The 54,536-nt window shown below is 72.9% G+C and carries 55 protein-coding genes and 2 pseudogenes (2 of these 57 only partly in view); 35 read left to right on the top strand and 22 right to left on the bottom strand.

What is annotated here, in order from left to right:
* On the bottom strand, positions 1–789 hold the 5' portion of the coding sequence (locus tag ACIHEI_RS21560; protein WP_392949298.1) for an ArsA family ATPase. The gene continues 357 nt to the left of window position 1, outside the view; 789 of the gene's 1,146 nt are visible here — the first part of the coding sequence; the start codon lies at positions 787–789; the stop codon falls past the left edge of the window.
* Positions 786–1,796 carry an ArsA-related P-loop ATPase gene (locus ACIHEI_RS21555; protein WP_392949456.1) on the bottom strand — a complete coding sequence of 337 codons (1,011 nt, stop codon included), beginning with the start codon at positions 1,794–1,796 and terminating at the stop codon, positions 786–788. The genes ACIHEI_RS21560 and ACIHEI_RS21555 overlap by 4 nt, the downstream gene beginning before the upstream one ends.
* Before the next feature lie 248 nt (positions 1,797–2,044).
* Between ACIHEI_RS21555 and ACIHEI_RS21550 the strand changes: the two genes are divergently transcribed.
* From ACIHEI_RS21550 to ACIHEI_RS21530, 5 genes are all read left to right on the top strand, one after another.
* Complete coding sequence (locus ACIHEI_RS21550; protein ID WP_014136749.1) at positions 2,045–2,200, top strand: DUF4177 domain-containing protein; 156 nt, start codon at positions 2,045–2,047, stop codon at positions 2,198–2,200.
* Positions 2,201–2,202: 2 nt separating this feature from the next.
* Positions 2,203–2,667: a RidA family protein gene (locus tag ACIHEI_RS21545; RefSeq protein WP_387639176.1), complete on the top strand. Its 465-nt coding sequence runs from the start codon at positions 2,203–2,205 to the stop codon at positions 2,665–2,667.
* A 95-nt stretch (positions 2,668–2,762) separates the two neighbouring features.
* Positions 2,763–3,605 carry an NUDIX hydrolase gene (locus tag ACIHEI_RS21540; RefSeq protein ID WP_396607724.1) on the top strand — a complete coding sequence of 281 codons (843 nt, stop codon included), beginning with the start codon at positions 2,763–2,765 and terminating at the stop codon, positions 3,603–3,605.
* A 95-nt stretch (positions 3,606–3,700) separates the two neighbouring features.
* A complete protein-coding gene (locus tag ACIHEI_RS21535) occupies positions 3,701–3,895 on the top strand; it encodes a hypothetical protein (protein WP_387639171.1) in 195 nt (64 codons plus the stop codon).
* Positions 3,892–4,713 (top strand): MBL fold metallo-hydrolase, encoded by an 822-nt coding sequence (locus ACIHEI_RS21530; protein WP_387860751.1) that lies wholly within the window; start codon positions 3,892–3,894, stop codon positions 4,711–4,713. The genes ACIHEI_RS21535 and ACIHEI_RS21530 overlap by 4 nt, the downstream gene beginning before the upstream one ends.
* A gap of 154 nt (positions 4,714–4,867) precedes the next feature.
* On the opposite strand, the gene ACIHEI_RS21525 is transcribed toward ACIHEI_RS21530, so the two are convergent.
* Positions 4,868–5,542 carry a Crp/Fnr family transcriptional regulator gene (locus ACIHEI_RS21525; RefSeq protein WP_014136744.1) on the bottom strand — a complete coding sequence of 225 codons (675 nt, stop codon included), beginning with the start codon at positions 5,540–5,542 and terminating at the stop codon, positions 4,868–4,870.
* A gap of 265 nt (positions 5,543–5,807) precedes the next feature.
* On the bottom strand, positions 5,808–6,254 hold the full coding sequence (locus ACIHEI_RS21520; RefSeq protein WP_396607723.1) for a universal stress protein: 447 nt from the start codon (positions 6,252–6,254) through the stop codon (positions 5,808–5,810).
* A 185-nt stretch (positions 6,255–6,439) separates the two neighbouring features.
* Here ACIHEI_RS21520 and ACIHEI_RS21515 point away from each other — a divergent pair, with 185 nt between their 5' ends.
* The 3 genes from ACIHEI_RS21515 (at position 6,440) to ACIHEI_RS21505 (ending at position 8,273) form a co-directional block, all read left to right on the top strand.
* Positions 6,440–6,979 carry a universal stress protein gene (locus ACIHEI_RS21515; RefSeq protein ID WP_392949308.1) on the top strand — a complete coding sequence of 180 codons (540 nt, stop codon included), beginning with the start codon at positions 6,440–6,442 and terminating at the stop codon, positions 6,977–6,979.
* On the top strand, positions 6,972–7,310 hold the full coding sequence (locus ACIHEI_RS21510; RefSeq protein WP_396607722.1) for a hypothetical protein: 339 nt from the start codon (positions 6,972–6,974) through the stop codon (positions 7,308–7,310). The genes ACIHEI_RS21515 and ACIHEI_RS21510 overlap by 8 nt, the downstream gene beginning before the upstream one ends.
* A 129-nt stretch (positions 7,311–7,439) precedes the next feature.
* On the top strand, positions 7,440–8,273 hold the full coding sequence (locus ACIHEI_RS21505) for an NAD-dependent protein deacetylase (RefSeq protein WP_396607721.1): 834 nt from the start codon (positions 7,440–7,442) through the stop codon (positions 8,271–8,273).
* 17 nt (positions 8,274–8,290) lie between these two features.
* Here ACIHEI_RS21505 and ACIHEI_RS21500 read toward each other — a convergent pair whose 3' ends face one another.
* The gene (locus ACIHEI_RS21500; protein WP_396607720.1) at positions 8,291–8,416 is read right to left on the bottom strand and encodes a hypothetical protein; all 126 of its coding nucleotides are present in this window, start codon (positions 8,414–8,416) and stop codon (positions 8,291–8,293) included.
* Positions 8,413–8,787 (bottom strand): hypothetical protein, encoded by a 375-nt coding sequence (locus tag ACIHEI_RS21495; protein ID WP_396607719.1) that lies wholly within the window; start codon positions 8,785–8,787, stop codon positions 8,413–8,415. The genes ACIHEI_RS21500 and ACIHEI_RS21495 overlap by 4 nt, the downstream gene beginning before the upstream one ends.
* A gap of 284 nt (positions 8,788–9,071) precedes the next feature.
* Here ACIHEI_RS21495 and kdpF point away from each other — a divergent pair, with 284 nt between their 5' ends.
* The 6 genes from kdpF to ACIHEI_RS21465 all read left to right on the top strand — a co-directional run bounded on the left by kdpF (position 9,072) and on the right by ACIHEI_RS21465 (position 16,878).
* Entirely contained in the window at positions 9,072–9,161 is a 90-nt protein-coding gene (gene kdpF / locus ACIHEI_RS21490) for a K(+)-transporting ATPase subunit F (RefSeq protein WP_043915087.1), read from the top strand.
* Between the two features lies 1 nt (position 9,162).
* On the top strand, positions 9,163–10,824 hold the full coding sequence (kdpA, locus tag ACIHEI_RS21485; protein WP_396607718.1) for a potassium-transporting ATPase subunit KdpA: 1,662 nt from the start codon (positions 9,163–9,165) through the stop codon (positions 10,822–10,824).
* A complete protein-coding gene (gene kdpB, locus ACIHEI_RS21480) occupies positions 10,824–12,920 on the top strand; it encodes a potassium-transporting ATPase subunit KdpB (RefSeq protein WP_392949320.1) in 2,097 nt (698 codons plus the stop codon). The genes kdpA and kdpB overlap by 1 nt, the downstream gene beginning before the upstream one ends.
* 18 nt (positions 12,921–12,938) lie before the next feature.
* Positions 12,939–13,556, top strand: a complete 618-nt coding sequence (kdpC, locus tag ACIHEI_RS21475) for a K(+)-transporting ATPase subunit C (RefSeq protein ID WP_396607717.1) — start codon at positions 12,939–12,941, stop codon at positions 13,554–13,556.
* Positions 13,557–13,693: 137 nt separating this feature from the next.
* Complete coding sequence (locus ACIHEI_RS21470) at positions 13,694–16,207, top strand: ATP-binding protein (protein WP_392949324.1); 2,514 nt, start codon at positions 13,694–13,696, stop codon at positions 16,205–16,207.
* Positions 16,204–16,878 (top strand): response regulator, encoded by a 675-nt coding sequence (locus ACIHEI_RS21465; RefSeq protein WP_387860766.1) that lies wholly within the window; start codon positions 16,204–16,206, stop codon positions 16,876–16,878. The genes ACIHEI_RS21470 and ACIHEI_RS21465 overlap by 4 nt, the downstream gene beginning before the upstream one ends.
* On the opposite strand, the gene ACIHEI_RS21460 is transcribed toward ACIHEI_RS21465, so the two are convergent.
* Both ACIHEI_RS21460 and ACIHEI_RS21455 read right to left on the bottom strand, forming a co-directional pair.
* Entirely contained in the window at positions 16,866–17,411 is a 546-nt protein-coding gene (locus ACIHEI_RS21460) for a phosphatase PAP2 family protein (protein ID WP_392949459.1), read from the bottom strand. The genes ACIHEI_RS21465 and ACIHEI_RS21460 overlap by 13 nt on opposite strands.
* 38 nt (positions 17,412–17,449) lie before the next feature.
* Positions 17,450–18,388, bottom strand: a complete 939-nt coding sequence (locus ACIHEI_RS21455) for a diacylglycerol/lipid kinase family protein (protein WP_396607716.1) — start codon at positions 18,386–18,388, stop codon at positions 17,450–17,452.
* Here ACIHEI_RS21455 and ACIHEI_RS21450 point away from each other — a divergent pair.
* The 3 genes from ACIHEI_RS21450 to ACIHEI_RS21440 are packed head-to-tail and all read left to right on the top strand — an operon-like array spanning position 18,387 to position 20,601.
* On the top strand, positions 18,387–18,791 hold the full coding sequence (locus tag ACIHEI_RS21450; RefSeq protein WP_396607715.1) for a hypothetical protein: 405 nt from the start codon (positions 18,387–18,389) through the stop codon (positions 18,789–18,791). The two genes, ACIHEI_RS21455 and ACIHEI_RS21450, sit on opposite strands and share 2 nt — an antisense overlap.
* A 56-nt stretch (positions 18,792–18,847) precedes the next feature.
* Positions 18,848–19,507 carry a response regulator gene (locus tag ACIHEI_RS21445; RefSeq protein WP_387639131.1) on the top strand — a complete coding sequence of 220 codons (660 nt, stop codon included), beginning with the start codon at positions 18,848–18,850 and terminating at the stop codon, positions 19,505–19,507.
* Positions 19,504–20,601 (top strand): sensor histidine kinase, encoded by a 1,098-nt coding sequence (locus ACIHEI_RS21440; RefSeq protein WP_396607714.1) that lies wholly within the window; start codon positions 19,504–19,506, stop codon positions 20,599–20,601. The genes ACIHEI_RS21445 and ACIHEI_RS21440 overlap by 4 nt, the downstream gene beginning before the upstream one ends.
* 119 nt (positions 20,602–20,720) lie before the next feature.
* Here ACIHEI_RS21440 and serS read toward each other — a convergent pair whose 3' ends face one another.
* Positions 20,721–22,016 carry a serine--tRNA ligase gene (gene serS / locus ACIHEI_RS21435; RefSeq protein WP_396607713.1) on the bottom strand — a complete coding sequence of 432 codons (1,296 nt, stop codon included), beginning with the start codon at positions 22,014–22,016 and terminating at the stop codon, positions 20,721–20,723.
* 231 nt (positions 22,017–22,247) lie between these two features.
* Here serS and ACIHEI_RS21430 point away from each other — a divergent pair, with 231 nt between their 5' ends.
* Together ACIHEI_RS21430 and ACIHEI_RS21425 are read left to right on the top strand one after the other, a co-directional pair.
* Positions 22,248–22,673, top strand: a complete 426-nt coding sequence (locus ACIHEI_RS21430) for an SRPBCC family protein (RefSeq protein WP_387639124.1) — start codon at positions 22,248–22,250, stop codon at positions 22,671–22,673.
* Positions 22,670–23,170, top strand: a complete 501-nt coding sequence (locus ACIHEI_RS21425) for a MarR family winged helix-turn-helix transcriptional regulator (protein WP_387639121.1) — start codon at positions 22,670–22,672, stop codon at positions 23,168–23,170. The genes ACIHEI_RS21430 and ACIHEI_RS21425 overlap by 4 nt, the downstream gene beginning before the upstream one ends.
* 34 nt (positions 23,171–23,204) lie before the next feature.
* On the opposite strand, the gene ACIHEI_RS21420 is transcribed toward ACIHEI_RS21425, so the two are convergent.
* Both ACIHEI_RS21420 and ACIHEI_RS21415 read right to left on the bottom strand, forming a co-directional pair.
* Positions 23,205–24,002, bottom strand: coding sequence for an alpha/beta fold hydrolase (locus ACIHEI_RS21420; protein WP_396607712.1), 798 nt, complete (start codon positions 24,000–24,002; stop codon positions 23,205–23,207).
* Positions 24,003–24,053: 51 nt separating this feature from the next.
* Positions 24,054–24,260 (bottom strand): DUF4287 domain-containing protein, encoded by a 207-nt coding sequence (locus ACIHEI_RS21415; protein ID WP_387639115.1) that lies wholly within the window; start codon positions 24,258–24,260, stop codon positions 24,054–24,056.
* A gap of 186 nt (positions 24,261–24,446) precedes the next feature.
* Here ACIHEI_RS21415 and ACIHEI_RS21410 point away from each other — a divergent pair, with 186 nt between their 5' ends.
* Positions 24,447–25,352 (top strand): hypothetical protein, encoded by a 906-nt coding sequence (locus ACIHEI_RS21410; protein WP_387860776.1) that lies wholly within the window; start codon positions 24,447–24,449, stop codon positions 25,350–25,352.
* Positions 25,353–25,362: 10 nt separating this feature from the next.
* Here the strand turns inward: ACIHEI_RS21410 and ACIHEI_RS21405 are convergent, their stop codons facing one another.
* Positions 25,363–25,806, bottom strand: a complete 444-nt coding sequence (locus ACIHEI_RS21405) for an iron chaperone (RefSeq protein ID WP_396607711.1) — start codon at positions 25,804–25,806, stop codon at positions 25,363–25,365.
* On the opposite strand from ACIHEI_RS21405, the pseudogene ACIHEI_RS21400 reads away from it, so the two are divergent.
* A pseudogene (locus tag ACIHEI_RS21400) lies at positions 25,805–25,945 on the top strand (PT domain-containing protein); the annotation flags it as partial. The gene ACIHEI_RS21405 and the pseudogene ACIHEI_RS21400 overlap by 2 nt on opposite strands.
* A pseudogene (locus tag ACIHEI_RS21395) lies at positions 25,888–26,025 on the top strand (hypothetical protein); the annotation flags it as partial. The pseudogenes ACIHEI_RS21400 and ACIHEI_RS21395, both read left to right, overlap by 58 nt.
* Here the strand turns inward: ACIHEI_RS21395 and ACIHEI_RS21390 are convergent.
* Positions 26,012–28,264, bottom strand: coding sequence for a heavy metal translocating P-type ATPase (locus ACIHEI_RS21390; protein ID WP_396607710.1), 2,253 nt, complete (start codon positions 28,262–28,264; stop codon positions 26,012–26,014). The pseudogene ACIHEI_RS21395 and the gene ACIHEI_RS21390 sit on opposite strands and share 14 nt — an antisense overlap.
* A 56-nt stretch (positions 28,265–28,320) precedes the next feature.
* Positions 28,321–28,593: a heavy-metal-associated domain-containing protein gene (locus tag ACIHEI_RS21385; protein WP_387639105.1), complete on the bottom strand. Its 273-nt coding sequence runs from the start codon at positions 28,591–28,593 to the stop codon at positions 28,321–28,323.
* A gap of 358 nt (positions 28,594–28,951) precedes the next feature.
* Here ACIHEI_RS21385 and ACIHEI_RS21380 point away from each other — a divergent pair, with 358 nt between their 5' ends.
* From ACIHEI_RS21380 to ACIHEI_RS21365, 4 genes are all read left to right on the top strand, one after another.
* Positions 28,952–29,917, top strand: coding sequence for a hypothetical protein (locus ACIHEI_RS21380; RefSeq protein WP_396607709.1), 966 nt, complete (start codon positions 28,952–28,954; stop codon positions 29,915–29,917).
* A 95-nt stretch (positions 29,918–30,012) separates the two neighbouring features.
* Positions 30,013–31,440 (top strand): MFS transporter, encoded by a 1,428-nt coding sequence (locus ACIHEI_RS21375; protein ID WP_396607708.1) that lies wholly within the window; start codon positions 30,013–30,015, stop codon positions 31,438–31,440.
* Between the two features lie 109 nt (positions 31,441–31,549).
* Complete coding sequence (gene nth, locus ACIHEI_RS21370) at positions 31,550–32,425, top strand: endonuclease III (RefSeq protein ID WP_396607707.1); 876 nt, start codon at positions 31,550–31,552, stop codon at positions 32,423–32,425.
* The gene (locus tag ACIHEI_RS21365) at positions 32,422–33,117 is read left to right on the top strand and encodes an NUDIX hydrolase (RefSeq protein WP_387860787.1); all 696 of its coding nucleotides are present in this window, start codon (positions 32,422–32,424) and stop codon (positions 33,115–33,117) included. The genes nth and ACIHEI_RS21365 overlap by 4 nt, the downstream gene beginning before the upstream one ends.
* A gap of 7 nt (positions 33,118–33,124) precedes the next feature.
* Here ACIHEI_RS21365 and ACIHEI_RS21360 read toward each other — a convergent pair whose 3' ends face one another.
* Positions 33,125–33,931: a DUF4389 domain-containing protein gene (locus ACIHEI_RS21360; protein WP_387639092.1), complete on the bottom strand. Its 807-nt coding sequence runs from the start codon at positions 33,929–33,931 to the stop codon at positions 33,125–33,127.
* 145 nt (positions 33,932–34,076) lie between these two features.
* Here ACIHEI_RS21360 and ACIHEI_RS21355 point away from each other — a divergent pair, with 145 nt between their 5' ends.
* Both ACIHEI_RS21355 and ACIHEI_RS21350 read left to right on the top strand, forming a co-directional pair.
* Positions 34,077–35,261, top strand: a complete 1,185-nt coding sequence (locus ACIHEI_RS21355) for a MarP family serine protease (RefSeq protein ID WP_387639090.1) — start codon at positions 34,077–34,079, stop codon at positions 35,259–35,261.
* Positions 35,262–35,385: 124 nt separating this feature from the next.
* The gene (locus ACIHEI_RS21350; protein ID WP_387639088.1) at positions 35,386–36,087 is read left to right on the top strand and encodes a metal-dependent hydrolase; all 702 of its coding nucleotides are present in this window, start codon (positions 35,386–35,388) and stop codon (positions 36,085–36,087) included.
* 514 nt (positions 36,088–36,601) lie between these two features.
* Here the strand turns inward: ACIHEI_RS21350 and ACIHEI_RS21345 are convergent.
* The 4 genes from ACIHEI_RS21345 to acs form a co-directional block, all read right to left on the bottom strand.
* Positions 36,602–37,549, bottom strand: a complete 948-nt coding sequence (locus tag ACIHEI_RS21345) for an alpha/beta fold hydrolase (protein ID WP_396607749.1) — start codon at positions 37,547–37,549, stop codon at positions 36,602–36,604.
* A gap of 99 nt (positions 37,550–37,648) precedes the next feature.
* A complete protein-coding gene (locus ACIHEI_RS21340; RefSeq protein ID WP_380471970.1) occupies positions 37,649–38,125 on the bottom strand; it encodes a phage holin family protein in 477 nt (158 codons plus the stop codon).
* Positions 38,126–38,249: 124 nt separating this feature from the next.
* Positions 38,250–39,539, bottom strand: coding sequence for a Na+/H+ antiporter NhaA (gene nhaA, locus ACIHEI_RS21335; RefSeq protein WP_396607706.1), 1,290 nt, complete (start codon positions 39,537–39,539; stop codon positions 38,250–38,252).
* Between the two features lie 230 nt (positions 39,540–39,769).
* Positions 39,770–41,722 (bottom strand): acetate--CoA ligase, encoded by a 1,953-nt coding sequence (acs, locus tag ACIHEI_RS21330; protein ID WP_396607705.1) that lies wholly within the window; start codon positions 41,720–41,722, stop codon positions 39,770–39,772.
* Positions 41,723–42,031: 309 nt separating this feature from the next.
* Between acs and ACIHEI_RS21325 the strand changes: the two genes are divergently transcribed.
* Positions 42,032–42,553: a hypothetical protein gene (locus ACIHEI_RS21325; protein ID WP_392949364.1), complete on the top strand. Its 522-nt coding sequence runs from the start codon at positions 42,032–42,034 to the stop codon at positions 42,551–42,553.
* A 192-nt stretch (positions 42,554–42,745) separates the two neighbouring features.
* Here ACIHEI_RS21325 and ACIHEI_RS21320 read toward each other — a convergent pair whose 3' ends face one another.
* Complete coding sequence (locus ACIHEI_RS21320; protein WP_396607704.1) at positions 42,746–45,121, bottom strand: SulP family inorganic anion transporter; 2,376 nt, start codon at positions 45,119–45,121, stop codon at positions 42,746–42,748.
* A gap of 338 nt (positions 45,122–45,459) precedes the next feature.
* On the bottom strand, positions 45,460–46,446 hold the full coding sequence (locus ACIHEI_RS21315) for an ATP-binding protein (protein ID WP_387639075.1): 987 nt from the start codon (positions 46,444–46,446) through the stop codon (positions 45,460–45,462).
* Positions 46,447–46,700: 254 nt separating this feature from the next.
* Between ACIHEI_RS21315 and ACIHEI_RS21310 the strand changes: the two genes are divergently transcribed.
* Positions 46,701–47,582, top strand: coding sequence for an oxidoreductase (locus ACIHEI_RS21310; protein WP_396607703.1), 882 nt, complete (start codon positions 46,701–46,703; stop codon positions 47,580–47,582).
* A 455-nt stretch (positions 47,583–48,037) separates the two neighbouring features.
* On the opposite strand, the gene ACIHEI_RS21305 is transcribed toward ACIHEI_RS21310, so the two are convergent.
* Positions 48,038–48,877, bottom strand: coding sequence for an HAD family hydrolase (locus ACIHEI_RS21305; protein WP_387861109.1), 840 nt, complete (start codon positions 48,875–48,877; stop codon positions 48,038–48,040).
* Between the two features lie 639 nt (positions 48,878–49,516).
* On the opposite strand from ACIHEI_RS21305, the gene ssd reads away from it, so the two are divergent.
* The 5 genes from ssd to ACIHEI_RS21280 all read left to right on the top strand — a co-directional run.
* On the top strand, positions 49,517–50,617 hold the full coding sequence (gene ssd / locus ACIHEI_RS21300) for a septum site-determining protein Ssd (protein ID WP_396607702.1): 1,101 nt from the start codon (positions 49,517–49,519) through the stop codon (positions 50,615–50,617).
* A 9-nt stretch (positions 50,618–50,626) separates the two neighbouring features.
* Entirely contained in the window at positions 50,627–52,153 is a 1,527-nt protein-coding gene (locus ACIHEI_RS21295) for a TadA family conjugal transfer-associated ATPase (protein ID WP_396607701.1), read from the top strand.
* 94 nt (positions 52,154–52,247) lie between these two features.
* On the top strand, positions 52,248–53,366 hold the full coding sequence (locus tag ACIHEI_RS21290) for a type II secretion system F family protein (RefSeq protein ID WP_396607700.1): 1,119 nt from the start codon (positions 52,248–52,250) through the stop codon (positions 53,364–53,366).
* Positions 53,367–53,516: 150 nt separating this feature from the next.
* Positions 53,517–54,305 carry a type II secretion system F family protein gene (locus tag ACIHEI_RS21285; protein ID WP_396607699.1) on the top strand — a complete coding sequence of 263 codons (789 nt, stop codon included), beginning with the start codon at positions 53,517–53,519 and terminating at the stop codon, positions 54,303–54,305.
* Between the two features lie 43 nt (positions 54,306–54,348).
* A protein-coding gene (locus ACIHEI_RS21280) for a DUF4244 domain-containing protein (RefSeq protein WP_392949383.1) crosses the window boundary here: on the top strand, positions 54,349–54,536 show its 5' portion. 64 nt of this gene lie beyond the right edge of the window; 188 of the gene's 252 nt are visible here — the first part of the coding sequence; it begins with the start codon at positions 54,349–54,351; its stop codon lies beyond the right edge, outside the window.

Raw genomic sequence — 54,536 nt, 5'->3', positions numbered from 1 at the left:
CGCGGCCTCGCGCAGCGCGTCGCGCTCGGGCGCGGCGACCACCAGGAACGCGGTGCCGTCGGCCTTCAGCAGCTGGTAGGTGCGGTCGGCGCGCTCCCGCAAGCCGCCGAACATCGAGTCCGTCGCGGAGATGAACATCTGCACGTCGGTGAGCAGTTGGGCCCCGAAGATCTTGCCGAGGGTGCCGGTGATCAGCCCCATGCCGACGTTCAGGAACTTCATCGCGGAGCGGCCGCCGACCTTGGCGGGGGCGGTGAGCAGCCGGATCACCTTGCCGTCCAGGAAGGACCCGAGGCGGGTGGGGGCGTCCAGGAAGTCCAGCGCGGAGCGGGACGGCGGGGTGTCGACGACGATCAGGTCCCAGCGGTCCTCGGCGCGGAGCTGGCCGAGCTTCTCCATCGCCATGTACTCCTGGGTGCCCGCGAAACCGGCCGACAGCGACTGGTAGAACGGGTTCTCCATGATGGCCCGGGCCCGTTCGGGTTCGGCGTGGGCGAGCACGACCTCGTCGAAGGTCCGCTTCATGTCCAGCATCATCGCCTGGAGTTCGCCGTTCCCGCGGGTGCCCTTGACCACCCGCGGGGTGTTGTCGAGCTCGGTCAGGCCCATCGACTGGGCGAGCCGACGGGCCGGGTCGATGGTCAGTACCACGGCGCGGCGGCCGCGTTCGGCGGCGCGCAGGCCGATCGCCGCGGCGGTGGTGGTCTTGCCGACGCCGCCGGAGCCGCAGCAGACCACGATCCGGGTCTCCGGGTCGTCGATCAGGGTGTCGATGTCCAGCCCGGTCATGCCGCTCCCTGCCGCTTCAGTTCGCCCGCCAGCCGGTACAGGCCGGCCAGGTCCATGCCCTCGCCGAGCAGTGGCAACTCGTAACTGGGCAGGCGCAGTTGTTGAAGGTCGATGCGCTGGGCGCGTTCCAGTTCGACCCGTTCGGCGTGCTCCCGGGCCTGCTCCAGCAGCGGGTCGAGCAGCGGCTCCACGGCGGCCCGCACGGTCTCCGGCTTGCGCGAACGCCCGCCGAGGCCGGCCTCGCCGAGGGCCAGCGCCACCTCCTCGCGGTGGTCGCCGTGGGCGGCTTCCACCGCCGCCGCGTCCAGTATCGGCGGACGCACCATGTTCACCAGGACGCCGCCGACCGGCAGCCCTGCCTCGCGCAGGTCGGCGATCCCGTCCACCGTCTCCTGCACCGGCATCTCCTCCAGCAGGGTGGTGAAGTGCACCGCCGTCTCCGGGGAGCGCAGCACCCGCATCACGGCCTGCGCCTGGGTGTGGATCGGGCCGAACCTGGCCAGGCCCGCCACCTCGGAGTTGACGTTCAGGAAGCGGGTGAGCCGGCCCGTCGGCGGGGCGTCCATCACCACCGCGTCGTACGCCCGCCGGCCGTCCGGGCCCTTGCGGCGGGCCGCCTCGCAGGCCTTGCCGGTGAGCAGCACGTCGCGCACGCCGGGGGCGATGGTGGTGGCGAAGTCCACGAAGCCGACCTTCTGCAGGGCCTTCCCGGCCCGGCCCAGCTTGTAGAACATCTCCAGGTACTCCAGCAGCGCCTGCTCGGTGTCGATGGCCAGCGCGTGCACCTCGCCGTGGCCCTTGCCGGGCAGACCCAGCTGAGCCGGCGTCACGGTCGCCACCCGGCGCTCCTCGTACGGCAGCGCGGCGATCTGGAACAGCTCGGCGATGCCCTGCCGGCCCTCCACCTCGATCAGCAGGGTGCGGCCGCCCTCCGCGGCCAGCGCCAGCGCCAGCGCCGCGGCCAGCGTGGTCTTGCCGGTGCCGCCCTTTCCGCTGACCACGTGCAGCCTGACGCCCTCCCAGTCCGGCTCCCGCGGCGACGCCTGCCCGGTCGGCCCCGCCGTACCGCTGCTGCCCGCCACGCCCGCTCTCCGTCCGTCGCTGCCTGCTCCTGCCGGGGGGACCCCACGGGCACCCCTCACCGCGAGGGTAACGAGCGCGCGCTCCGGATGACGGGACCATCCCGGCCGCCCCGGCGATTGGTGGCCCCTTTGTGTCCCACCTCACACCGGCCCGGGCGGCTAGAGTCACCCCCATGACCAAGTGGGAATACGTCACCGTGCCGCTGCTCGTGCACGCCACCAAGCAGATCCTCGACACCTGGGGCCAGGACGGCTGGGAGCTCGTCCAGGTCGTCCCCGGGCCGAACCCGGAGCAGCTGGTCGCGTACCTGAAGCGCGAGAAGGAGTAGTCATGAGCAAGGTAGAGCAGAAGCTCGCTGAGCTCGGGCTGACCCTGCCCGAGGTGGCGGCCCCCGTCGCCGCGTACGTTCCGGCGCTGCGCACCGGCCACTACGTGATGACCTCCGGACAGCTGCCGATGGTCGGCGGCAAGCTGCCGCTGACCGGCAAGGTCGGCGCCGAGGTCACCGCGGAGGACGCCAAGGACCTGGCGCGGATCTGCGCGCTGAACGCGCTCGCCGCGATCAAGTCCGTGATCGGCGACCTCGACAAGGTCGAGCAGGTCGTCAAGGTGGTCGGCTTCGTCGCCTCCGCCCCCGACTTCACCGGCCAGCCCGGCGTGGTCAACGGCACCAGCGAACTGCTGGGCGAGGTCTTCGGCGACAAGGGCGTGCACGCCCGCAGCGCCGTCGGCGTGGCCGTGCTGCCGCTGGACGCGCCGGTCGAGGTCGAGCTGATGGTCCGCTTCCGCGACTGATCGCACTGCCGAGGGGCCCGTCGCCGCAATGCGGTGGCGGGCCCCTCGCGTTGGGGCCTGTCCGCCCGGGTCGACGGCCGTTAACATCCGTGAACATGCCCGAGATGCCGCCGTCCTGGCCCGCCCGAATCCGCGCCCTGGCCACCGGGGAACTCACCCCCGCCGCGCCCCGGCCCGCCGCCACCGTCGTGCTGCTGCGCGACGGCGCCACCGGCCCCGAGGCGTACCTGCTGCGCCGGCGCACCACGATGGCCTTCGCCGGCGGCATGTACGCCTACCCCGGCGGCGGAGTCGACCCGCGCGACCGCGAGGTACGCCCGCCGTGGGCCGGCCCGAGCACCGCGGAATGGGCCGAGCGCCTGGGCGTGGACGAGCCGACCGCCTGCGCGGTGGTCTGCGCCGCCGTCCGGGAGACCTTCGAAGAGGCCGGCGTACTGCTGGCCGGCCCCGACGACCGCACCCTGGTCGAACCCGGCGACTGGGCCGACGAACGCGCCGCGCTGGAGTCCCACCAGCTCTCCCTCGCCGACTTCCTGGGACAGCACAACCTGGTGCTGCGCAGCGACCTGCTGGCCGCCTGGGCGCGCTGGATCACCCCCGAGTTCGAGGAACGCCGCTTCGACACCTGGTTCTTCGTCGCCGCCCTGCCGGCCGGGCAGGCCGCCGCCGACACCGTCGGCGAGGCCGACCGGGTCACCTGGATGACACCCGCCGACGCGGTGGCCGGCTTCCACGAAGGCCGGTTCGGCATGATGCCGCCCACCGTCACCGTGCTCCGCGAACTGACGCCGGTACCCAGCGCCGCCGAGGTACTGACCGCCGCCGCGGACCGCAAGGTGACCCCGGTCCTGGGGCGCGCCGAGCTGGCCGGGGACCGCATGACGGTGCGCTGGCCCGGGTATGACGAACTGACTGTCGACGGCGTGTTCCCGGCGTGAGAGCCTTCCCCCGGGAAGCTCGGCAAAAGCCGCGCCGACCAGCGCCTTTTGGCTGCGACAGCACCGCCCGCGTACACCCCGGAAGGAGACCTCCGATGACTCACAACGACGTGGCTCGCCGGACCTCGGCCATGCCCACCCGCACCGTCACCCCGCGCGCCGCGGCCTGCGACGCGCCCGCGCCCGCGGCGACCACCACCCGCCTGCTGGTCCGCGAGCTGCCCGCCCGGGCCCTGGTGCGGCCGCTCCCGCTGCGACGACTCAGTCGGGCCGAGGCGGACGCCGCGTGAGCGGTCTGCTTCCGGGCGACCCCGCCGACCGCGTCGGCGGGGCCGCCACCCCACGCGCCCAGTGCGTGCTCGCACCCAACCCGTCCCCGATGACGCTGGACGGCACCAACACCTGGCTGCTCTCCGAACCCGGCTCCGACCTCGCCGTCGTGGTCGACCCGGGCCCGCTCGACGAGACCCACCTGCGACGGGTCGTCAGCACCGCCGAACAGCAGGGCAAACGCATCGCCCTCACCCTGCTCACCCACGGCCACGCCGACCACGCCGAAGGCGCCGCCCGGTTCGCCGAACTCACCGGCACCGCGGTACGCGCCCTCGACCCCGCCCTGCGACTCGGCGAGGAAGGCCTGCACGGCGGCCAGCGGCTGGAGATCGGCGGCCTCGACCTGCGCGTCGTGGCCACCCCCGGGCACACCTCCGACTCGCTGACCTTCCACCTGCCCGCCGACGGCGCGATCCTCACCGGCGACACCGTCCTCGGCCGCGGCACCACCATGGTCGCCCACCCCGACGGGCGGCTCGGCGACTACCTGACCTCGCTGCGCCACCTGCACGCGATGGCCGCCGAACACGGCGTCCGCACCGTCCTGCCCGGCCACGGCCCCGTCCTCGCGGACGCGCTCGGCGCCGTCGACTACTACCTCGCCCACCGGGCCGGCCGGCTCGCCCAGGTCGAAACCGCCGTCGAGGCGGGCTACCGCACGGCGGCCGAGGTGGTCGCCCGGGTGTACGCGGACGTGGACCGCGCGCTGTGGCCTGCGGCGGAGCTGTCGGTGCGGGCGCAGCTCACGTACCTGGAGGAGCACGGCCTCATCTGAGGCGGGCTGCGAAACGCAGGCGGGCGCGAAAACAGGGGCGCTGGGGGTACCCCCAGCGAAGCGAGGGGCGGAACCGCGCGAAGCGGAAGGCGACAACAGCGAGATCGCGCCCCGGGCAATCACTTGCACGTGGGCGCGATCTCGCAGCTGAGTACTACCGCGAGCGCCGCGACAGGCGCTCGACGTCCAGCAGGACGACCGCGCGGGCCTCCAGCTTGAGCCAGCCGCGGCCGGCGAAATCGGCGAGGGCCTTGTTGACCGTCTCGCGGGAGGCGCCGACCAGCTGGGCCAGTTCCTCCTGGGTGAGGTCGTGGGCGACGTGGATGCCCTCGTCGGACTGGACGCCGAAGCGGCGGGAGAGGTCGAGCAGGGCCTTGGCGACGCGGCCGGGCACGTCGGAGAAGACCAGGTCGGACATCACGTCGTTGGTGCGGCGCAGGCGGCGGGCGATCGCGCGGAGCAGCGCGATGGAGACCTCGGGGCGGGCGTGCAGCAGCGGGAGCAGGTCGCCGTGGCCGAGGCCGAGGAGCTTGACCTCGGTGAGGGCGGTGGCGGTGGCGGTGCGCGGGCCCGGGTCGAACAGCGAGAGTTCGCCGATCATCTCGGAGGGGCCGAGTACGGCGAGCATGTTCTCGCGGCCGTCCGGGGACGCGCGGTGCAGCTTGACCTTGCCCTCGACCACGACGTACAGCCGGTCGCCCGGGTCGCCCTCGTGGAACAGCGACTCGCCACGGGCGAGCGTCACCTCGGTCATGGAAGCGCGGAGCTCGGCAGCCTGGTCGTCGTCGAGTGCCGCGAACAGCGCGGCGCGCCGCAGAACGTCGTCCACGAGCTTCCTCCTGCTGGTGTCATGGGCAGTGCTATTCACCACCAAGGATGACGCATGTCGCTCCGATCATATGAGGAGGGGGGTGTGCCGGGTGCGGCCTACGCGGCCATTCGCGCACTTGGAGTGACGGTCGCGGCGGCCTGGGTCCGGCGGCGTGTCGCCGGTCGGGCGGACCTGGCGGAACAGCGTGGCGTGCATCGGTTCACTCCCGGGGAGGTGCTGAAAGGGGCTTCCGGGAGCAGTCGATCCGGTTCCGGCGAGGTAGTCAACTCGGCGTTTTGGCAAGCGAGTTGGCGGCCGTCGTGCCGGTCCTCGGGGCGGCGACGGTCAGCACCGGGCACGGGGCGTGACCGCGGCAGTGCCGCGCGGTGTGGTCGCCGTGCGGGTGCGGCCAGTGGCGGTGCGGGGTGCCGAGCAGCAGCAGGTCGGCCGGGCCGGTGACCGCCGCGACCAGGGCCGGGCCGGCCGCTCCCGTGACCACGGCGGGGCGGACCAGCACGTCGCCCGGCCAGCCGCCGAGCGCGGCGTCGAACGCGGCGTCCAGCAGCATCCCGGCGGCGCGGGCGGGCACCGCGTCGGACGGGCGGCGGGCGAGCACCGGGACCAGCACGGCGCCGCGCACCGCCGCCTCCATCGCGGCCCGGCGCAGCGCGGCCAGGCTGTCCGGCGAGCCGTCCACACCGACCACCACATGGGTCTCGTTCGGTTCCATGACCGGCCTCCTCGTCCCCCTCCTTCAGTGAACGCCGCCGGCGGCGGCCCGGGCGTCAGGGCGGCGTTGGGAAACCGCCCGCGGGCGTCAGGGAGCCGTCAAGGACGGCCGGGGGCGGCCCGCGGCGCGATCTGCTGGAGCCTGCGGGCCCCGCCGGGGCCCGCGAATTCCGGACGGAGGACGTGATGGAGCAGCGGCCGCGCATCGTGGTCGGGGTCAGCGGATCGCTCGGCAGCCTGGCGGCCGTGCACCGCGCGGTGGCCGAGGCCCGGCGGCTGGGCGGCGAGGTGCTGGCCCTGCACGCCTGGGAGCCGCCGAGCGGCGAGTTCGGCCACCGCCGCTCGCCCTGCCCGCCACTGATGTCGGCGGTACGCGAACTGGCCGCGACCACGCTGGCCGAGGCGATGGCCGAGGCGTTCGGCGGCACCGACCCCGGCGTCCCGCTCACCGCCCGCACCGTCCGCGGCCGGACCGCCCCCGCCCTGCTGGCCGCCGCCGACCGGCCCGGCGACCTGCTGGTCCTCGGCCCGTCCGGCTCCTGGCTGCACCGCGGCCTGCGCGGCTCCGTCCCCGGGTACTGCGTGCGCCGGGCGAACTGCCCCGTGCTGGTCGTCCCGCGCTCCGAACTCGCCTCCGCCCTGGACGAGGTGAGCGGACGCCTGTTCGCCGCCCGGGCCCTCGACGCGGAGCTGCGCGGGCTGGTGGCGGTGTCCGGCGGTGCCTGATCGGCTGCCCGTCGCACTGTCCGGCGCGGCGGCCCTGCTGCTGGGCGCGGCGACCGCGCTCACGCTCGCACCGCTCGGCGAACTGCGCGCCGGCTGGTTCGCCCTCACCGCGTTCACCGCCGGGTGCGCCGCCCTCGGCACCCGCTCCCGGCCCGCCGCCGCGCCGCTCGTCGGCCTGGCGGCCTGGCTCTTCCACAACGGCTTCGCCGAACACCGCTACGCCGAGATCGGCTGGGCCGGCCCCGGCCCCGAGGCCGGCCACCTCGCGCTGTTCACCGCGGCGGCCCTGCTCGCCGCCCTCCCGCGGGGCCGGGTGCGCCCCCGGAAGTGAGCACAAGTACAAAGGAGACGGCGGCAGTTCGGGCTGTGGGGGCCCGCTCGGCCGCGAACGGGGCGGCCCGGGTGGTGCGTGGGGGCACTTCCCGGGCCGCTCGCCTGTGCGGGCGTCCACAATGGACGTATGACCGCGCACGAGGACGGCCTGCCCGCGCTCACCCGGCTGCTCGCCCGGGGTGGCGTGGCGGTGCTGAGCGGTGCCGGGCTGTCGACCGAGTCCGGGATCCCGGACTACCGGGGGCCGGACGGGATCCGACGGCACCGGGCGCCGATGACGTACCAGGAGTTCCTGGCGGGGGAGCCGGCCCGCCGCCGCTACTGGGCGCGCAGCCACGCCGGGCGCGCCGTGATCGCCGGGGCCCGCCCGAACGCCGGCCACCTCGCGGTGGCCCGGCTGCGCGCCGCCGGACCGCTCGCGTCGGTGATCACCCAGAACGTCGACGGCCTGCACCACGCCGCGGGCACCACCGACGCCGTCGAACTGCACGGCGGCCTCGACCGGGTGATCTGCCTCTCCTGCGCCGCGATCAGTCCCCGCGCCGAACTCGACGAACGCCTCGCCGCCCTCAACCCCGCCTTCCGGGACGCCGGTTCACGCATCAACCCGGACGGCGACGTCGAACTCCCCGACGATCTGGTGACGTCCTTCACCGTCGCCGACTGCGCCCGCTGCGGCGGCGTCCTCAAACCCGACGTGGTGTTCTTCGGTGAGAACGTCCCCAAGGCGCGCGTCGAGCACTGCTACCGCCTGGTCGACGAAGCCCGCGCCCTGCTCGTCCTCGGCTCCTCCCTGGCTGTTCTCTCCGGCCTCCGCTTCGTCCGCCGCACCGCGAAGGCCGGCAAACCCGTCGCCATCATCAACCAGGGCCCCACCCGCGCCGACGACCTCGCCACCCTCCACCTCGACCGCCCCCTCGGCGAGACCCTGACCGCCCTGGCCGAGCGGCTCGGCGCATAGCCCCGAGCGGCCTGGGCTCACGCCGCCGCCGGCGCGGTGAGCCGGCAGATCGCGACGAGCTCCAGCCGTGGCACGACGTAGTGGGTGAGCAGCCCGCCGGTGACGTGTTCGGCGTCGGGCGGATACTCCCGGCTCCAGCTCACTCGTTCACCGCCGCGAACGCGGCTCGGTACAGCTCGGCGACCGTGACGGCGTGCCGACGGCACTCTTCGATGCTCGCCGCGTGGTTGGCGAGGTAGTTCGACCGGTGGTAGGCCCGGGAGGTCGCCGGGAGGCGCTCGATCTCCAGCACGGCAGCCCAGTGCGCGACGAAGGAGCGGATGGGCTGGACGCTGCCGCTGCCGGTGGCGGTGGCGGTGGCGGTGGCGATGGCCTCGGCCATGGCTCCGGTCTGGCCCTCGATCATCTCCGGGAGCCGGTCGGGCGCGACCACGGCCAGCGCGGCTTTCAGCGCGGCCGGGGTCTTGTCCGGCCGGGGGACGAGCTCCGTCTCCTCGGACGCGGCCTGGCTCATGACCGGCTCCTCTCCTCTGTTGTGAGGCTACCGGGCCGGACCCACACCCACGGGCCCGGAGGTGGGGCGTCAAGGGGGCGTCAAGGCTGGGGAATCACCCGTATGGGGGGCGTCAGGGACCGTAAATGCGGGCGGCTGCGCTGATTGGCTCTGAGGGCCGGCGAGATACGCAGGCCGTTGTCCCGAGCCACCTTGGTGGATGCCATGTCGGATCTGATCTATGTCGGTGTCACGGTCGCCGTGTTCGCCGTCATCGCCCTGATCGCGCGGGGGGTGGAGAAGCTGTGACCGCGGAGAACATCGTCGGTCTCATCGTCGCCGCCGCGCTGGTCGGTTACCTCGTTCTCGCGTTGATCCACCCGGAGAAGTTCTGACATGAGTGCCACTCTTGCCGGCTGGCTCCAGGCGATCGCCCTGGTCGGTGCGCTGGCTCTCTGCTACCGGCCGCTGGGCGACTACATCGCGCGGCTGCTGACGTCCGCGAAACATCTCAGAGCCGAGAAGGCCCTGTACCGACTGGTCGGCGTCGATGGCGACGCCGACCAGCGCTGGCCGGTGTACTTGCGGTCGGTGCTGGCGTTCTCGACGCTGTCGGTGCTGTTCCTGTACGGGCTGATCCGGCTGCAGACGCACCTGCTGCTGAGCCTGGGTGTGCCCGAGATGGAGGCGCACCAGGCCTGGAACACCGCGATCTCGTTCACCACCAACACCAACTGGCAGTCGTACAGCGGCGAGTCCGCGATGGGCCACCTGGTGCAGATGACGGGCCTGGCGGTGCAGAACTTCGTCTCCGCGGCCGTCGGCATCGCCGTGGTCGCGGCGCTGATCCGCGGTTTCACCCGCAACCGCACCGACCGGGTCGGCAACTTCTGGGTGGACCTGACCCGGATCTCGCTGCGCCTGCTGCTGCCGATCGCGATCGTGTTCGCGCTGGTGCTGGCCGCGAACGGCGTGGTGCAGAACTTCCACGGTTTCCACGAGGTCGGCACGCTGACGGGCAGTCAGCAGGCGGTCCCGGGCGGGCCGGTGGCCTCGCAGGAGGTCATCAAGCTGCTCGGCACCAACGGCGGTGGCTTCTACAACGCCAACTCGGCGCACCCGTTCGAGAACCCGACCGGCTTCACCAACCTGGTGGAGATCTTCCTGCTGCTGGTGATCGCGTTCTCGCTGCCGCGCACCTTCGGCCGGATGGTCGGCGACCACCGGCAGGGCTACGCGATCGTCGCGGTGATGGGCCTGTTCTGGGTGGCCTCGGCGTCGCTGATGACCTTCTTCGAGCACCAGCACGCCGGCAGCGCCCTGCAGGCGGCCGGCGCCGCGATGGAGGGCAAGGAACAGCGGTTCGGCATCGCCGCCTCCGGCCTGTTCGCGGCGTCCACCACGCTCACCTCGACGGGTGCGGTGAACTCCTTCCACGACTCGTACTCGCCGTTCGGCGGCGGTCTGACGATCTTCAACATGATGCTCGGCGAGATCGCGCCCGGCGGTACCGGCTCCGGCCTGTACGGCATGCTGATCCTGGCGATCGTCGCGGTGTTCGTGGCCGGTCTGATGGTCGGCCGCACCCCCGAGTACCTGGGCAAGAAGCTCGGCGGCCGGGAGATGAAGTTCGCCTCGCTGTACATCCTCACCACCCCGGCGATCGTGCTGATCGGCGCCGGCACCGCGATCGCCCTGCCCGGCGAGCGCGCCGGGATGCTCAACTCCGGGGCGCACGGCTTCTCCGAGGTGCTGTACGCGTTCACCTCGGCCGCGAACAACAACGGCTCGGCGTTCGCCGGCATCACCGTGAACACCACCTGGTACGACACGGCGCTGGGCCTGGCGATGGTGTTCGGACGGTTCCTGCCGATGGTGTTCGTGCTGGCACTGGCCGGCTCGCTGGCCAAGCAGCAGCCCGTCCCGGCGAGCGCGGGCACCCTGCCCACCCACAAGCCGCTGTTCGTCGGACTGCTCTCCGGTGTGGTGCTGATCGTCGTCGGCCTCACCTACTTCCCGGCCCTGGCCCTCGGGCCGATCGCAGAAGGTCTCCACTGATGTCCACCACCCTTGAACCGGCGGCCCCCGAACAGGCGCCGCACAGAGTCTCCGCGGGCCTGCTCGATCCGAAGCTGCTGCTCGCCTCGCTGCCCGACGCGGTGAAGAAGCTCGACCCCCGGGTGATGGTGAAGAACCCGGTGATGTTCGTGGTCGAGGTCGGCTCGGTGGTCACCACCGTCGCCGCGATCGCCGACCCGTCGGTGTTCGCCTGGGCGATCACCGTCTGGCTCTGGCTGACCACGGTGTTCGCCAACCTGGCCGAGGCGGTCGCCGAGGGCCGCGGCAAGGCACAGGCCGACACGCTGCGCCGTGCCAAGTCCGACACCATGGCCCGACGTCTCGTCAACTGGCCTGCGGAGCAGACCGAGGAGGAGGTGCCGGGCACCGCGCTGCGGCTCGGCGACCACGTGGTGGTCGAGGCCGGGCAGGTCATCCCGGGCGACGGCGACGTGGTCGAGGGCATCGCCAGCGTCGACGAGTCGGCGATCACCGGCGAGTCCGCGCCGGTGATCCGCGAGTCCGGCGGCGACCGCTCGGCCGTCACCGGCGGCACCAAGGTGCTGTCCGACCGGATCGTGGTGAAGATCAGCTCCGAACCGGGCAAGACCTTCATCGACCGGATGATCGCCCTGGTGGAGGGCGCGGCCCGGCAGAAGACGCCGAACGAGATCGCGCTGAACATCCTGCTGGCCTCGCTGACCATCGTGTTCCTGATCGCGGTGGTCACCCTGCAGCCGATGGCGACGTACGCGGGCGCCCCGCAGCCCACCGTGGTGCTGGTCGCGCTGATCGTGGCGCTGATCCCGACCACCATCGGCGCGCTGCTCTCGGCGATCGGCATCGCCGGCATGGACCGGCTGGTGCAGCGCAACGTGCTGGCGATGTCGGGCCGGGCCGTGGAGGCCGCCGGCGACGTCAACACCCTGCTGCTCGACAAGACCGGCACCATCACGCTCGGCAACCGGCAGGCCGCCGAGTTCCAGCCCGCCGAGGGCGTGAGCGTCGAGGAACTCGCGGACGCCGCGCAGCTGTCCTCGCTGGCCGACGAGACCCCCGAGGGCCGCTCGATCGTGGTGCTCGCCAAGACCGGGTACGGCCTGCGGGCCCGCGCCCAGGGCGAGTTGGCGCACGCCGAATGGGTGCCGTTCACCGCACAGACCCGGATGTCGGGCGTCAACCTTCCCGAGGGGGACGGCCGCGAGGTCCGCAAGGGCGCGGCCGCCTCGGTCGCCAACTGGGTGACGGGCAACGGCGGTTCGGTCGGCCCCGAGGTCGCGCAGCTGGTCGACGGGATCTCCGCCGCCGGTGGCACCCCGCTGGTGGTCGCCGACCGCGAGGGCGAACGGCCGCCCCGGGTGCTCGGCGTGATCCACCTCAAGGACGTGGTCAAGGAGGGCATGCGCGAGCGCTTCGCGGAGCTGCGCCGGATGGGCATCAAGACCGTGATGATCACCGGCGACAACCCGCTGACCGCCCGGGCGATCGCCCAGGAGGCAGGCGTCGACGACTTCCTCGCCGAGGCCACCCCCGAGGACAAGATGGCCCTGATCCGCAAGGAGCAGGAGGGCGGCAAGCTGGTCGCGATGACCGGCGACGGCACCAACGACGCCCCGGCGCTCGCCCAGGCCGACGTCGGCGTGGCGATGAACACCGGCACCATGGCGGCCAAGGAGGCCGGCAACATGGTGGACCTGGACTCCAACCCGACCAAGCTGATCGAGATCGTCGAGATCGGCAAGCAACTGCTCATCACCCGCGGCGCGTTGACGACCTTCTCGATCGCCAACGACGTGGCCAAGTACTTCGCGATCATCCCCGCGATGTTCGCCGGCGTGTACCCCGGCCTGCGGCACCTGAACATCATGGGCCTGCACAGCCCGACCTCCGCGATCACCTCGGCGATCATCTTCAACGCCCTGGTCATCATCGGCCTGATTCCGCTCGCCCTGCGCGGCGTCAAGTACCGTCCGTCCGACGCCAGTTCGCTGCTGTCCCGGAACATCGGGGTCTACGGCATAGGGGGCCTGGTGGTGCCGTTCGTCGGCATCAAGGCCATCGACCTGATCGTCCAGTTCGTCCCCGGCCTGAGCTGACAGAGAGGAGAACGAGACATGCCCACCTTCCTGCGCACCCACCTCACCGCGCTGCGGATGCTGCTGGTGATGACCGTGATCCTCGGCATCGCCTACCCGCTGCTGATCACCGGCATCAGCCAACTCGCGTTCCCCGCCAAGGCCAACGGCTCGGTGGTGAAGAACGACGGCAAGGAGATCGGCTCCAGCCTGCTCGGCCAGAGCTTCGACCTGCCCAAACAGAACCCCGACGACCCGGACGAGCAGGCGCAGCCCGACCCGAAGTGGTTCCAGCCCCGCCCGTCGGCCGGCAACTACGACCCGAAGTCCTCCGGCGCGTCCAACCTCGGCCCGAACAGCGACGACCTGCTGAAGGCCGTCGAGGAGCGCCGCGCCGCCGTCGCCGCGTTCGACGGCGTCGACCCGGCGAGCGTCCCCCCGGACGCGCTGACCGCCTCCGGCTCCGGACTCGACCCGCAGATCTCCGTCGCGTACGCCAAGGAACAGGTCCAGCGCGTCGCCCGGGCCCGCGGCGTCAGCCCCGAGCAACTCGACCGGCTGATCGGCGAGTTCACCGACGGCCGTGCGCTCGGCTTCCTCGGCCAGGGCGGCGTCAACGTGGTGCTGCTCAACCGTGCGGTCGCCGACCTGAAGTGACGATGCGTCCCTTACCGAAGCAGGCCGACCCGGGCGCTCCCCCGCCCGGGTCGGCCGGCCGCGTACCCGCCCCTACCGACCCGACCGTGAGACGAGCAGCCATGCCAGTTGACCCAGGACAGGCCTTCGGAGCGCGGATGCCCGCCCACCGGCGGGGCCGGCTACGGGTCTACCTGGGCGCGGCCCCCGGCGTCGGCAAGACCTACCGGATGCTCGACGAGGCGCACCGCCGCCAGGAGCGCGGCACCGACGTGGTCGTCGGCTTCCTGGAGACCCACAACCGGCCCCGCACCGCCCGGCTGCTCGACGGACTGGAACAACTCCCGCGCACCACAAGGCGCTACCGCGACGCCGAATTCGCCGAACTCGACCTGGACGCGCTGCTGGCCCGGCGGCCCGAACTCGCCCTGGTCGACGAACTCGCCCACACCAACATCCCCGGCGGACGGCACGCCAAGCGCTGGCAGGACGTCGAAGAACTCCTCGCCGCCGGCATCGACGTCGTCACCACCGTCAACATCCAGCACCTCGAATCGCTCAACGACGTGGTGCAGAAGATCACCGGCGTACCGCAGCGCGAAACCGTCCCCGACGAAGTGGTGCGCCGCGCCGACCAGATCGAACTCGTCGACATGGCCCCGCAGGCACTGCGCCGCCGCCTCGCCCACGGCAACGTCTACCAGGCCGAGAAGGTCGACGCCGCGCTCGCCAACTACTTCCGGGTCGGCAACCTCACCGCACTGCGCGAACTCGCCCTGCTCTGGCTGGCCGGCCGGGTCGACGAAGGACTGCGCGACTACCGGGCCGTGCACAACATCGACCGGGTCTGGGAGACCCGCGAACGCGTCGTCGTCGCCCTCACCGGCGGACCCGAAGGCCCCACCCTGATCCGCCGCGCCGCCCGGATCTGCGACCGCACCGCCGGCGGCGAACTCCTCGCCGTGCACGTCACCCGCAGCGACGGCCTGGCCGGCGCCTCACCCGGCCGGCTCGCCGAACAGCGCAGCCTGGTCGAATCCCTCGGCGGCAGCTACCACCTGGTCGTCGGCGACGACATCCCCGAGACACTGCTGACCTTCGCCCGCGCCCGCGACGCCACCCAACTCGTCCTCGGCACCAGCCGGCGCGGCCGCACCAGCCGCTTCCTCACCGGACCCGGCATCGGCGAAACCACCGTCGACCGGTCCGAGGACATCGACGTCCACATGGTCACCCACGCGTTCACCGGCCGCGGCCGGCTCCCCTCGCTCGGCCGCAGGCACTCCCGCCGCCGCACCCTCGCCGGATACGCCGCCGGACTCGCCGTCCCCTGGGTGCTGACCGCCGTGCTCTCCCAGGGCCACCACGCGCTGAACCTCACCACCGACGCGCTGATCTTCCAACTCGGCGTCGTCGCCGTCGCGTTGCTCGGCGGAGCGACCTCCGCCCTGCTCGCCTCGGTGGTCGCCTCACTGCTGCTGAACTACTACTTCATCCCACCCGTGCACACCTTCACCATCGGCGAGGCCAACAACTTCATCGCCCTCGCCGTCTTCGCCGCCGTCGCCCTCTGCGTGTCCACCGTCGTCGACCACTCCACCCGGCAGACCGCCCGCGCCGCCCGCGCCACCGCCGAAGCCGAAACCCTCTCCACCCTGGCCGGCTCCGTCCTGCGCGGCGCCGACGCCGTCCCCGCCCTGCTCGAACGCACCCGCACCTCCTTCGGCCTCGACACCGCCGCTCTGCTCGACCCCGCCACCGGCGACGTCCTCGCCCGCACCGACAGCCCGGCGGCCGCCGACGAGCACCCCGAAACCACCGAACTGCCCGTCGGCGCCGACGCGTTGCTCGTCCTCACCGGACGCCGACTGTCCGACACCGACCACCGGGTACTCGCCGCGTTCGCCGCCCACCTCGCCGCCGCCCTCGAACGCGACCGCCTCGCCACCGTCGCCGCCGAGGTCGAACCCATCCGCGCCGCCGACCGGATGCGCACCGCCCTGCTCGCCGCCGTCAGCCACGACCTGCGCACCCCGCTCGCCACCGCCCTCGCCTCCGTCGGCTCCCTGCGCAGCCCCGACGTCGAATTCTCCGCCGACGACCGGAACGAACTGCTCGCCCTCGCCGACGAATCCCTTGTCGAACTCACCCGACTCGTCGACAACCTGCTCGACCTCAGCCGCCTCCAGGCCGGCGCCCTCACCCTGCACCTGCAACCCACCCACCTCGACGAGATCCTGCCCCGCGCCCTCGACTCACTGCCCGACCCCGACGCGCCCGTCCAACCCCTCGACCTCGACACCGCCCCGCCCGTCCTCGCCGACCCGCCACTGCTCGAACGCGTCCTCGCCAACGTCATCACCAACGCGCTCCGGCACAACGCACCCGGCGCACCCGTCCTGGTCACCGCCTCCGCCCACGCCGACCGCGTCGAGATCCGCATCGTCGACCGCGGACCCGGCATCCCGCCCGAGGACCGCGACCGCGTCTTCCTGCCGTTCCAACGCCTCGGCGACACCGACAACACCACCGGCCTCGGCCTCGGCCTCGCCCTCTCCCGCGGCCTCGCCGAAGCCATGGGCGGCAGCCTCGACGTCGAGGACACCCCCGGCGGCGGCGCCACCCTGCTGCTCACCCTGCCCGCCGCCACCACCGAACAGGAAGCCTCATGACCCGCGTCCTGGCCGTCGACGACGAACCCCGCCTGCTGCGCACCCTGCGCCTCAACCTGGTCGCCCGCCAGTACGCGGCCCTCACCGCCGGCACCGCCCGACAGGCCCTCGAGCTCGCCGAGCAGACCCCGCCCGACGCCGTCCTGCTCGACCTCGGCCTGCCCGACCAGGACGGCATGGACGTCCTGCGCGCCCTGCGCCGCCACAGCTCCGCACCCGTCATCGTGCTCTCCGGACGAACCGACCCCGCCGACCGCATCCACGCCCTCGACGGCGGCGCCGACGACTACCTCACCAAACCCTTCGTCATGGACGAACTCTTCGCCCGGCTCCGCGCCGTCCTGCGCCGCCCCGCACCCGCCACCGCCCCGCCACTCGCCCGGATCGGCGACCACGCCGTCGACCCCGCCGCCGCCCGCGCCACCGGACCCGACGGCCCCGTACGCCTCACCCCCATCGAATGGAAACTGCTCTCCGTGCTGCTCGCCGCCCCCGGCCGGCTCGTCGGCCGCCAACAACTCCTCACCGCCGTCTGGGGACCGGGCCACGAAGAACACAGCAACTACCTGCGGGTCCACTTCGCGGCCCTGCGCCGCAAACTCGAACGCGACCCGCACCGCCCCCGCCACCTGATCACCGAACCCGGCCTCGGCTACCGCTACCTCCCCTGACGGGCCACCAGCCGCCGGCCCACGCCCGCCACCACACTGCCCGCGACCGTCCCCAGCAGCGCGCCCGCCACCACGTCCCCCGGGTAGTGCACGCCCGTGTGCACCCGCGAGTAGCCCACCGACGCCGCGAGTAGGCCCAACGGGGCTGCCGCCCAAGGCAGTTGGGAGGCCACTCCGGTGGCGAACGCGAACGCCGACGCGGTGTGCCCGGACGGGAACGACCCCGACTCCGGCATCGGCACCTGCCGCGCCTGCGGCACCTTCCCCGCCACCCGGTCCGGCCGGGCCCGCCGCGCCAGCGACTTGCCCGCCACGTTCGCCGCCGCCGACGCCACCGCCACCGACCCCAGCCCCACCAGCGCCGCCCGGCGCGACGCCCCCGGCACCAGCGCCAGGCCGCACGCCACCGCCACCGACAGCTTCGAGTGGTTCGCCGCCGTCGACAGCCGCCGCAGGCCCTCGTCCAGCGTCGGCGTCGGCGTCGCCGCGATCGCCACGTACACCGCCAGGTCCACCGCCGACACGTCCGCCATCACCCGGCGCCCGGCCGGCACCCACCGCTCCACCGCCCTCACCGCGCACCCTCGTTCGCCTCGACGCGGCCCGCCGCCAGCCGCGACAGCAGCCCCCACGACAGCGGCGGCGCCGGCCGCACCGCACCCGGACGGCGCCGCGGCACCCGCACCCGCAGCGCCCCCGGCCGGATCACGCACCGCACCGGGACGTCCAGCTCCAACGCCTCGCCGTCCACCGCCACCGGAATCCTCGCCGCCTCCGCCGTCACCAGCACCTCACGCCCCACCAGGGTCCGCACCGCCTCCGCATTCGTACCCCGCAACGCCAGCTCCGCCGCCTGCGCCGCGCCGTCCACCCTCACCCCCAGCACCCCCAACCGGCCCAGATCCAGCCGCGAACGCCGCCCCGGATCCAGCAGGTCCCCCGCGTCGTACGGGTTGTTGCTGACCAGCACCGCCTGCGGCCGCTCCAGCACCTCCCCGCCCACCTCGGCCCGCAGCTCCGTGCCCGCGTACCCCACCAGCAGGTCCGGCAGCATCGCCAGGATCGTCGACGCCTTCGCGTCCCGGTACTCCGGATTCCGCACGACCTCCGCGTAGGTGCCGAACGACACGTTGTTCACGAACGCCCGACCCGCCACCTCGCCCAGGTCCACCCGCAGCTCCACACCGTCCGTCAACGCGTCCAGGCCGCTCGCCGGATCGTCCCGGTCCAGGCCCAGATCCAGCGCGAAGTGGTTGCGGGTGCCCGCCGCCACCACCAGGAACGGCAACCCGTGCCGGGCCGCGACCTGTGCCACCAGCGCCTGCGTGCCGTCCCCGCCGGCCACACCCAGCAGATCCGCGCCGTCCGCCACCGCCCGCTCCGCGAGCAGCGCCACGTCCTGCTCCGGCCCGGCAGAGGGGTCGAGCAGCACCACCTCGGCCCCCAACTCCCGGGCCCGGTCGGCCAAGCGGAACTCCCGCACCTTCCCGCCGCCGGACTCCGGATTCATGATCAGCACCGGCCTGCGCGGCCCCGGCGCCTCCCGCTCCCGCACCTCGCGCGGCCCCCGCGCCGAGCGCAGCGCCGACCGTCCCAGTGACAGGCCCGCCGACCACAGCGCCACCGCGCCCAGCACCCACGGCCACGTCTCCGCCCCGACGACCAGCGCCACCGCACCCACCGGCGCCGCCACCGCCAACAGCGCCCCGAGCCAACGCGCCGGCCCGCGCCGCGACAACGCCCACCACACCCCCACCGCGATCAGCGCCAACGCCGCCACCCCGACCCCCACCACCAGCGCCCCGCGCAGCCCCGCCCCCGCCGCCAGCACCCCGACCGCCGCCGTCCCGCACCCGATCGCGGCCCGCGCCAGCCACTTCGCCCGCACCACCTCACCCATCCACCGACGGTAACGCCCCGTCAACCATCGGACCCGGAAAGACAATCGGGCTGTGGCAGAATCCGCCGGGTGACCATCCGGGTACTGCTCGCCGACGACCAGGAGATGGTGCGGCGCGGACTGCGCCGCATCCTCGAAACCCAACCGGACATCCAGGTGGTCGGCGAGGCCGCCGACGGCATCGCCACCGTCGAAGCCGCCCGCGCGCTGCGCCCGGACGTCGCCCTCGTCGACGTCCGGATGCCCCGGATGGACGGCCTCGAAGTCGTCCGCCAACTCTGCGGGCCCACCGCCGACCCACAGGTCAAAGTGGTCGTGGTGACGACGTTCGACCTCGACGAGTACGTGTACCCGGCGCTGCGCGGCGGCGCCTCCGGCTTCCTGCTCAAACGCTCCGGACCGGCCCTGCTGATCGAAGCCGTCCGCGCCGCCACAGCCGGCGACAGCCTGATCAGCCCGTCCGTCACCGTCCGCCTGCTCCAGCACGTCACCGGCCGCCGCCCCGAGGCCGCTCCGCTCGCCGAACCCCTCACCACCCGCGAACAGGAGATCACCCGCGAAGTCGCCGCCGGACGCACCAACGCCGACATCGCCGCCGCGCTGTTCATCTCGGCCGGCACCGTGAAGACCCACGTCGCACACATCCAGCGCAAACTCGGCGTCCGCAACCGGGTCGGCATCGCCATGCGCGCCTTCGAACTCGGCTACCTCACCGACCTGCCCGCATGACCGTCCGCCGCGCCCTCACCGCCGTCGCGGCCGTGCTGCTGCTCGTGCCGGCCGTGCTCGGGCCCCCGGCCGGCTGGATCCCCGGCGGCACCGCCGTCCTGGTCCTCGCCCTCGCCGCGCTGCACCGACCGCTCGGCCCGAGCTCACCCGTCCTCGCACCCGTCGCCGCCGCCCTGCTCTCACTCGCCGTCGACGCCGGCTACTTCGGCGACCACGGGCTGGAACTGCTCTGGATGCCCGCCGAGTTCGCCGCCCTGCTGGCCCTGGTGGTACGCGCCGTACGACGCCTGCCGGCCCGCCCCGCCTGGGCCGCCGGCGCGCTCACCACCGCCGCCGCCCTGGCCCTGCCGCTGCGCTTCGCGCTGCGCCAACCCGTGCCGCTGGACGCCTCCGTGGCCGGCCTGGTGATCGCCGTCGCCCCCGTCGCCACCGCCCTCGGCGCCGCCCTCTACCTGCGCGGCCAGGACGACCGCCGGGCCCGCGCCGTCCGCGACGCCCGCCACGAACAGCGCCTCGCCGTCGCCCGCGACCTGCACGACTACGTCGCCCACGAGCTCACCGGCATCCTGCTCGAAGTGCAGGCCGCCCAGGTCAGCGGCTACGGCCCGGACGAGAACGCCCGGCTGCTGACCCGGCTGGAAGCCGCCGGACAGCGCGCCCTCGCCTCCATGGACCACACCCTCGACACCCTGCGCGCCCCCGACGACGCCGCCCCGCGCCGCCACGCCCTCACCGAACTCCCCGCCCTGCTCGACCACTTCCCCGACCGGCCCGCGCTGCACCACCCCGCCGATCTGCCCGCGCTGCCGCCCGCCGTCGAGGACGCCGCCTACCGGGTCGCGCTGGAAGCGCTCACCAACATCCGCCGCCACGCGCCCGCTGCCGACCGGATCACCGTCGCCGTCGCCCACCACCCCGGCACCGGCCTCACCGTCACCGTCACCGACACCGGCCCCGCCCACCCCCACGCCCGCCCCGGCGGCGGCACCGGCCTGACCGCCCTGCGCACCCGGATCGCCGACCTCGGCGGCGAACTGACCGCCGGCCCGCACGGGACCGGCTGGCGGGTGGCGGCGACGCTGCCGACCGGCTGACGCCGCCGACCGACCGACTGACGCCGCCGACCGACTGACGCACCCGCGCCCGGACATGCCGACGGCGCGTGGCCGCCCCTTGCGTCGGGGTGGCCACGCGCCGTCCTGGCTCTCGGGCTCTACTCCTCGACGGGGGTGCCGTCGGCGGCGATCCGGGCGAAGCCGAGGTACTTGTGCAGCGCCTTCGGCAGCAGCACCGAACCGTCGGCCTGCTGGTGCTGCTCCAGCACCGCCGCGATGGTGCGGCCCAGCGGCAGACCCGAACCGTTCACCGTCGCGGCCGGGGTCGGCTTGCCGTTCTCGTCGCGGGTACGGATACCGGCCCGGCGGCCCTGGAAGGTGCCGAAGTCCGACACCGACGAGATCTCCCGGTAGGTGTCCTGGCTGGGCAGCCACACCTCCAGGTCGTACGTCAGCTGCGAGGAGAAGCCGGTGTCGCCGGCCGCCAACGTGACCACGCGGTAGGCGAGTTCCAGCTCCTGCAGGCACGCCTCGGCGTGCGACACCATCAGCAGCATCTGCTCCCGCGCCTGCTCGGCGGCGCAGATCCGCACCATCTCCACCTTCGAGAACTGGTGCAGCCGGATCAGCCCGCGGGTGTCGCGGCCGTACGAACCGGCCTCCGAACGGAAGCACGGGGTGTGCGCGGTGAGCGCCAGTGGCAGCTCGGCCGGGGCGACGATCTCGTCCGCGTACAGGTTGGTCAGCGGCACCTCGGCGGTCGGGATCAGGAACAGGTCCCGGTCCGCGACGCCCGTCCGGAACAGGTCCTCCTCGAACTTCGGCAGCTGGCCGGTGCCCGTCATGGAGCGCCGGTTCACCAGGTACGGCACCGCGTGCTCCACGTAGCCGTGCCGGCGGGTGTGCAGGTCCAGCAGCAGCGCGACGATCGCCCGCTCCAGCGCCGCACCGGTGCCGCGCAGCACGCTGAACCGCGAACCCGACAGCTTGGTGGCCCGGCCGAAGTCCATGATGCCCATGGTCTCGCCCAGGTCGACGTGGTCCTTGGGCGCGAAGCCGAACGCCTGCGGCTCCCCGACCCGGCGCACCTCGAGGGCGTCCTCGTCCGAGAACCCGTCCGGCGCCTCGTCGGCCGGCAGGTTCGGGACGGTCAGCAGCAGATCGGTCAACTCCTGCTGAACCGTCTCCAGTTCGGCCTCGTTCTGCTGGATCTGCTCCTTCAGCGCGCGGGCGCTCTCCTTCAGCTCCGAGACGTCCCCGCCCTGCTTCGCCGTCCGCTGCACCTCCTGCGCGACCTGCTTCGACCTGGCCCGCAGCTCGTCACCGGCCTGAATGCCCGCGTTGCGCCGGGACTGCAGGGCCTCCAGCGCGGACAGGTCGAGCCGGTAGCCGCGACGTGCGAGCCGCCGGACGGCTTCGTCCCCCAGGTCGATCAGGGCGCGGGCATCATGCATCGGAGTCTGCTCCTCGGGACAGCCAGGTGAAGTGTCCCGACCGTAGCAGGGGGGCGGATCGGGGTGCACGGGCTTTGGGGGGCGGTGGGGGGCGGGTGGGGGGTCGGTGGGGGTGATCAGAAGTGATCGGGTTCGGTCAGGTTTGGTCACGCTTGCGAGTTGCTCTACGCGGAGATAATCTCTGCGTAGAGCAACTCGGAAACACGACCGACTCTGCAGGGGGACCTCACCATGTGGCAGCACGAGCACACCGCCGACACCACCGCCGCGCCGCACGCCGTCTGGGCGGTGCTCAGCGACCTGAACGCCTGGCCGAACTGGGACACCTCGATGGAGTCGGTGACGCTCGACGGCCCGTTCGCCGTCGGCAGCAAGGTCGCCATGACGCCGACCGGCCAGGAGCCGATCGTCTCGGTGATCACCCGGATCGAGGAGAACCACGTCTACGCCGACGAGACCGAGTTCGGCGGGACCACGCTGAGCTTCTCGCACACCCTCACCGCCCTGCCCGACGGCGGCACCCGCGTCCTGCACCGCCTCGAGATCACCGGCCCCGACGCCGACGGGCTCGGCCCCGAGCTCGGCCCGATGATTACCGAGGACTTCCCCGAGGCGATGGCCGGCCTGCTGGCCCAGGCGGAGCGAGTGGCCCGATGAAGATTCACCCCGAAGACGCAGCGATCGTCGAGCAGGACCTGCTGGCCGACGGCCCGGTGCACAGCCCGGGCTTCTGGCTGTGGCACGCCACCATGCGCTGGCAGCGCGAAGTCGCCGCCGCGCTCGCCCCCTACGACCTGACGCACCCCCAGTTCGTCCTGCTCTCCTGCGCCTGGTGGCTCAACGAGCAGGGCAAGACCCCCAACCAGCAGGAGCTCTCCCAGCAGGCCGGTACCGACGTCCGCACCACCTCGCAGGTGGTGCGGAAGCTGGAGGCCAAGGGCCTGCTGACCCGCACCACCGACCCGGACGACACCCGGTCCCTGCGCCTGCGCATCACCTCGCAGGGCGTCGGCCTGGCCCGCGCCGCGATCCCCGACGTCGAGGCCGCCGACCGTTCGTTCTTCGCCCCCGCCGCCTTCCCCGGACCGGGCCGCCCGGCCATGGACGGAGTCGCCCTCAGCCGGCTGCTCCGCCACCTGGTCGACGCGCCCTGAGGCAGCCGGGGCGGCCCGACCGGAGCCCGCACGGTCAGCCCTTGGCGACGAACTCCGCGAGCACCGGCGCCAGCACCTCCGGCGCCACCTCGTGGGTCTGACCCTCCAGGGTGCGGTACGCGGACCCGGCGGCCGCGGTGGCGGTCGCCCGGGCCGCGTCCCGCAGCAGGTCGGGGCTGAGGCCGCCGTCCAGGACCAGCACCGGCACGGTCAGCGCGGCCAGCATCTCGGTGGGTACGGCGGCGCCCACCGCGCCGTCCAGCACCTCGGCGTCATTGACCAGTGTCGGCGCGACCGACTCGAACAGCGGCCAGACGGGCGAGTTGCGCAGCCCGTCGAGCATCGGCTCGGGGGTGCCGACGAAGGTCATGAAGCGGGCGATCGCCGCGCCGCGGTCACCGGCGGCGACGTCCTGTGTCACGCCCGCCCGGTAGTCCGCGAACCGGGCCCGCTGCTCGTCGCTGGTGCTGAACGGCGGCTCGTACACGGCGACCCGCTCGACGCCGATGCCCGCGCCGGCCGCCCGAAGCGCCAGCGCACCGCCGGAGGACAGTCCGAGCACGGTCGCGCTGCCGCCCGCCGCTGCGACGACCGCCGCCAGGTCCTCGATCTCCCGCTCGACAACGCCCGCGCCGCCCGCGCCGCTCTCCCCGCGCCCGCGGCGGTCGTAGCTGAACACCCGGTGACCGTCGGCGAGTTGTCCGGCGATCCCGGCGGACGGGCCGAATCCGCGGTGGCACATCGCACCGTCCACGATCACCACGACGGGGCCCTCGCCCGCGGCTTGGTAGGCGATCCGGGTGCCGTCGGCGGAGGTCACGTACTCGGTCATCTTCAACTCCTGCGGGGTGGGGGGGTGGGGGTGGTGGGGGTCCGGGGGAGGTCAGGGCCGGCCGGCGGTGGCCAGCGTGTGGGCGACCAGCGCGTTGGCGTGGCCGTGTCCGATGCCGTGCTCGGTCTTCAGCCAGGTGACCAGCTCCATGTGCTTGGTCAGCGGCGAGCTGCTGATCAGCTCCTGCCAGTCGGCGATCGGACGCCCGTACTTCTGCTCGATGGAGGGGAAGTAGCTGGCCGGTCCCTTGACGCTCATCCCGGGTTCCTCCGCGTTCCGCGCTGCCGCTGGGGCCGCCGCTGTCGTCTGCTGTCGTTGCCGTCACAGGTACGGACGGGCGGCCCGGGCGGAACTCATCGCTCCCCGTGAATCTTTTTTCGCGACTTTCTCGTGGCGTCCCGCGAACACCGAACGCGTCCCCCTCCGGCCGCCTACGGTCGGGTCATGGCATGGATCGACGACAGCACGATCGAGCGCGCCGCCGACTACCTGTGGACCGCGGGCCGGGTCCTGGAACAGCGGCGCTTCACCCACCTGTTCGACGCCCCGGACCAAGCGGGCGTCCTCGCCGCCCTGGACGCCTACCGCACCCCGGACGGCGGCTGGGCGTACGGCCTGGAACCCGACGTCCGCGGCCCGGCCGCCCAACCGCTGGCCGCCGGTGCCGCCGCCCGCATCCTCGGCGAGGCCGGCGCGCTGACCGGCCCGCGCGGCCGCGAACTCTGCGACTGGGCCGTCACTTTGACCACCCCGGACGGCGGCGTGCCCGCCGTGCTGCCCACCCTGCGCCGCTACCCGCACCCGCCGTTCCTGCCGATCGCCGACGACCCGCCTGCCGAACTGCTCTCCACCGGCCAGATCGCCGCCCCGCTGCTGCGCCACGGCGTCCAGCACCCGTGGCTGACGGCCGCCGAGGCGTTCTGCCGCCGCGCCGTCGAGGCGATCGAGCACACCCACCCGTACGAGGTGTTCACCGCCGTCGGCATCCTGGACACCTCGCCGGACCGTGCCTGGGCGACCGAACAGGCCGCCCGCCTCGGCGAGTTGGTGCGCAAGCAGCAGCTGGTGCTGCTGGACCCGGCGCACCCGGAGGAGGTCCGGATCGCCCCCGGGTACGCGCCCCGTGAGTACCACCTGCCGCACGACTTCGCGCCCCGCCCGGACAGTCTGGCCCGCGCCTGGTTCTCCGACGCCGAGCTGGAGCGCGGACTCGTGCATCTGGTGTCCGCCCAACTCCCGGACGGCGGCTGGCCGATCAACTGGGCCCGCTGGTCCGAGTCCACCGAGCACGAGGCCCGCCCGGGTGTCACCCTCGCCGCCCTGCTCACCCTGCGCGCGTACTCCTCCTGAACCCGGCCGCTCAGCCGACGGCGCGCTTCACCAACTCGGCGACGCGCGCCGACTCGGCCTCGCCCAGGTCGGCGACCGCGTAGGACGTCGGCCACAGGTCGCCGTCGTCCAGGCGTGCCTGGTCGCTGAAGCCGATGGTCGCGTACCGGGACTTGAACTTGGCGGCGCTCTGGAAGAAGCACACCGGCTTGCCGTCCTTGTTGTTGTACGCGGGCATCCCGTACCAGGTCTTCGGCGCCAGCTCCGGCGCGACCGAGGTGACGATCGCGTGGAAACGCTCCGCCAGCAGCCGGTCCTCCGGCGGCATCTCGGCGATCTTCTCCAGCAGGTCCCGCTCCGCCTCGGCGGCCTTGGCAGCGGCCGAGGCCCGCTTGGACTCCGCCTTCAGCTCCTTGGCACGCTCCTTCATCGCCGCGCGCTCGTCCGCCGTGAAACCCTCGTGCTTCTCCGCCATGACCCGCTCTCCCGTTCCGTTCCCTGGTGACGTTCTTCATCGTAGGAACGGGGCCACCGCCGCGGCTTCTCGGAAACTGATCGGCCAACCAACCGGCCAACCGACCGGCCAACCGACCGGCCAACCGACCGGCCAACCGGCCGGTCCCGGAAACGCCGGAGTCCGGCCCGGGAGACTCCCGGACCGGACTCCTTCCACCTGAGGCTCAGCGGGCCTTGAAGGTCCGCAGCCGCAGGCTGTTGCCGACCACGAAGACCGAGGAGAAGGCCATCGCGCCGCCCGCGATCATCGGGTTGAGCAGGCCGGTCGCCGCCAGCGGCAGGGCGGCCACGTTGTAGGCGAAGGCCCAGAACAGGTTGCCCTTGATGGTGGCGAGGGTCCGCCGCGACAGCCGGATCGCTTCCGCCGCGGAGCGGAGGTCGCCGCGGACCAGGGTCAGGTCGGCGGCCTCGATGGCGGCGTCGGTGCCGGTGCCGATGGCCAGGCCCAGGTCGGCCTGGGCGAGGGCGGCCGCGTCGTTGACGCCGTCGCCGACCATCGCGACCGTCCGGCCCTCGGCCTGCAGCCGCTGCACGGTGGCGACCTTGTCCTCCGGCAGCACCTCGGCGATCACGTCCTCGGCGGGGATGCCCACCTCGGCCGCCACCGATTCCGCCACCAGCCTGTTGTCACCGGTCAGCAGCACCGGACGCAGGCCCAGCGCCCGCAGCTCGGCGATCGCCTCCGCACTGGTCGGCTTCACCGCGTCCGCCACCTCCAGGACGGCCCGCGCCGCGCCGTCCCAGCCGACCGCGATCGCGGTCCGGCCGGCCCGCTCGGCCTCGGCCTTGGCCGTCACCAGCTCCGCCGGCAGGTGCTGCGCCCAGTCGGCCAGCAGTGCCTCACGTCCGGCGACCACCGCGTGGCCGTCGACCACGCCCTGCACACCCAGGCCGGGGACGTTCTCGAAGCTCTCGACCGCCTCCAGCTCGCCGAACTTCTCCTGCGCGGCGGTGGCCACGGCCTGGGCGATCGGGTGCTCGGAGGCGTGCTCCAGCGCGCCGGCCAGCCGCAGCGCCTCGTCCTCGGTGGTGCCCTCGACGGTGTGCACGCCGACCAGGGTCATCTTGCCGGTGGTCACGGTGCCGGTCTTGTCCAGCACGATGGTGTCGACCTTGCGGGTGTTCTCCAGGACCTCGGGGCCCTTGATCAGGATGCCCAGCTGGGCGCCGCGACCGGTGCCGACCAGCAGCGCGGTCGGAGTGGCCAGGCCCAGGGCGCAGGGGCAGGCGATGATCAGGACGGCGACGGCGGCGGTGAAGGCGGCGGTCCAGCCCTCGCCGGTGCCCAGCCAGTAGCCCAGGGTGGCGAGCGCCAGGGTGATCACGACCGGCACGAACACGCCGGAGATCCGGTCCGCCAGGCGCTGCGCGGCGGCCTTGCCGTTCTGCGCGTCCTCGACCAGCTTCGCCATCCGGGCCAGCTGGGTGTCCGCACCGACCCGGGTGGCCTCGATCACCAGCCGGCCGCCCGCGTTGACGGTCGCGCCCGTCACCGCGTCGCCGGGGCCGACCTCGACCGGCACCGATTCGCCGGTCAGCATCGAGGCGTCCACGGCGGAGCTGCCCTCGACCACGGTGCCGTCGGTGGCGATCTTCTCGCCGGGACGGACCACGAACCGGTCCCCGACGGCCAGCTGCCCGATCGGGACCCGCACCTCGCGGCCGTCCCGCAGCACCGTCACGTCCTTCGCGCCCAGTTCCAGCAGCGCCCTCAGCGCCGCGCCCGCCGTCCGCTTCGACCGGGCCTCGAAGTACCGGCCGGCCAGGATGAACGCGGTGACGCCGGCCGCCGCCTCCAGGTAGATGTTCGAAGCGCCGTCGGAGCGGGCGATGGTGAACTCGAAGCCGTGCCGCATGCCCGGCATGCCCGCGTCGCCGAAGAACAGCGCCCACAGCGACCACAGGAACGCGGCGCCGGTGCCCAGCGAGACCAGGGTGTCCATGGTGGCGGCGCCGTGCTTGGCGTTGGTCCAGGCGGCGCGGTGGAACGGCCACGCCGCGTACGTCACGACCGGTGCGGCCAGCGTCAGCGACAGCCACTGCCAGTTGTCGAACTGGAGCGCCGGCACCATCGCCATCGCTATCACCGGCACGGCCAGGGTCAGCGAGGTGATCAGCCGCTGCCGCAGCGGGGCCAGCTCGTCGGCCGCGTCGGCGGCCTGCTCGCCCTTGTCCTCGGCCGGGGGCTCCGGCAGTGCGGCCGTGTAGCCGGTGGCTTCCACGGTGGCGATCAGGGCGGAGACCTCCACGGGCCCGTCGATGACCACCTTGGCCTTCTCGGTGGCGTAGTTGACCGTGGCCTGGACGCCGTCCATGCGGTTGAGCTTCTTCTCGATCCGCGCGGCGCAAGAGGCACAGGTCATGCCGCCGATGCGGAGTTCCACCTCGGTGGAGGCGGGTGCTGCCTGGGTGGTCATCAGGGGCTCCTCGTGGGTTTCGAACATCCCGGCGGGTGGCCGGGTTCCTTCGTTCCTCAGGCGCGGCCGGTCAGCTCGTAGCCGGCCTCGTCGACGGCGGCGCGCACCGTCTCGTCGTCGAGCTCGGCCACCGAACCGACGGTGACCAGCCCGTTCTTCACGTCCACCTGCACGGCCTCGACGCCCTCGAGCGCCCCGATCGCCTTGCCGACGGTCTTCTCGCAGTGCCCGCAGGTCATCCCCGACACCGCGAACACGGTGGTGACGGCGGCCGGCGCGGTGATGGTCGCGGTGGTGGAGCAGGTGCCGTCGCTGGAGCAGCAGGACATGGGATCCTCCGTTGAAGTTCTCGATACCCAGAGGGGGTATCCCTCCCGGTGACAACATTTATACCCCTGGGGGGTATGCCCCGCAAGGGCTTCCCGGCCCGAATTCAGGGCCTGCCCGGCCCTGTAGGGGGTGTGGGCCGGGTGCAGTTCCCTCCGGCGGCAGGCCGTCCATCCGGCTGCGAAAAATTTCCGACGCCGTGCCACCCTCCCGGCCCGCACCGCCCCTGACCTCGCAACTCTCGCTCCACGCAAGCCTCGCGGTGGTCTGCCTCCACGCTTCGAGGCGCTTGACACATACCCCTGGGGGGTATCTACTCCGTCATGTCGCAAGGCACCGCCAACGCCAAGGGAGTCCGCCATGAACACCGCACTCAAAGTCGCCGTCTTCGCGTCCGGACTCGCCGTCGCGTTCGGCGCCGCCTTCGGAGTCGGCCACGCCGTCGGAGGCACCCCGGCCGCGCCCCACGCCGCGCACGGCGCCGACGGGAACCGCGGCGCCGCCGGTCACGAGGAACGCGGCGGCAGCGCCGGCAAGGGCGACCACCCGGTCGGCGGTCTGCAGATCTCCGAGGGCGGCTACACCCTGAGCCTCGACCGCCCGGTGGTCCCGGCCGCCGGTCCGACCGAGCTGAGCTTCCGGGTGCTGGCCGCGGACGGGAAGCCGCTCACCGCGTACCGGCCGGCGCACGAGAAGGAGCTCCACCTGATCATCGCCAGCCGCGACCTGACGTCCTTCCAGCACCTGCACCCGGTCCGCGCTGCGGACGGTATCTGGAGCGTCCCGGCGAACATCGCCAAGGCCGGCGACTACCGGGTGTTCGCCGACTTCACCCCGGCCGCGGGGGACGAGGCGCTGACGCTCGGCGCGGACCTGCACGCCGGCGGCGACTACCAGCCGGCCGCCCTCCCGGAGACCGGCCGCTCGGTCACCGTCGACGGCTACACCGTGACCCTCACCGGCGACCTGACGGCCGGCAAGGCGAGCAAGCTCGCCTTCGCGGTGTCGAAGGACGGCCGGCCGGTCGCCGACCTCGACCCCTACCTCGCCGCCTACGGCCACCTGGTGGTGCTGCGCGCCGGAGACCTCGGCTACCTGCACGTCCACCCGAACGGCGAGCCCGGCGACGGCGTCACCAAGCCCGGCCCGGAGGTCGACTTCGCGGCCACCGCCCCCACCGCGGGCGACTACCGGCTGTTCCTGGACTTCCAGCACGCCGGCACCGTCCATACCGCCGTCTTCACCCTCACCGCCGGCGCGGACGGCGCCCCCGCCACCACCCCGGCCCCGAGCCCGACCCCCAGCGAGTCGGCCCACCACCACTGATCGGCCGCCCCACCCCCCGCGTGGATTCCAGGCCCGCGCACACCCACGTCGCGCACATACCCCTTCCCGGTATATCTCCAGAGGAGCCCCCGGCCATGTCAGACCTCACCGCACCCCCCGCACCCCGCCGCTGGACGGCGCTCGCCTTAATCGCCCTCGCCCAGTTCATGGTCATCATGGACACCTCGATCATCGGCGTGGCCCTGCCGAAGATGCAGACCGCGCTCGGGTTCTCGCAGGAGAACCTGTCCTGGGTGTTCAACGCCTACGTGATCGCCTTCGGCGGTCTGCTGCTGCTCGGCGGACGCCTGTCCGACCTGCTCGGTGCCAAGCGCGTCTTCGCCGCCGGCTGGATCGTCCTCGCCGCCGGCTCCCTGGTGGCCGGCCTGGCCGGCACCGCCTGGGTCGAACTGGTCGGCCGCGCCGCCCAGGGCGCCGGCTCGGCGCTGATCGCCCCGGCCGCGCTCACCCTGCTGATGACCCTGTTCGGCGGACGTCCCACCGAACTGCCCAAGGCCTTCGCCCTGTACGGCGCGGCCGCCCCGGCCGGCGGCACCGCGGGCGTCTTCCTCGGCGGTCTGATCACCCAGTACGCCAGCTGGGAGTGGGTGTTCTGGATCAACCTCCCGGTGGCGCTGATCGTGCTCGCGATGAGCCCGTCCGTGATGCCCGCCGCCGCGGTCCGCCGCGGTTCGATCGACTGGCTGGGCGCGATCACCGTCACCGCCGGCCTCGCCGTCACCGTGTTCGCCATCGTCCGTGCCCCCGAGGTCGGCTGGGACTCCGCGCAGACCTGGCTGGTGCTGGCCGCCGGTCTCCTGCTGATCGCCGCGTTCGTCGCCATCCAGTCCCGCCGCAGCGAGCCGCTGATGCGCCTCGGCATCTGGCGCAGCCCGAACCTGGCGGGCGCCAACCTGGCGCAGCTGCTGATGGCGGCGGCCTGGATCCCGATGTGGTTCTTCCTCAACCTCTACCTGCAGCAGGTGCTCGGCCTGAAGGCGTTCGCCTCGGGTGCGGCGCTGCTGCCGATGACCGCCGCGATCATGCTGATGATGATCGTCCTGGCGCCCCGCCTGATCGCCCGCTTCGGCCCGAAGCCGCTGATCGTCACCGGCCTGGCCGCGCTCGCCGCCGGCATGTACTGGCTGTCGCTGGCCCGCCCGGACGGCAGCTTCGCGGTCGACGTCCTGCCGGCCTCGCTGCTCGCCGCCGTCGGCATGGCGCTCGCCTTCATCCCGTCGCTGGGCACCGCGCTCGCCGTCCCGAACCCCGCCGAGGGCGGCCTCGCCTCCGGCATCGTCAACACCTCCTACCAGGTCGGTTCGGCCCTGGGCCTGGCCGCCATGACCGCCGTCGCCGCCGCCAACGGCGCCCGTGAGATCGGCAACCCGGTCGCCCTGACCCACGGCTTCTCCGCCGCCTTCCTCGGCGCCGCCGCCCTGGCCCTGCTCGGCGCCCTGGCCTCGCTCCTGACCCTGCGCACCCCGGCCCCCGCCACCGAGCCCGCGGAGGCCGCCGCCTGATCCACCCGCCTGCACCGGCTGCCCGACGCTCCCCGGTGGAGCGCCGGGCAGTGCGTCGTCCTCGGGGCAAAGCGGCCGGGGGCCCCGCGGATCGGCGTAGCCTTCGTGCATGGCAGAGAGCAAGGTCGCGAAGGCCGGGCGGAAGAAGCCCGAGACGCACCTGGGGATGGTGCGCAGGGCCCGGAAGATCAACCGTGAGCTGGCGGAGCTTTACCCGTACGCGCACCCGGAGTTGGACTTCGACGGGCCGTTCCAGCTGCTGGTGGCGACCGTGCTGTCGGCGCAGACCACGGACCTGAGGGTCAATCAGACCACCCCGGCACTGTTCGCCAAGTACCCGACGCCGGAGGACCTCGCGGCGGCCGTCCCCGAGGAGCTGGAGGAGATCGTCCGTCCGACGGGGTTCTTCCGGGCCAAGGCGAAGTCGCTGATCGGCCTGTCGATCGCGCTCCGCGACCGCTACGACGGCGAGGTACCGCGCAAGCTGGAGGACCTGATCACCCTCCCCGGGGTCGGCCGCAAGACCGCTAACGTTGTGATCGGGAACGCTTTCGGAGGGGCCGGAGTCACTGTCGACACGCACTTCGGACGCCTCTCCCGCCGCTTCGGCTGGACCACGGCCGAGGACCCGGAGCAGGTCGAGGCCGACATCATGGCGATCTTCCCGAAGTCCGAGTGGACGATGCTCTCGCACCGCGTGGTGTTCCACGGCCGCCGGGTCTGCCACGCCCGCAAGCCCGCCTGCGGGGCCTGCCCGATCGCGCCGCTCTGCCCGTCGTACGGCATCGGCGAGACCGACCCCGAGCAGGCCCGCAAGCTGCTCAAGTACGAGCTCGCCGGACAGCCCGGCCAGCGTCTGCGCCCCCCGGCCGACTTCCCGGGCGAGGCGGCGGCCCGCGCCGAGGTCGCGGCCGGACACCCGCTGCCCGACACCGCCCCGGCCGCGGTGCGGGCGGCCCGGAAGAACGTGGGAGGCAAGGCATGACGGGGCCCGCAGTGCTTCGGGACGGTCTGCCCGACTGGCTGCTGCCGGTGCGCGACGCCGCCGAGCGGGCGGTGCCGGAGCAGCTGAGCCGCTTCCTGCCGCCCGCCGAGGGAGGCAGGCCGTCGGCGGTGCTGATGCTGTTCGGCGAGGGCCCGACCGGCCCGGACCTGCTGCTGATCGAGCGGGCCCGCAGCCTGCGCTCGCACGCCGGCCAGCCGTCCTTCCCGGGCGGCGCGCTGGACCCGGAGGACGGCGACCCGGCCACCGCCGGCCCGCTGGCGGCGGCGCTCCGCGAGGCCACCGAGGAGACCGGGCTCGACCCGTCCGGCGTGCAGCTGTTCGCCCGGCTGCCCGCGCTGTACATCCCGGTGAGCGGCTTCGTGGTGACGCCGGTGCTCGGCTGGTGGCGGCACGAGTCGCCGGTCGCGGTGGTGGATCCGGCGGAGACCGGCGCGGTGTTCCGGGTGCCGCTGGCGGAGCTGACCGACCCGGCGAACCGGGCCCGGCTGCGCCACCCGTCCGGGACCACCGGCCCGGCGTTCCAGGTGGCCGGCCGGCTGGTGTGGGGCTTTACGGCGGGGGTGATCGACCGGGTGCTGCACTTCAGCGGCCTGGAGCGGCCCTGGGACAGCGGCCGCACCGTTGAACTCTCCGAGGAGGCGGTGGCGCTGTCGCTGCGCCACCGCTCCTGACCGCCGCTCAGCGTTCGACGCGCAGCGGGGCGAGCGTCGAGATCACGCCGTTGGTGCCGGGGTTCTTGTCCTCGTTGTTCCACTCGTCGCTCGCCGAGCTCGCCGCCCACGACGCCGCCCCGAGCACCAGGTAGATCACCAGCAGCGCCTTCGCGGCCCCGGTCAGCACCAGCGGCCGGGTCGCGGAGCGCTGCGGCTCGGAGTTCGGTGGGTCGCCGAACACGCCCTTGGGGTAGGCGGAGGTGAGCATCATCAGGTACGCCTGGAACCGCATCCGGTAGCGCAGCACGGCGGCGGTGGCCTCGAACAGTGCCTGCGGCATCCGGCCCATGATCAGCACGATCAGCCAGTTGATCACGGACAGCGTCCACCAGCCGGCCTGCAGCAGGCCCTGGATGATCGCGGCGGGGATGACCAGCAGCAGCCGGAAGAACACCGCGAGCCGGTTCAGCGGCTCGCCGGGGCGCACCTCGATCCGCACCGGGTGCTCGGGTGCGGCGAAGCGGAACGGCGGGTAGCGGTCGACCAGCAGCAGCATCGAGGCGTAGACCCTGGTGTCGTACGCCAGGTACCCGGAGAGCCACTCGGCGGCGAACCGGGGGAGCCGGCCGGTGAACAGCGCGCCGAACCAGCCGATCACCGTGACCACGAAGGCCACGATCGACAGCAGCCACAGCACGATGAACTGCGGGATCAGCAGCAGCAGACGCAGCAGCACGGTGAGCCGGTTCTGCCGGGCGGACGGCGGGAGGTCCAGGGCCGGCTGGAACTCGGTGCGCTCCACGACGGGCACGTCCCACCTGGGCTGTTCCATGGCACGACTCCCTGGTCCCTCGTCAGCTGTCCGGATGGTCAGACAGTCGCAACCAATCCGGGCGCGTTGCCCGCCGGGCTGACCCGATCGGGCGACCACCGGTGGCCGGTGTCCCCCGCCCGGTGGGACGTGGGAGGGTATCCGGGTGAACGTCCTGGATCTGCTGCTGATCGCCGCCGCACTGGGCTTCGCCGTCTCCGGCTATCGGCAGGGCTTCGTGGTCGGCGTGCTCTCGGTGCTCGGTTTCCTCGGCGGCGGCCTGATCGCCGTCCAGCTGCTCCCGCTCCTGCTGCGCCACCTCTCCCAGGGCACCACCGCCTCGGTGGTGGCGGTCGTCGTGGTGATCGTGCTCGCCGCGATCGGCCAGGCGATCACCACCCACTTCGGCTGGAAGCTGCGCGGACGGATCGGCCGCGGCAAGGTCAAGGCGCTGGACGCGGTCGGCGGCTCGCTGGTGAACGTGATGTCCATGCTGCTGGTGGCCTGGCTGATCGGCTCGGCACTGGCGGGCACCTCACTGCCGACGGTCTCCAAGCAGGTGCGCACCTCCAAGGTGCTCGGCTCGGTGCAGTCGGCGCTGCCGTCCGACGCCCCGAACTGGTTCTCCGACTTCAGCAAGGAACTCGCCCGCAACGGCTTCCCGCAGGTGTTCAACCCGTTCGAGCAGGAGCCGATCACCGAGGTGGAACCGCCCGACCCGGCACTGGCCGGCAGCGCGGGCGTGCAGAAGGCCAAGGGTTCGCTGGTGAAGGTGCTGGGCACCGCCCCCTCCTGCGGCAAGACCCTGGAGGGCTCCGGCTTCGTGTTCGCCCCGCACCGGGTGATGACCAACGCGCACGTGGTCGGCGGCGTCGACGAGCCGACCGTGCAGATCGGCGGCACCGGCCAGCTCTACGACGCCACCGTGGTCCGCTACGACTGGCAGCGCGACATCGCCGTGCTGGACGTCCCCCGGCTGAACGCCCCGCCGCTGACCTTCGCCGGCGAGGCGCGGACCAACGACTCGGCGATCGTCGCGGGCTTCCCCGAGAACGGCGCCTTCAACGTCCAGCCCGCCCGCATCCGCGGTCGCATCCAGGCCAACGGCCCGGACATCTACCACCGCGGCCAGGTGGTCCGCGACGTCTACTCGGTCCGCTCACTGGTCCGCCAGGGCAACAGCGGCGGCCCGCTGCTCACCCCGGACGGCCAGGTGTACGGGGTGGTGTTCGCCAAGTCCCTGGACAGCTCCGACACCGGCTACGTGCTGACCGCCGCCGAGGTGAAGGAGGACGTCACCGAGGGTGCCACCGCCACCGGCAAGGTCGGCACCGAGGGCTGCGCGCTCTGACCGTCCACCCGCCGAGCATTCCCTGACGACCCGTCGGCCCTGCCTGGTAGCGTCGGCGGAGCTCACCCGAACGGCCCAGCCGGGTCGCCCCCGGCGGAGCCCGACGGGAGGTTCGACAGACGTCATGATGGGTCACTCGCACGCGGTCAGCGGCGCGCTGCTGTTCGCGGCCACCGCGCCGTTCGTCCCACCGCTGATGGGCATTCACCTGACGCCGGCCGGCGTGCTGATGGGCACCGTGCTGTGCGCGGGCGCGGCGCTACTGCCGGACCTCGACCACCACGACGGGACGATCGCCAACTTCCTCGGCCCCATCTCCAAGGCGCTGTGCCGCTTCGTCGCCTGGGCCTCCGGCGGCCACCGGCACGCCACCCACTCGCTGCTGTTCGTCGCCCTGATGGGCGCCGGCAGCTGGGCCGGCATCACCTTCCTGGGCCGGTACTTCACCATCGGCCTGACGTTCTTCCTGCTCGCCATGGCGATCAAGGCGCTGCGCCTGCACCCGCCGGGCCACGGGCACGCGCCGTGGATCATCGTGGTCGGCCTGGCCGCGCTCGGCACCTTCGGCATGCTCACCTGGCTGCCCGACGCCCCGGGCTGGCTGCCGTACGCGGTGGCCCTGGGCACCCTGGCGCACCTGCTCGGCGACTGCCTGACCAAGCAGGGCTCGCCACTGCTGTGGCCGCACAAAGAGCGCTACGAAGTCGTGCTGATCAAGCGCACCGGCAACGACATGGAGACCAAGATCCTGGTCCCGGTGATGTCGGTGGCGACCTTCGGGCTGCTGCTCTGGTCCACCGCGATCTCGCCGAGCGTGCTGGGCTGAGTTGGCATCAGGGGAAGCACCACCAGGGGCGCGGGGAACTGCGCGAAGCGGAAGGCCCCAACCGCAAGATCGCGATGCAGGGCAATGACTTGCACGTGCTCGCGACCTTGCGGACGGGCTTTGCGCTTGTCGCGCAGTTCCCCGCGCCCCCGGTTTCACGCCCCACGCGCCCCCGGCCATTTCGCGGGCTCACCCCTCCCGGCGGAGCCTCGCGCCGACCCAGCGGGCGCGCCGTCCGATGATCTTCGGAATTCCGAGCCGGTACCCCGCGCCGCGTGGCGTCCGTTCGGTCGGCTGGTAGGGCCAGTCCGGCTGCGGAACGTGCTGCTGCGAGTTGCTGCTGCCACGGCGGCCTCGGCGCGGCTGGGCTTCTCGATCGGGCATCCAGGTCATACCGGAGGGATTCCCTGGGGCCGCCCGGAGTAACCGCCCTGGCGGCATGCGACTGGCTTATGCGCTTGTCATATGAACGCCGTCAAGTCTGCTTCGGCGTACGGGCGTTGGCGTCGGAGGGTCAGCCGTCCTTGTGCTGCCGGACCCACCCGATCAGCTCCGACGTGAACTCCTCCGGCACCTCCTCGTGCGGGAAGTGCCCCACCCCCGGAAGCAGTCGCCACCGGTACGGCGCGGAGACGAACTCGCCCGCCCCCAGCGCGGTGCGCGACAGCAGCACCGGGTCGGCGGCACCCTGCACGTGCAGCACCGGCGCGCTGATCTGCTTCTTCATCCGGCGCGCGAACTGGATGCCGTCCGGCCGGGCCATCGAGCGCATCAGCCAGCGGTACGGCTCGATCGAGCAGTGCGCGGTGCTGGGCACCTGGATCGCCTGGCGGTAGGACGTCACCGCCTCCTCGGGCAGCGTGTTCGGCCCGGTCCAGGCCCGCAGGTAGTCGCCGACCAGCGCCCCGTCGTCCGCGACCAGCCGGCGCTCCGGGATCCACGGCCGCTGGAAGCCCAGCACGTGTTCGAACGCGGCGATCTGCCGGCGGTCGGTGAGCAGCGCCCGCCGCAGGTGCCGCGGGTGCGCGGCCGACACCACCGTCAGACTGCGGATCACCGAGGGGCGCATCACCGCGGCCACCCAGGCCAGCGTGCCGCCGGTGCCGTGGCCCACCAGGTGCGCCTGCCGCTCGCCGAGCGAACGGATCACGCCGGTGACGTCCAGCGCCAGGTTGCCGGGGTCGTAGCCGCGCGGCGTGCGGTCCGAACCGCCCATCCCGCGCAGGTCCACCGCCACCGCCCGGAAGCCCGCCTCGGCGAGCGCCGTCAGCTGGTGCCGCCACGCCCACCAGTACTCGGGCCAGCCGTGCACCAGCAGCACCAGCGGGCCCTCGCCGAGTTCGGCGATGTGGAAACGCGCGCCGTTCGCGGCCAGATCGCGGTGCGTCCACGGCCCGGCCGAGCGGACGCTCCACGGCTCCCCGGCACCCGGCCGGACGGGAACGGAGGCGGGCTCATCCACGGGCTTCTGGTCCAACGACATACCCGCAGCCTGTCATACCCGCGCCCTCCGTACCTGCCCGGCACTCACACCCGGGCGTAAACCGTTACCGGCCGTCGGTCACTGGATCCGGCCCAGCGCCCGGTCGATCTCTTCCTTGGTGGCCGGCCGCGGCCGGGCGTTCTTCAGCACCTGCGCGGTGGCCTGCGCACCGGCGATGGTGCGCTCCGGCTTCCGGACCTTCTTGAAGTACCGGATCATCATGAACGCCAGCAGCAGCGCGATCAGCACGTACGCACCGCCGACGATGGCGAACGACCAGCCGGTGGTGATGCCCAGCGCCTGCAGGCCCCAGGCGAAGGCGAACGAGAACATCGGGATCGATGCCAGCGCCACCACGCCGGCCACCACCCCGGCCGCGGTGCCGATGCCGCCGCGCACCACGTCCGCCTTGATCTCGGCCTTGGCCAGCGCGATCTCGTCGTGCACCAGGCTGGAGAGCTCGGCGGAGGCGGCGGCGAACAGCTCGCCGACGGTGCGCTCGCCCTCGTGCGGGATGCGGCCGTTGCCGTTCGGGTTGGTGGCTCCTGCGGCCATCGGCGGTCTCCACTTCGCGGGCTTGGTGCGGCGCGCTGAGGGTGCGTCACGCACGGGTGTCAGCTCAGCATCATGCCCCTACCGGTGAGTCGGGCACCACTCCGGGTCCCCGGCGGACGGCGTGTCACCCCCGCTGTTGGTACACATCGGGGATGCCGTCGCCGTCCGAATCGCGCTCCTCGTCCTCGCACAGCTGCCGGTAGTACCGGTTGCGGCGCTTGAGCAGCAGGGTGCCGACCACCGCGCAGGTCAGCGAGCCGACCAGGACGGCCTCCTTGCACAGCTCGGCCAGGTGCGGGTCGTCGACGAACGCCAGGTCGCTGATCAGCAGCGACACCGTGAAACCGATGCCCGCCACGGTGGCCAGCGCGAACATGTCGGACCAGGTCAGCTGCGGGTTCAGGGTGGCCCTGGTGTACCGGGCGGCCAGCCAGGTGCCGCCGAAGATGCCCACCGACTTGCCGATCAGCAGGCCGATCAGGATGCCCAGCGGCGCGGCCTCGGTGAACACCTCGCCCAGCGCCTTCGCGGACACCGGCACCCCCGCAGCGAACAGCGCGAACATCGGCACCGCGAACCCCGCCGACAGCGGACGCACCAGGTGCTCGACGTGCTCGCCGGGGGAGTGCTCCTCGCCCTCCTCGCGGTGGCAGCGCAGGATCAGGCCCATCGCCACACCGGCCACCGTCGCGTGGACGCCGCTCTCGTGCATCAGCGCCCAGATCACCACGCCCAGCGGCACCATCACCCACCAGCGGCCCAGCCCGCGCCGGTGCAGGAACCAGAACAGCACCAGGCCCGCGAACGCCGCGCCCAGCGCCCAGAAGGTGATCCCGGCCGAGTAGAAGACCGCGATGATCAGGATCGCGATCAGGTCGTCCACCACCGCCAGGGTCAGCAGGAACGCCCGCAGCGCGGACGGCAAGTGGCTGCCCACCACGGCCAGCACGCCCAGCGCGAACGCGATGTCGGTGGCGGTCGGGATCGCCCAGCCCGCCGGATGGCCGTTCCCGACCACGTTCACCACCGTGTACAGCACCGCCGGCAGCGCCACACCGCACACCGCCGCCACCACCGGCAGCAGCGCCGCGCTCGGCGTGCGCAGCTCCCCGGCCACGAACTCGCGTTTCAGCTCGATGCCCGCGACGAAGAAGAAGATCGTCAGCAGTCCGTCCTGCACCCAGGCCTCCAGCGGGAGGTCCAGGTGCAGCGGCGCGGACGGGCCGAAGGTCAGCCCGCGGACCGTCTCGTAGGCGTGCGGCCAGACGTTCGCCCAGATCAGCGCGACCAGGGCGGCGCCCAGCAGCAGTACCCCGCCGACCGTCTCGGTGCGCAGCGCGTCGGCGAGGAAGCGGCGTTCGGGCAGCGGGAGCAGACCGAGGAACTGGCGGCGCTCGTTGGACGGGCTGGCCACGGGGGGACCTCCTGAGGCGGGCGGCATGCGGACACACGGGTGGTGCAGTGCCGACCAGACTTCCCGGCGCGCCTCAGAACCTTGATGGTTCCTTGACATCCTAACGGGGTGCGGCAAGAGGTATGTCGTTCTGTCTCACTTTATGAGTGTTTGGGTGCCCGGGAACGACAACGGGCCGGGCCCGCTCCGAGGTCCCACGGAGCGGGCCCGGCCCGTTGTCTGACGGTGGATCAGCCCTCGGTGCCGCCCGGCAGCTGGGACTGGATCAGGTTCATCACCGTGGAGTCGGCCAGCGTGGTGGTGTCGCCCACCTCGCGGCCCTCGGCGATGTCGCGCAGCAGGCGGCGCATGATCTTGCCGGAGCGGGTCTTCGGCAGCTCGGAGACCACCTTGATCTGCTTCGGCTTGGCGATCGGGCCGAGCGTCTTGCCCACGTGGTTGCGCAGCTCCGCGATCAGGTCGGGGCTGTCGGTGGCGCTGCCGCGCAGGATCACGAACGCCACGATCGCCTGGCCGGTGGTGGCGTCGCTCGCGCCGACCACCGCGGACTCGGCCACCGCCGGGTGCCCGACCAGCGCCGACTCGACCTCGGTGGTCGAGATGTTGTGACCGGACACCAGCATCACGTCGTCCACCCGGCCGAGCAGCCAGATGTCGCCGTCCTCGTCCTTCTTCGCACCGTCACCGGCGAAGTAGCGGCCTTCGAAGCGCGACCAGTAGGTGTCGATGTAGCGCTGGTCGTCGCCCCAGATGGTGCGCAGCATGGACGGCCACGGCTCGGTCAGCACCAGGTAGCCGCCGGAGCCGTTCGGCACCTCGCGGGCCTCGTCGTCCACCACGGTGGCGGCGATGCCCGGCAGGGCGCGCTGGGCCGAGCCCGGCTTGGTCTCGGTGACGCCCGGCAGCGGGCTGATCATCATTGCGCCGGTCTCGGTCTGCCACCAGGTGTCGACGATCGGGGTCTTGCCCGCGCCGATGTGCTCCCGGTACCAGACCCATGCCTCCGGGTTGATCGGCTCGCCGACCGAACCCAGCACCCGCAGGCTCGACAGGTCGTAACGGGCCGGGATGTCGTCGCCCCACTTCATGAAGGTGCGGATCGCGGTGGGCGCCGTGTAGAGGACGGTGACGCCGTACTTCTGCACGATCTCCCAGAACCGGCCCTGGTGCGGGGTGTCCGGGGTGCCCTCGTAGATCACCTGGGTGGCGCCGTTGGCGAGCGGGCCGTAGGCGATGTACGAGTGGCCGGTGACCCAGCCGATGTCGGCGGTGCACCAGTAGACGTCGGTCTCCGGCTTCAGGTCGAACACCGCGTGGTGGGTGTAGCTCGCCTGGGTCAGGTAGCCGCCGGAGGTGTGCAGGATGCCCTTGGGCTTACCGGTGGTGCCCGAGGTGTAGAGGATGAACAGCGGCTGCTCGGCGTCGTGCGCCTCCGGGGTGTGCTCCGCGGACTGGCTGTCGACCAGCTCGTGCCACCAGACGTCGCGGCCCTCGGTCCAGGCCACCTCCTCGCCGGTGCGGCGCACGACCAGGACCTTCTCCACGCCGTCGACCTTGGTCAGCGCCTCGTCGATGGCCGGCTTCAGCGCGGACGGCTTGCCGCGGCGGTAGCCGCCGTCGGCGGTGATCACCACCTTGGCGTCGGCGTCCTGGATGCGGGAGGCGACCGCGTCGGCCGAGAAACCGCCGAAGACCACCGAGTGGGCGGCGCCGATGCGGGCGCAGGCAAGCATCGAGACCACCGCCTCGGGGATCATCGGCAGGTAGACGGCGACCCGGTCGCCCTTGGCCACGCCCAGCTCCAGCAGCGCGTTGGCGGCCTTGGAGACCTCGTCCTTCAGCTGCGCGTAGGTGATGGCCCGGCTGTCGCCCGGCTCACCCTCGAAGTGGATCGCGACCCGGTCGCCGTTGCCGGCCTCGACGTGGCGGTCGACGCAGTTGTACGCCACGTTGAGCTTGCCGTCCGCGAACCACTTGGCGAACGGCGGGTTCGACCAGTCCAGGGTCTCGGTGGGCTCGACCGCCCAGCTCAGCCGGCGGGCCTGCTCGGCCCAGAAGGCCAGCCGGTCCTCGGAGGCCTGGGCGTAGGCGTCGGCGGTGACGTTGGCGGAGGCGGCGAGCTCCGCGGGCGGGGCGAACCGCCGCTCCTCCTTGAGCAGGTTGGCCAGGCTCTCGTTGCTCAACGCGCACTCCTCATCGAGTCTCAAATACCGGGAACCCCGTGCGGAGGATGGTCCCGTGTGTCCCAGCGCACAGCTCACCAGGCCAAGAGCCGTGTTGACAAGAGGCTCCGGAAAATTGGTGTAGACCTTTGATCGGCAGGAGGCTGCGCCCCGGGTGGATGCCTCCGATGCCGCTCGGCCGGTCGTACCCGACGCCTTCCCGCCCCCAGGGGCGATCAATCCCGCACAGCACCTTGACGACCCCCGGCCCCGGTACTCCACTGTCAGTACGCAACCCATCACCGTACGCGACAGTGGCGGGGGTTCTGCATGACCGACACCTCACCCCGGCCGGGCGACTTCGCGGTCGTCCGCATGGACGGCCGCACCGGCCGCCTGATCCGGATCGGACAATTTCTCAACGGCGACGGCTTCTCCGACTACGAACACGCCTTCGTCTTCGTCGGCGACGGCCACGTGGTCGAGGCCCAGCCGGGCGGAGCGGCACTCGATCCGCTCGGCGACTACGACGGACACCCCGTGCTCTGGTCCACCGGCCGCATACCGCTCACCGACGACCAGCGCACCGCCATCACCACCGCTGCCCGCTCTTACCTCGGCACCCCCTACTCCTTCACCGACTACCTCGCCCTCGCCGCCGCCCGCCTGCACCTCCCCGCAGGCCCGCCGCTGCGCAAGTACGTCGCCTCCACCAAGCACATGATCTGCTCGCAACTCGTCGACCAGTGCTACCAGGACGCCGGCGTCCACCTGTTCGACGACCATCGCTGGCCCGGCTACGTCACCCCCGCGGACCTGGCCAACCTGCTCAACCACCGAACCGGCGGTTGACGCACAATCAGGGGCGCTGGAGTTGTCTCCACGCGCCCCTGTCTTCTTCTTCACGACCGGCAGTTGGCGGTCTGCGCCCAGCGGCTGCTCTTGCGGTTGCCGTTCGTGGACTGCGGCCGGCGTCGGGTCTCCGGCGGTCGGTGGCCGGCGGTCGGTGGCCGGCGGCCGGCGGCTGCCCGGTCGCGCTGTCGGCTACGCGGCCAGTTCCGGTTTCGGCGTCTGCCCGGCGGGGTGCTCGGCCTCCGCGTGCACCGGCGCGAAGCGGCCCGACCGACTGTCCATCACATAGGCCTGGGCGGTGGCGAAGTCGAAGTACATCCCGACCAGGCGCAGCGACCCGTCCGACACCCGGCGTTCGACGGCCGGATTGGCCATCAACTGGTCGAGCTGCTGCACCACATTGGTGATGCACAGCTGCTCGGCCACATCCGCCGCCGCGCGGCCCTCGAACTCCGCTGGGGCCCGCCGCAGTCGGGCCAGTGACCCGCGTCCGTTGCGCAGCCACCGGGCCAGCGCCGTGGGTGGCCCTGTCTGCTCCGTCACCCCGTCCAGCAGGGCCTTCATCGCGCCGCAGCCGGAGTGCCCGCAGACCGTGATCGAGGCGACCTCCAGCACCTCCACCGCGTACTGGACGGCGGCGGCCACCGAATCGTCTGCCGCGCCCGGTTCGTACGGGGCGGGCACCAGGTTGCCGACATTGCGGACGGTGAAGAGATCGCCCGGGCCGGAGCTGGTGATCATGCTGGTGACCATCCGGGAATCCGCGCAGGTGAGGAAGAGCTGCGAGGGGGTCTGGCCGTCGCGGGCCAGCCGGGCCAGTTCCTGGCGGACCAGCGGGGCGGTGTGCTGCTGGAAGCCGCGCACGCCGTGCAGCAGCCGGACGTGCGGATCGTCCTCGTCCGGCTCGATGCAGTGGTGGCCGACCCAGGGCGTCCAGGCACTGCAGCGGTGCCCACCCGGGGCGTCGTCGACCAGGACGGTGCCGTCCGGGTCGAGCACCTCCTGTGCCTGGCGGTCGGTCAGCATCGAGACCTGGGCGCCCGTGGCCTGATGGTCGGCGCGCCAGGCGTGCAACGCCTCGAACGCGGCGTGGTCGAGGAATGAGCCGTCGTGCCGGACCGTCACCCGGGCGCCGGCCGGGATCCGGGCGAACGCCCGGCTCAGCCTGGGCACCGCCACGAACGTCAGAGGACCGTGGGTGCGGACGGTGCAGGAGCCGTTTGGTTCGGCGATCACCTCGACGTGCGCCCGCGTCAGCCGGTAGAGGGCGAGCAGCACGGCGACCGAGCCGCCGAGGACCACCCCGAGCGGGACGCCGAGCAGCACCACGCCAAGCACGGTGGCCAGGTAGACCGGGAACTCGCGGTGCCGGTGCACCCGGCGGATGTGCGCGAAGCTCACCATCTGCACGCCGACCACCAGCACCAGCGCGGCGAGTGCGGCCAGCGGGATCCGGCGCAGCCCGGCGGTCAGCGCCAGTGCGGCGACCAGCACCCAGCAGCCGTGCAGCACCGCCGACATCCGGGTGGCCGCCCCCGCCTGCACATTGGCGGTGGAGCGCACTGCGCCGCCGGCCACCGGGAGGCCACCGAGCAGCCCGGAGAGCAGGTTGGACACACCCTGGGCGCGCAGTTCGCGATCCAGGTCGCCGGCCCGGCGGGTCATCCGGTCGACGGCGACGGAGGACAGCAGGGACTCGACACCGGCCACCGCGGCGACCGTGAGTACCAGGCCGAGCAGGGCCGCCCAGTGGCCGGCCGGCATGCCCGGTGAGGGGGGCAAGAAGAACTGGTGGTGCTCCCAGACCGGGAGTTCGACCCGGGCCAGGCGCAGTTCGGCGATCAGCGACAGCGTGGTGGCGGCGGCGACCGCGACCAGGGCGGCGGGCAGCCGGGCCAGCCGGGTGCCGAACCGGCCGATCGGGCCGGGCAGCCGGCCGAGCCTCGGCCAGCCGAAGAGCACGGCGAGTGCGAGCAGGCCGACCACCAGCGCGGGTGGGTGCGGGCCGGCCAGTTCGCCGGGGAGCGAGCGCAGGTCGGCGAGGGCCGAACTCTGCGGCGAACCACCGAGGATGACGTGCAGTTGGGCAATCGCGATGGTGAGGCCCACTCCGGCCAGCAGGCCGTGCACCACGGCGGGGGAGACCGCGAGCGCGGCGCGGGCCACCCGCAGCGAGCCGAGCAGCAGCTGCAGCAGGCCGGCGGCGACCGTCACCAGGCAGGCGGTCTGCCAGCCGTACTGGGCGATCACCCCGGCGGTGACCACGGTGAGCGCGGCGGAGGGCCCGCTGACCTGCAAGTGGGTCCCGCCGAGCAGGCCGGCCACCAATCCGCCCACGGCGGCCGCGACCAGGCCGGCCGTCAGTGGCGCGCCGGTGGCCAGCGCGATGCCGAGCGAGAACGGCACCGCGATCAGGAACACCGCGAGCGAGGCCGGCAGGTCGTGCGCCAGCAGCGCGCGCACCCGCTGCCTGGCGGAGGTGCCCCCGGCCGAGGCGGCGGGGGTGCCCGGCGGGGCGTGGTCGGTGGTGTCGGAGGCGATGGGGGCGCTGGAAATGTCGAGGGTCATGTCTCTTCCCGTCTTCTTCCGGGGGAACGAACGCAGTCAGGTCCGGCGGTGAGGTCTCGGTCGGATCGGCTGTCGTGGGTCGCAGCGGGTGTGGCGGGGCGGCCTGACGGTGGGTGGCCGCGCGGGGCCCGGGGTGCGCGGCGACGGCCAGTGGCGACCCGGGTTCAAGACTTGGTAAACCGAGAGTAATGAGACCTTTGCACAGCGTGCGCGTTCGGTGGAAGCGCAAAAAGGGCTTTTCACCACATCGTGTGGTACTCGAACCAAGCGGGAATTCGTCGCAAACGCCGAGGGGCCGGCCCGTCCAGCAGGACGGGCCGGCCCCTCGGGCGGGCGGTTCAGACCCCGGCGGTCCGGGCCTGTTCGGCGCCTAGCACGTAGTCCGGGTCCACCTGGGTGGCCAGGTCCGCGCCGATCTTGGCGTTGCCCCAGCTCTCCGCGTTGCGCAGGTGGAAGCGGACCGCCTGGGCGCTGTAGCGGCCGCGGTCGCGCAGTTGGTGGGCGGCGTCCGCGGCGGTCCGCAGCCGGCCCAGCACCTCGCGGTTGGCCGGTTCCAGCTCGCGCAGCGGCGGCTCGTCCCCGCGCTCCAGCCGCCGCACCCAGTCGGAGTGCCCGAACGAGGCGTACAGGTCGTCACCGACCTCGCGGCGCAGGAACTCGAGGTCGTCCGCGCTCTGCACCTTGTTGCCGATCACCCGCAGGTGGACGTCGAAGTCCTGGGCGTACTCCTTGTACTGGCGGTACACCGAGACGCCCTTGCGGGTCGGTTCGGCGACCAGGAAGGTCAGGTCGAAGCGGGTGAACAGGCCGGAGGCGAACGAGTCGGAGCCGGCCGTCATGTCGGTGACCAGGTACTCGTCCGGGCCGTCCAGCAGATGGTTGAGCAGCAGTTCCACGGCGCCGACCTTGGAGTGGTAGCAGGCGACCCCGAGGTCCTCCTCGGTGAACGCGCCGGTCGCCAGCAGTCGCACCGAGCCCTCGTCCAGGGCGACCGGCCGGGCGCAGGCCGCGTACACCGGGTTCTCCTCGACGATCCGCAGCAGCCGGGAGCCGGGGCCGGGCGGGGTGGTCTTGATCATTTCCTCGGCGGAGCGGATCAGCGGGTTGGCGCCGCGCAGGTACTCCTTGATCTCCGGCAGGTGCGCGCCGAGCGAGGGCAGCGAAGCCGCCTGGGCATCCGTCAGGCCGAGGGCCGGGCCCAGGTGCTGGTTGATGTCCGCATCGACGGCGACCACCGGACAGCCGGCGGCGGCCAGGTGGCGGATGAACAGTGCGGACAGGGTGGTCTTGCCGCTGCCGCCCTTGCCGACGAAGGCGATCTTCATCTGAGTCTCCGGCTCTTTGGCTCTGTAGTGCTGTAGCTCTGGGGTGCTGTGGCTCTGTGTGCCACGGGCTGCCGCGGGGTGCGATGGCACTGCCGCCGCGGCAGGACGCTTGTTGGAAATCGTTATCGTCACCGATTGCGGCTCATGCTAGCGGTGGTTTGGGGTGTCGCACATGGGGGAAAGGCGGATTGCCACGAAAGGGTGACCCGGGGGTTGCCGCCCGACGGCCCGGACGATTCATTACTCTCGGGTAGGTGACCACAGGAACAGACCCGCTCGCCCCGCTGGCCCAGCTGGCCGGGGTCCCCGAGGCCGTCGCCGAGGTGCGCAAGAACGTCGACCGCCTCTACGGACACCGCGTGATGCGGCGCCGGGCCGGCGAGGTGACGTCCGAGTCCGCGCTGCGCGGCGCCCGCGCCTCCGCCGCCCTGGAGGGCGCCGACTGGCCGCTGGAGGAGGTCCGCCGCCGCACCGACTTCGGCGCCGACCCCGAGGCCCGGACGATCGGCGCGGCCCTGCGCCTCTCCGCCGAGGCCGGCCAGCTGCTCAGTGTCTGGCGCACCTCCCCGCTCCAGGTGCTGGCCCGCCTCCACCTGCTCGCCGTCGGCGAGGCCGACCCGTCCGCCGGCCGCCCGCGCCGGGCCGGTGAGAACGCCGCACCGCTGTTCCCACGCGAAATCGCCGCCACCGAAGGCGCCGCGCCCGACGGGCCGGTCGGCGAACTCCCGCCGCCGCCCCCGGCCGACGAGGCGGCCGCCCGCCTCGACCAGCTCGCCGGACTGCTGGCCGCCCGCGCCGATCGCCCCACCGGCGGCGCGCCCGCCCTGGTGGTCGCCGCCGTCGTGCACGGCGAACTGCTCGCGCTGCGCCCGTTCGGCAGCTACAACGGCCTGGTCGCCCGGGCCGCCCAGCGGATCGTGCTGACCGCCGAGGGCCTCGACCCGAAGGCGATCTGCCCCGCCGAGGTCGGCCTTGCCGAACTCGGCACCGCCGCCTACCGGCAGGCCCTGCTCGGCTACCTGGAGGGGACCCCCGAGGGCATGGCCCGCTGGCTCACCCACTGCGCCGCCGGGCTCGGCCTCGGCGTCCGCGAGAGCACCGCGGTGTGCGAGGCGATGCAGCGCGGGATGGTCTGACCTTCCGACCGTCCGAAGCCGGTGGCGGGGCTGAACGGGAAGCCCCGGCAACGCAGTTGCGGCGACGTCCGAGACTTCCGGGCGTCGCCGCTGGTACGGAGACCGGGTTACCAGTGCATGCACCGTGCAATGCCCATCAGGCGGGGTCCTGTTGCCCTTCGCCTGGTGCGGCGGCCCGACAGCGGGTCGGCTGCATGTGGGTGCCCAGTTGTCCGTACACGGGTCCGTGGGGCCTGAACTGCGTTGTCGGAACGACCCCTTTGGGGTCCTGACCGGGTCTCGCGGGCCTAACCCATTTCTACCGCAGATCAGACAAAAGGGGAACCCGAAAAGGGATGCTTTGACGGGTTCCCGTGCGGTTTGTCCGATATGGCGAACCGTCGCCCGACGCAAGGTCGTTCCATCCCGCGTCGGGTCGTTCCACCTCGCGCGGGACCGATCCGTCCGGCGCGGCCTCAGGCCACCGGGCGACGGCGCCGCGCGCTGTACCAGAGCACCCCGGCCGTCAGCGCCGCCGCGCCGACCGCCACAGCGGCCAGCACCGAACGGCTGGGCGCGTGGAACTCTGGCAGCCTGCGCGTCAGTTCGACCGGCCGGCTGAACACCAGCACCGGCCACTCGCGGGCCACCGCCTCCTTGCGCAGCGCCCGGTCCGGGTTCACCGCGGCCGGGTGGCCGACCGTCTCCAGCATCGGCAGATCGGTCGAGGAGTCGCTGTACGCATAGCAGTTGGCGAGGTCGTAGCCCTCCCGCTCGGCCAGCTCGCGGATCGCGGCGGCCTTGTTCTCGGCGTACGCGTAGTACTCGATCTCGCCGGTGTAGCGGCCGTCCTCGACGTGCAGGCGGGTGGCGATCACGTGGTCGGCGCCCAGCAGTTGGCCGATCGGCTCGACCACCTCGGAGCCGGAGCTGCTGACGATCACCACGTCGCGGCCGGCCGCGTGGTGCTGCTCGATCAGCGACGCGGCCTCGTCGTAGATGATCGGGTCGATCATGCCGTGCAGGGTCTCCGCGACGATCTCCCGCACCTGCTGGACGTTCCAGCCCCGGGTGAGCGCCGACAGGTAGGCCCGCATCTTCTCCATCTGGTCGTGGTCCGCGCCACCGACCAGGAAGACGAACTGGGCGTAGGCGCTCTTCACCACCGAACGACGGTTGATCAGGCCGCCCTGGTAGAACGGCCGACTGAAGGCGAGGGCACTGGACTTGGCGATGATCGTCTTGTCGAGGTCGAAGAAGGCGGCTGTCCGCGGCACGCCGTATCCGGGTCGGACGGGCGCTGTGGTGTCCGTCACGGGCTCGGTGGAGTCCGGTGCGTCGGAGTCGGCACCGCGGTCGGCGAAGTCGGCGTTCTCGGTGGTGTCCACGGGAACCGAGGATAGAGGGATCGGCAAAACAGGCGGCCATTCGGTGGACCCGCGGGCATGCGGGTTTGTGTTTCTGGGCGGTCGGGTACACCATGGAAGTCACGGATCGTTCGCGCGACCGTGCTAACCCGGTCCGGCTCCTCCCCCCCGAGTCGGGCCGTGGATAGACGACCCCCGCTCTCCCCCCCGGCGGGGGTCGTCGCATGTCCGGGGCCATTTCCCTAGGCAATTGAGCCTCCAGGGAGTGGCGTGACGGGCGGTTCGGAGGGGGTGTTCCGGCGGTTTCCGAGCCGCTGTCGAGGGTTCTTCGCACTCAGCCATATGTCACTCTCCGTAGTGGATTGAGCGTCATATTGGCATCTCCGATGCGTCAATTCCGAACTGTTTTGGCCCCCGTCCGAGTGAGCTCGGTTATCCACAGGGGCGGGTTATCCACAGGCATTGCGAACTCGGCTGACGCATTCCGTGCCGTGCCCCACCGTGGTGTCCGCGCCGCCGCGCCGACCCACCCGGGCCGCCGCGTCCGACGCGCCGTCAGACCGATCCCGCACCACGCGGAGGCCCGCCTTGTCCGCATTCGTCACCGACCCGCACGCCACCGGCCCCGAGCCCCCGCCCGGGCCGCTGATCCTCACCGGCGACGAGACCCTCGCCGAACAGCTCACCCGTCTGTGCGCCGCCGCTGGAGCCGAACCACGGCTGCTCAGCAGCGCCCCACCGCCCGCCCCGCTGTGGGAGAACGCCCCACTGGTGCTGGTCGGCGACGACCTCGCCGAGCAGTGCGCCGGCCTGCCCCGCCGCCCCGGCGTGCTGCTGCTCGGACTCGACCTCGACGACGGCGAGATCTGGGTCCGCGCCGTCCGGCTGGGCGCGGAGCACGTGCTGTTCCTGCCGGACGCGCAGCCCTGGCTGCTCGACCGGATCGCCGACGCCACCGAAGGCGTCGGACCACCCGCGCTCACCGTCGCCGTGCTCGGCGGCCGCGGCGGCGCCGGGGCCTCCACACTGGCCTGCGCGCTCGCGGTCCGCGCCGCCCGGGCCGGACACCGCACGATGCTGATCGACGGTGACCCACTCGGCGGCGGACTCGACGTCCTGCTCGGCGCCGAACAGACCGGCGGCCTGCGCTGGCCGGACCTGGCCGCCTCGCGCGGCCGGATCAGCGGTGCCGAGCTCGCCAGGGCACTGCCCGAGCCACACCGGCTCAGCGCGCTGTCCTGGGATCGCTCCGACACCCTGACCATCCCCGCCGAAGCCATGTGCAGCGTCCTGGCCGCCGCCCGCAGACGCGGCGGGCTGGTTGTCCTCGACCTGCCCAGACACCTCGACGCGGCGGCCGCCCAGGCCCTCGAACAGGCCGACACCGGGCTGCTCGTGGTCCCCGCCGAACTGCGCGCGCTGGCCGCCGCCGACCGGGTCGCCGGGGCCGTCCGGATACGGCTCGCCGACCTGCGGGCCGTCGTCCGCACGCCCGGGCCGTCCGGCCTCACGGCCGCCGATGTCGCCCGCGGCCTGCACCTGCGCCTGGCCGGGGAGCTCGCCCCCGAGCCCGGCCTCGCCCTGGACGCCGAACGGGGCGCCCCGCCCGGCCTGCGGGACGGCGGGCCGCTGGCCCGCTTCTGCGGGCAATTCCTGACCGAAGCGATGCCGCCCGTCGTGGCGGCCTGAGGAGAACCCATGGCCAACCGCCTGCACGCCGTCGACACCCACCCCGACACCACCGACGGGCACGCCGGCGAGCCGAGGCCCGCCCGGCAGCCGATCACCCGCACCCACCGGCGCATCCCCGTACCCCGCGCCCGGGCCCTGCGCGGCACCCCGCCGGGGCCCGCCGAGGACGTCGCACCGGCCGAAGCCGGCCCGCCGGTGCGCTACCTGGTCCGCCGACATGCGTCGGCCGCGCCCGAACGGGACGGGCCGCCCGGCGGTCTGCCCGCGGACGGGGCCGCCGAACTCGTCGATGTCGTCCGGCTTCGGCTCGCCGAGGCGGGCGCGGCACCCACCGCAGGCTCGGTCGCCGCCGCGCTGCGCGCCGCCCGGCCGCCGCTCGGCGGGGCCGACGTGCTCAACACCGTCCGCAGTCTGCGCGCCGAGATCGTCGGCGCCGGGCCGCTCGACCCACTGCTGGCCGAGCCCGGCGTCACCGACGTCCTGGTCAACGGACCCGACCAGATCTGGATCGACCGAGGCAAGGGCCTGGAACGCGCGCCCCAGGTGCGCTTCCCGAACACCGATGCCGTTCGCCGGCTCGCCCACCGACTGGCCACCGCCGCCGGGCGCCGCCTGGACGACGCCCGGCCCTGGGTGGACGCCCGGCTGTCCGACGGCACCCGCCTGCACGCCGTCCTCCCGCCGATCGCCGCCGACTGCACCCACATCTCGCTGCGCACGTGCCGCAGCACGCCCTTCACCCTCGCCGAACTGGTGGCCGCCGGGGCCCTGCCACCGTCCGGCGCCGACCTGCTGGCCGCCGCGCTCCGGGCCCGACTGTCGCTGCTGATCTCCGGCGGTACCGGCAGCGGCAAAACCACCCTGCTCGCAGCGCTGCTCGGGCTCGTCCCGGTCAACGAGCGCATCGTGCTGGCGGAGGACTCCGCCGAACTCCGGCCGGACCATCCGCACGTCGTCCGGCTCCAGTCCCGCCCGCCCAACCAGGAGTCACTGGGGGAACTGACCCTGCGCGACCTGGTGCGGCAGGCACTCCGGATGAGACCCGACAGGTTGGTGGTCGGAGAAGTCCGCGGCGCCGAGGTGGTCGACCTGCTGGCCGCCTTCAACACCGGCCACGAAGGCGGCTGCGGCACCGTCCACGCCAACACGGCGGCCGACGTGCCTGCCCGCCTGGAAGCCCTCGGCTCGCTCGCCGGACTCGACCGGCAGTCGCTGCACAGCCAGCTCCGGGCCGGACTGGACGCCGTCGTCCACCTCGGACGCGACCGCGCCGACGGCCGACGCCGGGTCACCGGCCTGCACCTGCTGATCGCCGACCCGGGCGGCCTGACGGGCACCACAGCCGCCGTCCACTTCGACCGTGACGGACGCAGCCGACCCGGCCCCGGCTGGACCAGGCTGCGGGACCTCTGCGCCGAACGCGGCGTCGAGCTGCCCCCGCACCCCGAGGCGGTCTCCGAACCCGATCCGGTCGAGCAGGACACCGGTTCGGTTGACGTTCCCTCCTGCGAACCCCAGGTGGAGGTGCCATGACGCTGAGTCAGATCGAATTGCTGTGGGTGGTCGGGCTCTGCGTGATCGGGGCGGTGGCGTGGCGACTGCTGCGCTCCGAGGTCAGGAGGTCGTGATGGCAGGGGAGTTCGGGGCCCTGGCGGCGATGGCGTCGGCCGGCGCCGCCGGCGCGGCAGCTTTGCTCGGTGCGGTCGCCGGGCTCGGTGCGGCGTTGCTCGGGGCGGTCTGGCTGGCGGCGGCCCGGCACCGGCAGCGTGGTGACGGGCGGCTGCGGCGGATGCTGAACGGGCATCGGGTGCCGGCCGGTCGGCTCGCCCGGATTCGGGCGGGATGGCGGCGACGGCGACCGCGCTGGCTGGTGCCCGAACTGCTGCTGCTCCCTGTCGGGGCGGCAGCCGGGCAGAGCACCGCCTCGGTGCTGCCGTTGATCGGGGCGGCCTGCGCGGTGGTTCCGCTCCGCAGATGGCGTGCGCGGTACGCCGCGGGTCGGGCGGCGCGGCGACGGGCCGCGGCTGTGATCGACCTGTGCGCCGGCCTGGCGGCCGAACTGCGCAGCGGCGCGACACCCGAACAGGCCATGCACTCGGTGATCTCCAGGGCCGCCCCCGACTGGGCCGGTCGCCTCGGCCCCGAGCCGACTGCCCGGCTGGCCGCCGGCCGCTACGGGGCGGACCTGCCCGCAGCCCTCGGGCAGGTGGCCGAACTGCCCGGCGGGGAGGGCGCGGCGGCCGTCGCGGCTTGCTGGCGGGTCAGCACCGAGAGCGGTACGGGGCTGGCGTTCGGCCTGGAGCAGGTCGCGGACGCGCTGCGCGCCGAGCGGGCGCTCGCGGAGGAGATCGCGGGCGAACTCGCAGGTCCACGCACCACCGTGATCGTGCTGGCCGCCCTGCCCGCCGTGGGCATGGGGCTGGGCAGCGCGCTCGGCGCCCACCCGGCGCAGGTCCTACTGCACACCCCGGCGGGCCTGCTCAGCCTGCTCGCTGGGGCTGTCCTGGAGGCCGCCGGCATCGCCTGGACCGCCCGGATCGTCCGGGCAGCCGAGGACGCCCCGGCCGAGCCCCGTCCGGTCCGGCCTGAGGTTCAGCCCGAGGTTCGGTCCGAGTCGCGGTCCGACTCGGTCCGGACGGTGGCTTCCGGGTGTGGGATCTCCCGCTCCCGGCAGGACCGGTGGCTTGCCGCCGCATCGCCCCTCGCGGGGGACCAGCCAGCCGTCCGGGCGGACCGGTGGGAGTGAAGGGGTCCGGTGGCCCGGTCCCGAGCCGGGGTGACCCGCCGGGCGGCGCGGGGAGGCGCGCCAACTGGTCGACGAATGATCCGAGTTCGATTCGACGGAGGCATCGATGGAGGTTCTGGTGGAGGTTTCGATGGAGGTGAGGTGGGCGCCATGGTGATCCTGGTCCCGGTGGCCGCCGTGGGCCTGGCCGGCGAGGCACTGGCGGTGGTGCGAGGGCGGGCGATCCGGCGCAGGGTCGGGCGCTGCGTCCCAGCAGTGGCGGCCGTCCCCGCGCGGGACGGGCGGGGTGGCCGGGGCGGGGATGCCTTACGACGGGCGATCCGCTGGGTGGCGGGCGACCGGCCGCTGGCCGTGCTGCTCGGGGTGTCCGCCGCCGTCCTGGTCGGCGGCTGGGCGGGCCCGGTGGTCGGTTTGGTGGCGGGCTGGGCGGGGTGGCGGTCGCTGCCCAGGATTCGGTCGCCCGGCGAGCGGCGGCGGACCGCCGAGCATGACTGGCTGGTCCGTCAACTGCCACTGACCGCAGACCTGTTGGCGGCTTGTCTCGGTTCGAGCGGCTCCCCGGCCGGAGCGGCCTTCGCGGTCGCGGACAGCGTCCCGTCCCCGATGCGGGACCGCCTGTCCGGCATCGCGGCCCAGCTCTCCCTCGGTGCCTCCCCGGAGCGTTGCTGGGAGCAACTGGCCACCGACTGCCCACCGATGGCCCCGCTCGCCCGCTGTTTGGCCCGCACCACCCTCAGCGGCGCACCACCGGCCACCGCGCTCGCCGGCCTCGCACAGTCCCAGCGGGCGGCGGCCGCACGGGCGGCGCACGCGAGGGTCCGCCGGGCCGGCGTCCTGGCGACCGCACCGCTCGGGCTCTGCTTCCTGCCCGCGTTCGTGCTGATCGGCGTCGTGCCAGTGGTGATGGGCCTGACCGGCACCTTCTCCCAGCGGCTCTGATCCGTACCTGCCGAATTTCCACTCCAACGAAGGGATTTCACCGATGATGACTCTCTCCCCGCCTGTCCGGCCGGCGCTCGCGGTGCGCGCCACCCGCAGAATCGGCGGCTGGCTGCGCCACCGGTACCGGACGATGGCGGAGGGGCCGCCGGACGCCGGGATGAGTACGGCCGAATACGCGATCGGCACGGTGGCGGCGTGTGCCTTCGCGGCGGTGCTCTACAAGGTGGT

Source organism: Kitasatospora sp. NPDC051984, from assembly GCF_044593455.1.
Taxonomy (GTDB): Bacteria; Actinomycetota; Actinomycetes; order Streptomycetales; family Streptomycetaceae; genus Kitasatospora.
Note: the sequence above shows the minus strand (reverse complement) of the source record. Positions and strands in the feature narration are given on the sequence as shown.

Coding starts and splice junctions, on each gene's coding strand:
- serS (WP_396607713.1), bottom strand. CDS start 22,016: ATGCATGATGCCCGCGCCCTGATCGACCTGGGGGACGAAGCCGTCCGG.
- ACIHEI_RS21515 (WP_392949308.1), top strand. CDS start 6,440: ATGGAGCAGCGGCCGCGCATCGTGGTCGGGGTCAGCGGATCGCTCGGC.
- ACIHEI_RS21410 (WP_387860776.1), top strand. CDS start 24,447: ATGGCATGGATCGACGACAGCACGATCGAGCGCGCCGCCGACTACCTG.
- ACIHEI_RS21365 (WP_387860787.1), top strand. CDS start 32,422: ATGACGGGGCCCGCAGTGCTTCGGGACGGTCTGCCCGACTGGCTGCTG.
- nth (WP_396607707.1), top strand. CDS start 31,550: ATGGCAGAGAGCAAGGTCGCGAAGGCCGGGCGGAAGAAGCCCGAGACG.
- ACIHEI_RS21455 (WP_396607716.1), bottom strand. CDS start 18,388: ATGAATCCGGAGTCCGGCGGCGGGAAGGTGCGGGAGTTCCGCTTGGCC.
- kdpC (WP_396607717.1), top strand. CDS start 12,939: ATGCCCACCTTCCTGCGCACCCACCTCACCGCGCTGCGGATGCTGCTG.
- ACIHEI_RS21390 (WP_396607710.1), bottom strand. CDS start 28,264: ATGACCACCCAGGCAGCACCCGCCTCCACCGAGGTGGAACTCCGCATC.
- ACIHEI_RS21315 (WP_387639075.1), bottom strand. CDS start 46,446: ATGAAGATCGCCTTCGTCGGCAAGGGCGGCAGCGGCAAGACCACCCTG.
- ACIHEI_RS21425 (WP_387639121.1), top strand. CDS start 22,670: ATGAAGATTCACCCCGAAGACGCAGCGATCGTCGAGCAGGACCTGCTG.
- ACIHEI_RS21380 (WP_396607709.1), top strand. CDS start 28,952: ATGAACACCGCACTCAAAGTCGCCGTCTTCGCGTCCGGACTCGCCGTC.
- ACIHEI_RS21495 (WP_396607719.1), bottom strand. CDS start 8,787: ATGAGCCAGGCCGCGTCCGAGGAGACGGAGCTCGTCCCCCGGCCGGAC.
- ACIHEI_RS21505 (WP_396607721.1), top strand. CDS start 7,440: ATGACCGCGCACGAGGACGGCCTGCCCGCGCTCACCCGGCTGCTCGCC.
- ACIHEI_RS21320 (WP_396607704.1), bottom strand. CDS start 45,121: ATGACCCTCGACATTTCCAGCGCCCCCATCGCCTCCGACACCACCGAC.
- ACIHEI_RS21545 (WP_387639176.1), top strand. CDS start 2,203: ATGAGCAAGGTAGAGCAGAAGCTCGCTGAGCTCGGGCTGACCCTGCCC.
- ACIHEI_RS21550 (WP_014136749.1), top strand. CDS start 2,045: ATGACCAAGTGGGAATACGTCACCGTGCCGCTGCTCGTGCACGCCACC.
- ACIHEI_RS21440 (WP_396607714.1), top strand. CDS start 19,504: ATGACCGTCCGCCGCGCCCTCACCGCCGTCGCGGCCGTGCTGCTGCTC.
- kdpB (WP_392949320.1), top strand. CDS start 10,824: ATGTCCACCACCCTTGAACCGGCGGCCCCCGAACAGGCGCCGCACAGA.
- ACIHEI_RS21340 (WP_380471970.1), bottom strand. CDS start 38,125: ATGGCCGCAGGAGCCACCAACCCGAACGGCAACGGCCGCATCCCGCAC.
- ACIHEI_RS21385 (WP_387639105.1), bottom strand. CDS start 28,593: ATGTCCTGCTGCTCCAGCGACGGCACCTGCTCCACCACCGCGACCATC.
- ACIHEI_RS21290 (WP_396607700.1), top strand. CDS start 52,248: ATGGCAGGGGAGTTCGGGGCCCTGGCGGCGATGGCGTCGGCCGGCGCC.
- ACIHEI_RS21285 (WP_396607699.1), top strand. CDS start 53,517: ATGGTGATCCTGGTCCCGGTGGCCGCCGTGGGCCTGGCCGGCGAGGCA.
- ACIHEI_RS21450 (WP_396607715.1), top strand. CDS start 18,387: ATGATCAGCACCGGCCTGCGCGGCCCCGGCGCCTCCCGCTCCCGCACC.
- ACIHEI_RS21360 (WP_387639092.1), bottom strand. CDS start 33,931: ATGGAACAGCCCAGGTGGGACGTGCCCGTCGTGGAGCGCACCGAGTTC.
- ACIHEI_RS21420 (WP_396607712.1), bottom strand. CDS start 24,002: ATGACCGAGTACGTGACCTCCGCCGACGGCACCCGGATCGCCTACCAA.
- ACIHEI_RS21540 (WP_396607724.1), top strand. CDS start 2,763: ATGCCCGAGATGCCGCCGTCCTGGCCCGCCCGAATCCGCGCCCTGGCC.
- ACIHEI_RS21465 (WP_387860766.1), top strand. CDS start 16,204: ATGACCCGCGTCCTGGCCGTCGACGACGAACCCCGCCTGCTGCGCACC.
- ACIHEI_RS21295 (WP_396607701.1), top strand. CDS start 50,627: ATGGCCAACCGCCTGCACGCCGTCGACACCCACCCCGACACCACCGAC.
- ACIHEI_RS21520 (WP_396607723.1), bottom strand. CDS start 6,254: ATGGAACCGAACGAGACCCATGTGGTGGTCGGTGTGGACGGCTCGCCG.
- ACIHEI_RS21430 (WP_387639124.1), top strand. CDS start 22,248: ATGTGGCAGCACGAGCACACCGCCGACACCACCGCCGCGCCGCACGCC.
- ACIHEI_RS21375 (WP_396607708.1), top strand. CDS start 30,013: ATGTCAGACCTCACCGCACCCCCCGCACCCCGCCGCTGGACGGCGCTC.
- ACIHEI_RS21350 (WP_387639088.1), top strand. CDS start 35,386: ATGATGGGTCACTCGCACGCGGTCAGCGGCGCGCTGCTGTTCGCGGCC.
- ACIHEI_RS21415 (WP_387639115.1), bottom strand. CDS start 24,260: ATGAGCGTCAAGGGACCGGCCAGCTACTTCCCCTCCATCGAGCAGAAG.
- kdpA (WP_396607718.1), top strand. CDS start 9,163: ATGAGTGCCACTCTTGCCGGCTGGCTCCAGGCGATCGCCCTGGTCGGT.
- ACIHEI_RS21460 (WP_392949459.1), bottom strand. CDS start 17,411: ATGGCGGACGTGTCGGCGGTGGACCTGGCGGTGTACGTGGCGATCGCG.
- ACIHEI_RS21535 (WP_387639171.1), top strand. CDS start 3,701: ATGACTCACAACGACGTGGCTCGCCGGACCTCGGCCATGCCCACCCGC.
- ACIHEI_RS21470 (WP_392949324.1), top strand. CDS start 13,694: ATGCCCGCCCACCGGCGGGGCCGGCTACGGGTCTACCTGGGCGCGGCC.
- ACIHEI_RS21405 (WP_396607711.1), bottom strand. CDS start 25,806: ATGGCGGAGAAGCACGAGGGTTTCACGGCGGACGAGCGCGCGGCGATG.
- ACIHEI_RS21325 (WP_392949364.1), top strand. CDS start 42,032: ATGACCGACACCTCACCCCGGCCGGGCGACTTCGCGGTCGTCCGCATG.